At 47.9% G+C, this 57,671-nt stretch carries 45 protein-coding genes (1 of these 45 cut by a window edge); 3 read left to right on the plus strand and 42 right to left on the minus strand.

The annotated features are described in order from the left end of the window. From PSHG_RS15175 to PSHG_RS15215, 9 genes are all read right to left on the minus strand, one after another. Window positions 1-76 carry the beginning of an ABC transporter permease gene (locus PSHG_RS15175; protein ID WP_010274251.1) on the minus strand. 656 nt of this gene lie to the left of the window's left edge, so the window shows 76 of its 732 coding nt (coding positions 1-76); it begins with the start codon at window positions 74-76; its stop codon lies off the left edge, out of view. Further along, window positions 76-786, minus strand: a complete 711-nt coding sequence (locus PSHG_RS15180; protein WP_010274254.1) for an ABC transporter permease — start codon at window positions 784-786, stop codon at window positions 76-78. The genes PSHG_RS15175 and PSHG_RS15180 overlap by 1 nt, the downstream gene beginning before the upstream one ends. Continuing rightward, window positions 783-1,697 (minus strand): ABC transporter ATP-binding protein, encoded by a 915-nt coding sequence (locus PSHG_RS15185; RefSeq protein WP_010274255.1) that lies wholly within the window; start codon window positions 1,695-1,697, stop codon window positions 783-785. The genes PSHG_RS15180 and PSHG_RS15185 overlap by 4 nt, the downstream gene beginning before the upstream one ends. 150 nt (window positions 1,698-1,847) lie before the next feature. Then, entirely contained in the window at window positions 1,848-3,227 is a 1,380-nt protein-coding gene (locus PSHG_RS15190; protein WP_010274258.1) for a sensor histidine kinase, read from the minus strand. After that, window positions 3,224-3,889: a response regulator transcription factor gene (locus tag PSHG_RS15195; RefSeq protein ID WP_010274261.1), complete on the minus strand. Its 666-nt coding sequence runs from the start codon at window positions 3,887-3,889 to the stop codon at window positions 3,224-3,226. Before PSHG_RS15195 ends, PSHG_RS15190 begins: the two co-directional genes overlap by 4 nt. Window positions 3,890-4,098: 209 nt before the next feature. Continuing rightward, window positions 4,099-5,187 (minus strand): ABC transporter ATP-binding protein, encoded by a 1,089-nt coding sequence (locus PSHG_RS15200; RefSeq protein WP_010274264.1) that lies wholly within the window; start codon window positions 5,185-5,187, stop codon window positions 4,099-4,101. Continuing rightward, a complete protein-coding gene (locus tag PSHG_RS15205) occupies window positions 5,184-6,191 on the minus strand; it encodes an ABC transporter ATP-binding protein (protein ID WP_010274266.1) in 1,008 nt (335 codons plus the stop codon). Before PSHG_RS15205 ends, PSHG_RS15200 begins: the two co-directional genes overlap by 4 nt. A gap of 69 nt (window positions 6,192-6,260) precedes the next feature. Next, on the minus strand, window positions 6,261-7,184 hold the full coding sequence (locus PSHG_RS15210; RefSeq protein WP_010274269.1) for an ABC transporter permease: 924 nt from the start codon (window positions 7,182-7,184) through the stop codon (window positions 6,261-6,263). A gap of 15 nt (window positions 7,185-7,199) precedes the next feature. Further along, on the minus strand, window positions 7,200-8,084 hold the full coding sequence (locus tag PSHG_RS15215) for an ABC transporter permease (RefSeq protein ID WP_042122128.1): 885 nt from the start codon (window positions 8,082-8,084) through the stop codon (window positions 7,200-7,202). Between the two features lie 165 nt (window positions 8,085-8,249). On the opposite strand from PSHG_RS15215, the gene PSHG_RS15220 reads away from it, so the two are divergent. Next, the gene (locus PSHG_RS15220; RefSeq protein ID WP_010274272.1) at window positions 8,250-9,893 is read left to right on the plus strand and encodes a glutathione ABC transporter substrate-binding protein; all 1,644 of its coding nucleotides are present in this window, start codon (window positions 8,250-8,252) and stop codon (window positions 9,891-9,893) included. A 539-nt stretch (window positions 9,894-10,432) separates the two neighbouring features. Here PSHG_RS15220 and PSHG_RS15230 read toward each other — a convergent pair. The 14 genes from PSHG_RS15230 to PSHG_RS15300 form a co-directional block, all read right to left on the minus strand. Further along, complete coding sequence (locus PSHG_RS15230; RefSeq protein WP_148497730.1) at window positions 10,433-10,708, minus strand: hypothetical protein; 276 nt, start codon at window positions 10,706-10,708, stop codon at window positions 10,433-10,435. 328 nt (window positions 10,709-11,036) lie between these two features. After that, window positions 11,037-11,645 (minus strand): YdcF family protein, encoded by a 609-nt coding sequence (locus PSHG_RS15235; protein WP_010274280.1) that lies wholly within the window; start codon window positions 11,643-11,645, stop codon window positions 11,037-11,039. A 789-nt stretch (window positions 11,646-12,434) separates the two neighbouring features. Continuing rightward, a complete protein-coding gene (locus PSHG_RS15245; protein WP_010274284.1) occupies window positions 12,435-13,034 on the minus strand; it encodes a GNAT family N-acetyltransferase in 600 nt (199 codons plus the stop codon). Then, window positions 13,031-13,672, minus strand: coding sequence for a TetR/AcrR family transcriptional regulator (locus PSHG_RS15250; protein WP_010274286.1), 642 nt, complete (start codon window positions 13,670-13,672; stop codon window positions 13,031-13,033). Before PSHG_RS15250 ends, PSHG_RS15245 begins: the two co-directional genes overlap by 4 nt. 209 nt (window positions 13,673-13,881) lie before the next feature. Continuing rightward, window positions 13,882-15,573, minus strand: a complete 1,692-nt coding sequence (gene ilvD, locus PSHG_RS15255) for a dihydroxy-acid dehydratase (RefSeq protein ID WP_026021398.1) — start codon at window positions 15,571-15,573, stop codon at window positions 13,882-13,884. A gap of 3 nt (window positions 15,574-15,576) precedes the next feature. Further along, a complete protein-coding gene (locus tag PSHG_RS15260; protein WP_010274290.1) occupies window positions 15,577-16,260 on the minus strand; it encodes a GntR family transcriptional regulator in 684 nt (227 codons plus the stop codon). A gap of 1,214 nt (window positions 16,261-17,474) precedes the next feature. Further along, window positions 17,475-18,083, minus strand: coding sequence for a transglutaminase-like domain-containing protein (locus PSHG_RS15265; protein ID WP_010274292.1), 609 nt, complete (start codon window positions 18,081-18,083; stop codon window positions 17,475-17,477). Between the two features lie 202 nt (window positions 18,084-18,285). Next, window positions 18,286-18,792, minus strand: a complete 507-nt coding sequence (locus tag PSHG_RS29435; RefSeq protein WP_157213457.1) for a GNAT family N-acetyltransferase — start codon at window positions 18,790-18,792, stop codon at window positions 18,286-18,288. 310 nt (window positions 18,793-19,102) lie between these two features. Next, complete coding sequence (locus tag PSHG_RS15275; protein WP_010274298.1) at window positions 19,103-20,020, minus strand: polysaccharide deacetylase family protein; 918 nt, start codon at window positions 20,018-20,020, stop codon at window positions 19,103-19,105. After that, on the minus strand, window positions 20,010-21,296 hold the full coding sequence (locus PSHG_RS15280; protein ID WP_010274301.1) for an MFS transporter: 1,287 nt from the start codon (window positions 21,294-21,296) through the stop codon (window positions 20,010-20,012). The genes PSHG_RS15275 and PSHG_RS15280 overlap by 11 nt, the downstream gene beginning before the upstream one ends. Window positions 21,297-21,636: 340 nt before the next feature. Further along, window positions 21,637-22,698, minus strand: coding sequence for a tartrate dehydrogenase (locus PSHG_RS15285; protein WP_010274304.1), 1,062 nt, complete (start codon window positions 22,696-22,698; stop codon window positions 21,637-21,639). A gap of 110 nt (window positions 22,699-22,808) precedes the next feature. Continuing rightward, window positions 22,809-24,251 (minus strand): NAD-dependent succinate-semialdehyde dehydrogenase, encoded by a 1,443-nt coding sequence (locus tag PSHG_RS15290; RefSeq protein ID WP_010274306.1) that lies wholly within the window; start codon window positions 24,249-24,251, stop codon window positions 22,809-22,811. A gap of 65 nt (window positions 24,252-24,316) precedes the next feature. Then, window positions 24,317-25,789, minus strand: coding sequence for an FGGY-family carbohydrate kinase (locus PSHG_RS15295; RefSeq protein WP_010274308.1), 1,473 nt, complete (start codon window positions 25,787-25,789; stop codon window positions 24,317-24,319). Between the two features lie 79 nt (window positions 25,790-25,868). Beyond that, window positions 25,869-26,885, minus strand: a complete 1,017-nt coding sequence (locus tag PSHG_RS15300) for an alcohol dehydrogenase catalytic domain-containing protein (RefSeq protein ID WP_010274310.1) — start codon at window positions 26,883-26,885, stop codon at window positions 25,869-25,871. Window positions 26,886-27,691: 806 nt separating this feature from the next. Between PSHG_RS15300 and PSHG_RS15305 the strand changes: the two genes are divergently transcribed. After that, entirely contained in the window at window positions 27,692-28,585 is an 894-nt protein-coding gene (locus PSHG_RS15305; protein ID WP_010274311.1) for a LysR family transcriptional regulator, read from the plus strand. 263 nt (window positions 28,586-28,848) lie between these two features. Here the strand turns inward: PSHG_RS15305 and PSHG_RS15310 are convergent, their stop codons facing one another. The 18 genes from PSHG_RS15310 to PSHG_RS15400 form a co-directional block, all read right to left on the minus strand. Further along, entirely contained in the window at window positions 28,849-29,685 is an 837-nt protein-coding gene (locus tag PSHG_RS15310) for a class II fructose-bisphosphate aldolase (protein ID WP_010274313.1), read from the minus strand. A gap of 26 nt (window positions 29,686-29,711) precedes the next feature. Further along, the gene (locus PSHG_RS15315; protein WP_010274315.1) at window positions 29,712-30,530 is read right to left on the minus strand and encodes a carbohydrate ABC transporter permease; all 819 of its coding nucleotides are present in this window, start codon (window positions 30,528-30,530) and stop codon (window positions 29,712-29,714) included. After that, on the minus strand, window positions 30,530-31,417 hold the full coding sequence (locus PSHG_RS15320; RefSeq protein WP_010274316.1) for a carbohydrate ABC transporter permease: 888 nt from the start codon (window positions 31,415-31,417) through the stop codon (window positions 30,530-30,532). Before PSHG_RS15320 ends, PSHG_RS15315 begins: the two co-directional genes overlap by 1 nt. Window positions 31,418-31,555: 138 nt before the next feature. Beyond that, window positions 31,556-32,878, minus strand: coding sequence for an ABC transporter substrate-binding protein (locus PSHG_RS15325; RefSeq protein WP_010274319.1), 1,323 nt, complete (start codon window positions 32,876-32,878; stop codon window positions 31,556-31,558). Between the two features lie 300 nt (window positions 32,879-33,178). Next, window positions 33,179-33,967, minus strand: coding sequence for an SDR family NAD(P)-dependent oxidoreductase (locus PSHG_RS15335; protein ID WP_010274323.1), 789 nt, complete (start codon window positions 33,965-33,967; stop codon window positions 33,179-33,181). A gap of 103 nt (window positions 33,968-34,070) precedes the next feature. Beyond that, window positions 34,071-34,973, minus strand: coding sequence for a sugar phosphate isomerase/epimerase family protein (locus PSHG_RS15340; protein ID WP_010274325.1), 903 nt, complete (start codon window positions 34,971-34,973; stop codon window positions 34,071-34,073). 191 nt (window positions 34,974-35,164) lie between these two features. Next, window positions 35,165-36,199: a LacI family DNA-binding transcriptional regulator gene (locus tag PSHG_RS15345; protein WP_010274326.1), complete on the minus strand. Its 1,035-nt coding sequence runs from the start codon at window positions 36,197-36,199 to the stop codon at window positions 35,165-35,167. Between the two features lie 256 nt (window positions 36,200-36,455). Continuing rightward, complete coding sequence (locus tag PSHG_RS30585; RefSeq protein ID WP_157213458.1) at window positions 36,456-36,605, minus strand: hypothetical protein; 150 nt, start codon at window positions 36,603-36,605, stop codon at window positions 36,456-36,458. 31 nt (window positions 36,606-36,636) lie between these two features. Further along, a complete protein-coding gene (locus PSHG_RS15355) occupies window positions 36,637-37,281 on the minus strand; it encodes an ABC-2 transporter permease (RefSeq protein WP_010274328.1) in 645 nt (214 codons plus the stop codon). Window positions 37,282-37,286: 5 nt separating this feature from the next. After that, window positions 37,287-38,135 carry an ABC transporter ATP-binding protein gene (locus PSHG_RS15360; protein WP_010274330.1) on the minus strand — a complete coding sequence of 283 codons (849 nt, stop codon included), beginning with the start codon at window positions 38,133-38,135 and terminating at the stop codon, window positions 37,287-37,289. Further along, the gene (locus PSHG_RS15365; RefSeq protein WP_010274332.1) at window positions 38,132-38,512 is read right to left on the minus strand and encodes a GntR family transcriptional regulator; all 381 of its coding nucleotides are present in this window, start codon (window positions 38,510-38,512) and stop codon (window positions 38,132-38,134) included. The genes PSHG_RS15360 and PSHG_RS15365 overlap by 4 nt, the downstream gene beginning before the upstream one ends. Before the next feature lie 324 nt (window positions 38,513-38,836). Further along, a complete protein-coding gene (locus PSHG_RS15370; RefSeq protein ID WP_010274334.1) occupies window positions 38,837-43,879 on the minus strand; it encodes an S-layer homology domain-containing protein in 5,043 nt (1,680 codons plus the stop codon). A 164-nt stretch (window positions 43,880-44,043) separates the two neighbouring features. Continuing rightward, the gene (locus PSHG_RS15375) at window positions 44,044-46,635 is read right to left on the minus strand and encodes a LuxR C-terminal-related transcriptional regulator (RefSeq protein ID WP_010274336.1); all 2,592 of its coding nucleotides are present in this window, start codon (window positions 46,633-46,635) and stop codon (window positions 44,044-44,046) included. A 231-nt stretch (window positions 46,636-46,866) separates the two neighbouring features. Beyond that, complete coding sequence (locus PSHG_RS15380) at window positions 46,867-47,238, minus strand: hypothetical protein (RefSeq protein ID WP_010274338.1); 372 nt, start codon at window positions 47,236-47,238, stop codon at window positions 46,867-46,869. A 62-nt stretch (window positions 47,239-47,300) separates the two neighbouring features. Then, the gene (locus PSHG_RS15385; RefSeq protein WP_010274340.1) at window positions 47,301-47,825 is read right to left on the minus strand and encodes a Gfo/Idh/MocA family protein; all 525 of its coding nucleotides are present in this window, start codon (window positions 47,823-47,825) and stop codon (window positions 47,301-47,303) included. Between the two features lie 90 nt (window positions 47,826-47,915). Beyond that, window positions 47,916-48,092 (minus strand): hypothetical protein, encoded by a 177-nt coding sequence (locus tag PSHG_RS30590; protein WP_157213459.1) that lies wholly within the window; start codon window positions 48,090-48,092, stop codon window positions 47,916-47,918. 248 nt (window positions 48,093-48,340) lie between these two features. Continuing rightward, window positions 48,341-53,818 carry an S-layer homology domain-containing protein gene (locus PSHG_RS29440; RefSeq protein ID WP_010274341.1) on the minus strand — a complete coding sequence of 1,826 codons (5,478 nt, stop codon included), beginning with the start codon at window positions 53,816-53,818 and terminating at the stop codon, window positions 48,341-48,343. A 344-nt stretch (window positions 53,819-54,162) separates the two neighbouring features. Further along, on the minus strand, window positions 54,163-55,548 hold the full coding sequence (locus PSHG_RS15400) for an extracellular solute-binding protein (protein ID WP_010274343.1): 1,386 nt from the start codon (window positions 55,546-55,548) through the stop codon (window positions 54,163-54,165). Window positions 55,549-55,876: 328 nt separating this feature from the next. Between PSHG_RS15400 and PSHG_RS15410 the strand changes: the two genes are divergently transcribed. After that, complete coding sequence (locus PSHG_RS15410) at window positions 55,877-56,173, plus strand: antibiotic biosynthesis monooxygenase family protein (protein WP_010274345.1); 297 nt, start codon at window positions 55,877-55,879, stop codon at window positions 56,171-56,173. A 259-nt stretch (window positions 56,174-56,432) separates the two neighbouring features. Here the strand turns inward: PSHG_RS15410 and PSHG_RS15415 are convergent, their stop codons facing one another. Next, entirely contained in the window at window positions 56,433-57,599 is a 1,167-nt protein-coding gene (locus PSHG_RS15415) for a DUF4317 domain-containing protein (protein ID WP_010274348.1), read from the minus strand. Window positions 57,600-57,671: the final 72 nt, after the last annotated feature.

Here is a 57,671-nt window from a genome sequence, read left to right on the forward strand (position 1 = left end):
GAGGGCCTGCCAGCCAGACAAGCATTCCTTTGGTTTTGCGAAGTTTATACCATTCCGCTTGAATAATAGAGAACATTATTTCACATCCCTGCGTTTAAAGTCCAGCATCCCGGCCAAATAAAGAGCAGCTCCCGCTATCAAGCCGAGACCAACGTTCAGTAAAGGCTCCTGCCAGGCGTTTTGCAATAATGGCCACTTCCAGATCATCCAATCCGGAAGAGCATACGGCATAAAAGCAAATACGACTCCCATAATGCCTATAGTGATGGGAAGGCCCTGATTACGGCTTACCGTAGTTAGCCATAAATGCAGAGCAAGGACAGGCAGGGCCGCAAAAAAGGGATAGAACCCATGCTGCAGCATCAGCCCATAGGGGATCGGTCCATCCAGCTGTAAAAACACTCCGTAGCCCCAAGTCCATAAAGTTAGCAAGATACAGGATAGGAAAAGGAATCCCAGCAGCATGGACATTTTCGCCAAATATACACTCAGCTTGGATACAGGAAAAGCCATAATCTGCTTCCATGCATTCGTTTCATCCTCTACACTGGCCAGTAAAGAGGTGAGAATGACAATCCCTAATATTAAAGCCAGCGGAGTAAAACTGCTGACATTTTCCAAGTAATCGCGCCAATGATCGTCACTGATTTGCAGTAAGTAGTCTTTTCGCACCCCGTAATTAACCATTTGCAGCGCCACCACGCCAAAGGGTCCAAGGAAGGTCAGGAACCAAAACCCTTTACGCCTCACTTTATAAAATTCAGCGGCAATTAGCTGTCTGATCATACCGCTTCCTCCCCCGCCGCGATCAGATCCAGGAATATCGTTTCTAAAGCTCTCTTCTCCTCCTCTACCCGGTAAACCGAATGCCCCTTCATGACGAGCGTATGGACAGCTTGAGCTACGGCTGCATCAGAGCGGTCCGCCAAATAGAGTCTGTCTTCTTTCCAATCGGCTTGAATTCCTGCAGATAGCAGGACATGCCGTGCCATTTTACTTTCGCTTACAGCCAGAGAAACTTGATTTTGCGCCAGCTTCCGCAGTGCTTGAATGGAATCCTGGAAAATCATTTGCCCTTTCCTTACAATCCCAACAGTGGTCGCCATTTGATCCATTTCCGCCAGCAAATGGCTGGAGACCAGAATGGTCATGCCGTTTTCAGAAGCCAGCTGTTTGATCAAGTTTCTCATCTCGATAATGCCTGACGGATCCAAGCCGTTAGTCGGCTCGTCCAAGATCAACAGCTCCGGTTCGTTCAGCAAGGCTGCAGCGATGCCGAGGCGCTGCTTCATCCCAAGAGAGAAGCCTTTCACCGCTTTGCCTGCCACATTGGATAACTGAACCAGCTCCAGCACTTCATGGATTCTTTTCTTGGGGACGTTTACCAGCTTTCTCCATACTTCCAAATTTTCATGAGCGGTTAGATGGGGATAGTAGGACGGATTCTCCACCAAGGAACCGACTCTGCTTAAAATCGATTTCCGTGACTGCTTCAAGTCCTCTTGGAAAATCCGAACCGTTCCCTCGGTAGGTTTAACTAGACCTAGCAGCATTCGGATTGTGCTCGATTTGCCGGAACCGTTAGGCCCCAAAAATCCGTACACGGAGCCTTTTGGAACCTTCATCATTAGTTGATTTACCGCATAATCGCGGCCATAGCGTTTGGATAAGCGGTTGGTTTCCACAACATATTCCATTATGCTCTCACCTCATCCTCTATCTTAAAGATTGAAGGTTAGATTGAGATCCGGGCTTGTTTAAAATTTGTTTAAAAAAAGACGGGAAGGTAACGCCTTCCCGCCTCATTGCCTTTCTCAGCATATGTTAAACGCTGCTCTATTTACTATTTAGTATCGAACACCGCCCTGCTTAGTTTTAATCAGCTTAACGGTCGTTCCTTGTTTGCTTGGGAGCATCACCCATTCCAGATTCATTGTCTTCACCATTTTATCCACAATGGATAGCCCGATGCCGGCCCCTTTTTCGCTTGAGTCGAGGTCAGCTCCCTGCCCTTTATCCTTAATAATCACAGCATCATAACCGTCATGCATTTCTGTGGTCACTTGCAGAAACAGCCCGGAATGAGCGTGACGCAGCACATTCTGGATCAGGTTATCAAGAATTCTTTCCATCCACTGCTTGTCTATTTCCCACATCGGCTGATTCAAGGGATGCAGATCAACCACGATCTCGAATCCTTCCTTCTCCAGCACCGGGTACCAGCTGGCCACGACTTCTCTGACAAGACGCAGCACATCCGTTTGCTCTGGCTCATAGTTCAGCTTGCTGGCCATAAGCAGCGTGTAAGCCATCAGATTCTCCATTAGCCGGTCAATGCTCACAATCGATGCCTCGATCGCTTGTACGGCCTGGCTTCCCTCCGGCGTCAGCTGCTCCTTCGTAAGAGAATAAGTGTTGGCCCTAAGCTTCGTTAGCGGGGTCCGCAAATCATGAGAAAGGTTAGCTATCAGCTCTCGCCGCAGCTGCTCTTCCTGCTGCTCTCTCTCCTTGCTTTCCCTAAGCTCGAACACCATTTCGTTAAAGGTATGCTCAAGCTGTCCAATCTCATCGATTTTATCTGCATGGATTTGAATCGGTAATTGATTGGCGTCCCGCATTTTCATAGCATCCTGCAGCAGCAGCAAGCGCTTGCGAATCCCGCGGAAGAACATGAAGGAAATAAGCAAAAACAAGAGCAGCACCAGAAGAACAGAGCCCATGAGCACCGCGCCGTATCGTTCATAGACCGGCACCAGGACGGGAGCCAGCACGGAACGCGGAAGTTCCAGCACGACAAAACCATCGGTTTGCTGTTCCCCGACAAAGGCAATGACCGTAAAAGGATCACCGCCGTATCGTTCTTTTATAAATTGGGCTGTAAAAGAGGGCGTCCATTGATGCGGCAAGGACGGATCCGCATCCAATTGCTCTGCGAGCACTCCTTGCGCATCCACCCAGAACATAGCCGCTTCCTTATAGTCTTCTTTCCAGGCAGCAAAATGCCGGCGAATTCCATCAGGTGAGGCCGCTTGCAGCTCACCCGCCTGCTCATGCCACTGTTCCTCAATAGCTGCTGCTGAAATTTGATCCTGAGGCAAGCTCGTCTTATCCAGGCTTTGAACGATGACAAAGAAAATGCCTACACCCAGATAAATGGCTTGGATTAAAAACAATGCCATAAGGATAATCAGCATATATTTAAATTGCAGTGATCTCCAAAACTTCATCGCTTCATCCGATAGCCAAGCCCGCGGATCGTTTCGATAATCGTTGGCTGGGCTGGATCCAGCTCGATTTTTTCGCGAAGATAGCGAATGTGCACCATCAATGTCTTATCTCCGTCCAGGTACGGCTCTCCCCATACATTTTCATACAAGTGCTCTTTAGTCAAAATGCGGTTCAAATTCCGCAGGAAATACTCAAATAAATAGTACTGCTTCCCGGTTAACCGGATCTCTTCTCCGTTATGCTCGATTCTCAGGTCATTTAAACGAATGGTCAAATGCTGCAGCTGCAGCATTTCCTCCTCATTTGTATGAAAACGTCTTAACAGCACTTCGATTCGTGCGGACAATTCATCCGGATGAAAGGGCTTCGTCAAATAATCATCTGCGAACTGCAAGCCCTCCAGTTTATCCTCAACGGCTGTACGGGCAGACAGCATCAGAATCGGAAGCTCGGGATTTTGCTTCTTCACCCGTCTGCCAATTGAAAAACCGTCCAGTCCAGGCAGCATCACATCGAGGATTAGCAGATCCGCCTGATGTCTGTACCGATCCACTTCTTCACCCGATTTTAACCAAATGACCTCATAGCCGCGTTCTGTCAAATCACGGGTGACCCACTCGCCAATGTCCTTCTCATCTTCAACATAAATGATTCGTTTCATGAGTTCTCACCGTTCCTCGGTCATTCATATGGCCCATGTAGAGCCTTAAACCTAATTAACCTGCTCCGAACTGCAAAAGACAGCAATAAAAGAAAGAGCACATCCCCTGAATTTCGAGAATGCACCTTAGTTGGTATTATAATCTTTATTATTGTCGCGAATAATCGAACAGCTGTCAATGCTCGGAAGCAGCCTTGCTACCGTCGTGATTAACGAGAGCGGGCCGCCTCTATTTCCTCCATAAAATGGCAGGCTGCTAGATGAAAGGAACGGTCCTTGACCTTCCTCAGCTCGGGTGTATCCGTTTTGCAGCGGTCCCGGGCAAATGGACAACGGGTATGAAAGCGGCAGCCGCCAGGCGGATCGATTGGCGAAGGGATATCCCCTTTCAATATAGTTCTTTCCTTCTTATTCGCGGGATTCAAAGAAGGGATAGCCGACAGCAAAGCTTGCGTATACGGATGCTGAGCATCATTAAACAGGGATGCCTTATCTGCTATTTCCACTATTTTACCCAGATACATTACTATAATGCGGTTGGATATGTGACGAACCACGCCAAGATCATGGGAAATAAATAGATAAGTTAATTTTAATTCCTTCTGCAGCTTTTTCAGCAAATTAAGCACTTGTGCCTGGATTGATACATCCAACGCGGAAACAGCTTCATCGCATATAACCAGTTTTGGATTAACCGATAAAGCCCGGGCAATGCCGATCCGCTGCCGTTGTCCTCCACTAAATTCGTGCGGGAATCGATCTGCCTGATAAGCAGCAAGGCCAACCATTTCGAGAAGTTCAATCGCTCTTTCTCTGCGCTTGTCTGCAGGAACGATTTGTTGGATCTTCAGCGCCTCTTCCAGTGTCTGTGCTGCAGTTTTGCGTGGATTCAAAGAAGCGTACGGGTCCTGGAAGATCATTTGCAGCTCTCTCCGCTTCCTCAGCATTTGCTTCTTGGTCAGCTTAAGTAAATCCGTTCCTTCAAACCAAACTCTGCCAGCGGTCGGTTCCTCCAAGCGCATAATTGCTCTGCCGGTTGTTGATTTGCCGCATCCCGACTCTCCTACAATGCTTACGGTCTCCCCTTCATAAATAGTGAATGAGATATCATCCACAGCTTTGACATGGTTTACTGTACGGCCTAGAAAGCCTCCCTTGATCGGGTAATACATCTTTAACGAATCGACTCTTAGCAGCTCCTTGCCTTTAGTCCCCAGCTTCCACTGGTCCTTGGATTTGAAAGGTGTTTTTTCCCCCGGGATGGAAATCCCCGCTTCTTTAACAGCTTCATTCGTCATTCCGCCCTCACCTCCGGTTTAGCTTCCCATTTGTCAGTGTAAATCCAGCATCGCACTTCATGACGGCCGTCAACATGATCGAGCTCCGGAAGATGATCGAAGCAGAGAGGGATAGCATGCGGACAGCGCGGAGCGAACCGGCAGCCTTCTACCCTCTCGAATGGATTGGGTACTGTGCCTCTAATCGCCTCGAGTTCCTCCTGATCCTCGTCATGCCGGGGAAGCGAATTCAAAAGTCCTTGGGTATAAGGGTGCTTGGGAGCGGAAAACAGCTGGTCGACACTGGCGTACTCGACCACCTTGCCGCAATACATAACGGCCACCTCATCACAGGTTTCTGCTACAACACCAAGGTCATGAGTGATAATCATGACAGACATCTGAAATTGCTTCTGTAAATCCTTGATGAGCTCCAGAATTTGCGCCTGAATCGTCACGTCTAATGCCGTAGTAGGCTCATCGGCAATAAGAAGCTCCGGGTTACAAGCAAGAGCAATGGCGATCATCACTCTTTGCCGCATGCCCCCCGATAGTTCGAACGGATACTGGTGCACTCGCTTTTCAGGCGAAGGAATGCCAACCAGCCGCAATATATCAACTGCCTTGCGCAGCGCCGTCTTCTTGTTCATCTTCTCATGAATTTGGAATGATTCAGCTATTTGCTCACCCACTGTGTACACCGGATTGAGAGAAGTCATAGGTTCTTGAAAAATCATGGAGATATGATTTCCGCGTATACTTCGCATCTGCCTATTCGTCTTTTTAAGCAGATCCTCGCCCTTATAATTAATCTCTCCCCCCACTATTCGACCGGGTTCAAAAATCAGGCGCAGGATGGATAGGGATAAAATACTTTTTCCTGAACCGGACTCTCCAACTATTCCTAATGTCTTTCCTTTAAGCACCTTTAAGTCTATGCCGTCAACAGCCTTGACTTCCCCTTCCTCGGTAAAAAACGAAGTTGCAAGCTGCTTGATCTCCAAGATTGTATCTTGCTTGACCACTTTTCTTTCCCCCTTATTTCGCCGTTTCTGGAAGTTTCCATCACCACATGAAAGCTTCAATGGGTCAAATTAATTCAAATCAATCCGTTTGTTAAAGTATCGATAGGAAATGTCAACAATGAGATTTACCAGTACAAACATGACTGAAAGAATCAGCACCGTCCCCTGCACAACAGGATAATCCCGCATATTAATAGCTGTAATGACGTAGCGGCCCATGCCATTTACCGAAAATACTGTTTCAGTCAGGACAGCACCGCTTAAAAAACCGCCAAATTCCAGGCCGATTACCGTAATGATTGGAATCATCGCATTTTTCAGGGCGTGTCTATAAATGACAATTCGCTCCTTGGCTCCTTTGGCACGGGCAGTGCGAATGTAGTCCTGATTCAGCACTTCCAGCATGCTGGAACGTGTCATGCGGGCGATGATTGCTGCTCCTCCCGTTCCCAAAGTAAGCACGGGGAGCACATTTTGTGACCAGGTTCCCCAACCGGACGGACGAAACCATGACAAATCAACGGCAAAAAATTGAATCAGCATAAGACCCAGCCAGAAATTTGGCATCGAAAGCCCAAACAAAGCAACAAACATAATACCTATATCTGCAGGGGAATTACGCTTGACAGCAGAGAAAATCCCGGCAGTTAAGCCAAGAAATACAGCCAGTATCGTACTGTACAAGGCAAGCTCCAAAGTAACCCAGAAGCGGGTGGTAAAAACCTCCTCAACAATAGGACGGTTGCTGCGGATAGAGGTGCCCAAGTCGCCCTGCAAAAGACCCCCGATATAACTAGCATATTGAACAGGCAGCGGATCATTCAAACCGAGGCTCTCCCTGACTTGTTCAACCTGTTCCCGCGGCGCCCCTTCCCCAACAATGACCTGTGCGGCATCGCCGGGAATCAAGTGCATTAGTAAAAATACGACAATTGTAACCCCGATAAGTACCGGGATGGTCTGCAATAACCGGCGAATGATATATTGAATCATAGTCAGCCCCCCTCTCTATTTAGTCACTTTCGGATCGAGCACGTCTCTTAGACCATCTCCAAACATATTGATTGCTACGACGACAAGGACAATGGCCATACCTGGAAAGAAGGCCACATGTGGATGCTCTGCCATGAAATCTCGGCCATCATTCAGCATAGCCCCCCATTCCGGTGTTGGAGGCTGAGCTCCCAGCCCGAGAAAAGACAGTCCGCTTGCTGTCAATATAGCAATCGCCACTCTCAAAGTAGCCTGTACGATAATCGGTGAGGTAATATTGGGCAGCACATGCCGGAAGATGATTCGCATATCATTTGCGCCCAGCGCCCGCATTGCATCAATATATTCGAGCTTGCGTACCGCAAGTGTTGCTCCTCTAACCACCCTCGCAAAGGTCGGAACGGAAAAAATACCAACGGCAATAACGACATTGGTCAAGCTTTTACCAAGCACGCTGACCACAGCCAGTGCGAGCAAAATGCCTGGAAATGCAAGCAAAACATCGACAAATCTCATAATGATCGAATCAAGTTTCCCCCCGAAGTAACCGGAGAAAATACCTAAAATGACTCCTATTACAGCTCCTACAACCACAGAAAAAATACCGACAAACAAGGTTAAGTGCATACCGTGAATTACGCGTGTAAAAATATCTCTTCCGTTATGGTCTGTGCCGAACCAATGCTCGGCGTTCGGCTTAAGCAGTTTAATGGAGTAATCTACCTTAGTAGGATCGAAAGTAGTAAAAAGCGGGCCGATAACAGCAATAATGATAACGGTTACAAGGAAATACCCGCCAACGAGTGCAGCCTTATTTCTGCTAAATTTCTTGTAAAACGTTTTCCACCCTCCAAATTTTCTTTCACCGGCTCGAACAGAGGTCTCTCCCGGCTTAGCCACTAGGTCGCTCAATTGGAATCTCCCCTTCAATTTTGTCAAGTTATTGAAAATTATACTTTAAATTGGTGTAATAATCTATTATAATCAAAAATCATAAACGAAATTTTATTACTGATGTTTTGCAACTGAACCAACCCAAATACATAATGAATCGGGGGAATTCATGTGGAAGCTAGTAAGTTTTTGGGGAAGAGAAAGACATGGCTGCTGAGTATTTTCTTTTTGCTGGCCATTTTCTTTACGGCCTGTTCAAGTAATGAAGCACCACCGAGTGAATCACCAAGCTCGACTCCTTCGGAGTCCTCACCACCGGAATCAGGACCAAATGAAGCCGGCTCTGGCGGGGATTTGATTGTTGCCTGGTTATCTGATCCGCCGTCCATGGATCCGCATATGTCTACTGACCAGCAAACCAGCGTGATGACAACCCATTTGTATGATACTTTGGTCAAGCATGACAAAGACTTGAATATTGTTCCGAGTCTAGCGGAAAGCTGGAGGCAAGTGGATGAATTGACTTGGGAGTTCAAGTTGCGTGAAGGTGTTACCTTCACCGATGGAAGCGCGTTCAATGCTGACGTTGTAAAAGCTAATCTGGACCGCATGCTGGATCCAAAGGTCGCTTCGCCCCGCGCAAGTTTAGTTAATATGGTGGAGGAAGTCATAGTAGTGGATGAGAATACGGTACAGATCGTCACTCAATATCCTTTCTCACCATTTCTCTCTCACCTTGCCCATCCCGGCGTAGGCATCATTAGTGCCGAAGCAATAGAAAAGGACAATGAGAGAGTAGCTGCTGGGGAAAAAGCCGGAGCTTACCTGGCACAAAATCCTGCGGGATCCGGTGTTTTCAAATTGGAAAACTGGATTCCTGGGCAGGAGGTCAGGCTGGTTGCCAATGAAAACTATTGGGGCAGTCCGGCTAAAATTGACGGTGTTACTTTCAAGGTAGTCAGTGAAACAGGGACCCGAGTTGCAGAATTGGAAACAGGTTATGCACATATTATTGATCCGGTCTCTCCAAGTGATGTCAATCGGATAAATAATTTCCCGGATGCTTCTGTTAACAAACAACCCTCCTTAAGCTTGTCTTATGTTGGGTTTAATATGCAAAAAGAGCCGTTTACTGATATACGTGTAAGACAGGCTTTGTCCATGGCTATAAATAAACATGACATTTTGGATGGAATCTATGAAGGCATCGGACTTCCAGCTGAAGGACCGCTAGCTCCTAGCGTATTCGGTTATGACAGTTCCGTTACTCCTATAGAGTATAACGTTGAAAGAGCTAAGCAATTATTGGCTGAAGCGGGTTATCCTAACGGTTTTTCCACTACTCTGTGGACAAATGACAACGCTGAGCGGATCAAAATTGGTGAATATGTTCAATCCAAATTAAAAGAAATCAACGTCGAAGTGAAATTGGAAACCCTAGAATGGGGCGCTTACCTAAGCCAAACCGCTGCCGGAAACCATGACATGTTCATTCTTGGCTGGTCAGCAGTTACGGCAGATGCAGATTATGCTCTCTATCCGGTGTTTCATTCCTCAAACGTTGGCGAGCCAGGAAACCGTACCTTCACTCAAGATGCCGATCTAGACCGGATTTTGGAAGATGCCCGTAAAGAAACCGATGAAAGTAAACGCAAGGCCCTTTACAAAGAAGCTCAAGAGAGGCTAGTAGAGATTGCCCCCATGCTTTACATTCATCATATAGACTATTTGGATGGAGTAAGCGACTTAGTAGAAGGCTTCTGGAAGCATCCTAATGGTATTATGCAGCTACACGATGTTTCTCTGAAGCAATAAAGTTAAAGGAAAGAGTCAAAAGAAAGCATCCCGCTTCCCTTTGACTCTTTTCTTGTTTCGTATATCGTATTAGCTGCCCTCTTTGTAATTGTAATACCCGTCAGGATACCATCTATCCCATTATGCATTGGATCGTTCTTTATACGGGTCCAGCGAGTAACCTTCTCTGCGTTCATCTATGTTGAACATACAGGCAAAGACGATGTCATGTCAGCTGTCCATCCCTTGCACATATGGGTTATTGGCCATACTGCCAGCCTCTCCCTCGAAGACGCCATAATAGCCCTAGCCCTTATATCTGATATCAAGCAATAAGCTGTCCAAAACGAAGTTACTGCGTTCGTAGAACACATAGCTCGTAAAGAAACTCGGCTCCTTCGGTTTGTCATGTTCCGCGTAGTAAGCATCCTCAGCCGCTTTCAAATTCTTGTTCCATAGCCTAATTAGTTTCCAATAACTGATTGATGTATCCAATCTCATCACAGAAATCCCCAGGGAGATACCCTCGTTAGGATCTCTCATATAGGCAGCCTATGATACTAAATGTTTATCCAGCTAAACAACCGCAACGCTTCCTTTAACAGCATCACGGGAAGATAACTGAGACAAAACACAGCTGCAACCGCACGTACAACACCGTGACGATATGCCATGATTAAAATACCGATCAGCATAAATAAGCCGCTCAGGTATAATACACTCTGTCCCAAGTGAATTTCTCGTATCCCCTGGGAAATCAAATAACTATCGTCCGGAGCTTGTAAGCTTAACAATCCGGCAGCGATTAGCAGCACTATTGCAGCTCGATTCGTCATTTTCCCCATCATCATCACCCCATTTATTTCATCAACACCCCATTTATTGTAAATTATACCAAGTTACGCGTGATGGGTATAGCCTAATCTAGCTTAAGTTGCTGATGCTCTGCGCACGCCTTTCGCGATGTGCGGCGGTTAGAATCCGAACAGGCTGCAAACTGAAACGAGATTTATTTTCCATCGCCAAATCCATGACAAAAAACAGAAAAAACAAGAAGTTCCTTCGTTTCGCATACGAATCTCCCTGTTTTATGATATTTTTCTGTTTATTCCCATTTGTTCTTCTTTCCAATCAGATTCAATTTCTTCCAGAAGGGTGCTGGAGCTATAAACTGTAATCGTGCAGCTTACCTTCCCTTGTATAGCGAATCAGTTTTTTCGTTTCTTGCAATACTCTTTCGGTGCCTTTTTCATTTTGCCACCAGTTGTCTCTTCGTGTATTCAGGTCGTTAGCCGGGCATAACGTATATTCGATATGTTGAGGCAAGAAGGTTTTTAAGGTTAAATAGCATCTTCTCATATGGTAAGCATTTGAAACTACCAGGATTCTATGAATATTCCGTAAGTCATAAAGCTTTTCCAGCAAAGCTTTAGATTCCGTTACATTCTCTGCCGTATGGGTAGACTTGATTTCCGCAATCATATCCCTGCTTGGCACTCCTAAAGCAGCTGCCTTTCTCATCATTAGTATCGCTTCGGGTTCATCTCCCGGCATCGGCCGGTTGCCCCCACTCATTAAGAGCTTAGGCGCTCGTTTGGCCATATAGAGTTCAACAGCCAATGGAACGCGATATTGAACAGCTTTCGTACTGCCAAAAACGAAAAGAAGCTCCCCGTTCTTCCCATCATCTTCAATTCCGCTAAACAGTACTCTGTCGATTAATTCTCTATTATCAATCGTAACCTGTTCTAAGCTAAGCTCGGACAGCATCATCGCTTTATCCTCTCCTTTCGATTAGGTTAAACCCTTTCCTATCCTTTAGCTTGCAAAGCTGCACTTCTGCCCTGGTTGTCTTACCCTGGCTGTTCTATCCCTGGTTCGTTCTACTCCCGGTCTATTCTATCCGTGGTTTGTACCCCCGTTTTTTTCTATCCTGTTTTACTCTGCCCTTGTTTATTCTATCCCTTGTTATTCCATTCCTTATTTATTTTATCCTGGTTTATTCTACCCCGGTTATTCTGCCCCAGCCACTTAACCATGTATTCATGATACGCTTCTGTCCACGGATTGGGTTAGACTTCAGCAAATCTTTAAAAACTTCATTACCTTAACGGCTTGTGAGAGTAGTGATTATCCCTCTATAATATAAGTTAGTCTTTCTTATGAAGTGAAAGGGATGTCCTTCCGTAACGTTCGAAGTAACTAATTATCGGGCTGGAAAAAACGCGTACCAGCCATCAAGGGGTTAGTCTGCCCTTTGATCACCTGGAGTCGAATGTAAACGGTTGGATGTTAGGCATTTTGCAAAATGCTCACTTTCGTGGAAAGGCGGATGAAAAATGAACGCTAGTGATTATCAGAAGTTTTATGAACAAGCAGGCAAAAGGAATGGTTGGGATTTTAGCAAAGTCAAATGCGTGATTGAAGGCTCTGCCTTTCATTTTTATCAGGAAGTTGCGAAAAGGTGCAGGCAATCAGACCTTTCTAACGGCTCTCTGTCCAGCCGCCCCCACTCATCGAACTGAGAATAATAATGGATGATATTGTCCATGTACGGTTTCCCTACCCTTCCTTCCTATACTTTAAAGCAATAAAATTTGTAATGCCTATTTTTTTCGCTTTCATTTGCGGAACAGGAGTACGTCTGTATTCTTGGAAACCTAACTTCTTATATAAATTCATAGCAGGGATGTTCGTATCTGCAACCTCTTCGATCAAATATTCCTTGTAAGGAGTGGATTCCATAATATAACGAATCATCTCTGAGGCTACACCCTGTCCTCTAAATTGGGCGGCTGTGCCGACAAATTCGATAGAGCCCGTATCTGACGGGGGATTTTTAAAGTGGGCTTCAAACTCTTTCTTCAATACGAATGCTGCCAAGCTTCCCTTGAACCAGCCGAGATGCTTCCTCAATTCCTTGGGCTGGAGCTTGACCGATGGTGTTTGGCAGTTTGTACACGCTGCTATTGCGGCGATTTCGTTATCTATGACAGCTGCATAGAATTGATTTAGCACAAACATATGGCCAAAAGCGGCAGCAAGCTGGTTTTCATCCTTGGAAAAAAAGACAAGCCAGTCCTTGAATCCTTCCGCAAAAATCTTCGCCATTTGTTCCCTAGCATTTGGCCCCAATTTATCTGCCCTAGACACCGTTATCATGACAATGCCCTCCCCTGTTCTTCCCCGATTTTATTTTCTTCATCTTTGTACAAAAAAGCTGTAAGCAAAGGCTGAGAAGGCATAATAAAGCTATCCTTCATAACCGCTTTCATTTCTGCCAGGCCTTGGATTACTGAGAAAAAATATATCGCCATTTCATGCGGATCCCCATTGCGAAATTCACCAAGCTCTTGTCCCTTTTGAATAAGTTGTGCTGTGGAACGGAGCAGTCTATCGTTTATTTGGCCAAGCCTCTCTTGTTCGACATGCGCTCCTCCTGAAAAAAAAGCTTGCTTCATCAGGATAAGAAGATTCTCGAGATCTTCACCCTGCTCCAGATCGTTATGAACTTCACTTACAAATTGATCGAACAATTTCTTGGGAGAATCATCGGTTTGAAATAAATCCGATACCTTCTGAAGGCCAGTGAGAGAAAACTGGATCAGTTCACTAAATAGCTGCTCCTTGGTCTTATAGTGCCGGTACAAGAGCCCGATGCTGATGCCAGCCAGATCCGCAATTTCCTGCACAGTCGTGGAGCCAAAGCCTTTGCGAACAAAAAGCTGCATGGCCGCGGTATGAATTTTATTTTTGGTTGCTTTGCGCATTTGTTCAAATTGTTCTTTCGTGCGTGGCATGTATGTCTCCTCTTTTTCATCTCTGTTTTATGAGTGATTATATACTCATTAAAAAACTAAATGCTCTTGTTGTCAACAAGTAAAACGCAGGTTGCCGCAGATAAGACGCAGGTAAAACACTGGTGATCGCGGGCAACACGCTGGCTTCACGCAATAGTTAGTATCAAAAAACCAGCCGTCATAAATGTTCATCGACGACTGGTTTTGGGTTAATCAAGCAAATCTGTTACTGCTCCCTTTGATGCGGAGGACACTAGCCGAGCGTACTTGCCCAGCGCTCCGGAAACTGCCTTGAGCTGCGGGGCTGTCCATTGGCGGGAACGGCGCTCCAGCTCCTCTTCTGTTACTGCAAAAGTGAGACTTTGCGCTTCACTGTCAATCGTAACCATATCTCCCTCTTGCAGCAAGGCAATCGGGCCGCCAACCTGGGCCTCAGGGGCAATATGCCCAACTACAAAACCATGGGAGCCGCCTGAGAATCTGCCGTCCGTCAGCAAAGCAACCTCCCCGCCCAAACCTTTCCCGACAATGAGTGCGGTAACCGAAAGCATCTCTGGCATTCCGGGGCCGCCTTTGGGACCGCAATAACGGATCACCAAGACATCCCCTTTGCGAATCTCATCTTTGACGATCGCCTCGGTTGCCTCTTCCTCACTGTCAAACACCCGGGCCGGCCCGGAGAAACGCAGTTTTTTCATACCTGACATCTTGGCAATCGCTCCTTCCGGAGCCAGATTACCGCGAAGAACGACCAGCGGACCTGTCGGCTTCAGCGGCTGCTCAAATGACCGGATAATGTCCTGCTTTTCAGGCAGAGGCTCCACTTCGGCCAGGTTTTCAGCCAACGTTTGACCGGTCACTGTAATGCAGTCTCCATGTAGATAACCGCGCTCAAGCAGCAGCTTCATTACACTTGGAACCCCTCCTATATCGTTAAGATCCTGCATAACATATTTGCCGCTCGGCTTTAAGTCTGCAAGATGAGGAACCTTAACGCGAATGCGCTCAAAATCATCATAGGTTAAATCAACACCAACCGAATGAGCAATGGCAAGCAAATGCAGGAACAGGTTAGTGGAGCCGCCTAGTACCATGGCAACCGTGATCGCATTCTCGAACGCTTTCTTTGTCATGATATCTTTCGGATAAATCCCTTTTTCCAAAAGCCCGAGCACCGCTTCTCCGGCCCTTTCGCACTCCTGCTTTTTCTCCTGGGCGATAGCCGGGATCGAGGATGAGCCGGGCAGTGTCATTCCCATCGCTTCCGCAGCGGCAGCCATCGTATTGGCCGTATACATGCCCCCACATGCCCCTGGACCCGGGCAAGCACTGCATTCTACCTTGTGCAGCTCTTCATCATTCATTCTGCCATCATGGTAGCTGCCGACAGCCTCAAAGGCACTGACAATATCAACCTTCCTCCCATCCAAAATCCCGGGCTGAATCGTCCCTCCGTAGACATATACAGCGGGCAGATTCATGCGTCCGATAGCCATCAGGCAAGCCGGAGTATTTTTATCACAGCCGCCTATCGCCACTATGCCGTCAAACCGCTCCGCATTGGTTACAATTTCGATGGAATCGGCAATCGCCTCCCGGCTCGGGAGGGAAAAGCTCATCCCCGGATGTCCCATAGAGATCCCGTCAGATACGGTAATTGTGTTAAAAATTAGCGGGGCCCCTCCATGCCGCTGTGCCCCTTCCTTCGCATGGATGGCCAGGTCGTTGATGTGCATATTGCAAGGAGTGACCTCACTCCATGTACTGGCAATCCCGATCATGGGCTTAAGGAAATCTTCATCCTGGAACCCTACCGCACGCAGCATAGCCCGATTTGGTACACGGTTAACCCCTTCGCTAATCACTTTGCTGCGAATTCTCAAATCTTTTGACAAGGTCATAAGCTAGCCCCTTTCATTTTTAATAAATAGTGTGTTCAGCTCGTTCATCGGACGAATCACATTTTGTTTCATTAGACTGGCGGCCTTCTCGGAATCTTGTTCTTCCAATGCGGCTATAATTGCAGCATGCTCCTCCACAGATGCACGCGTCCCGGCTATTGGCTGCTTAAGAAATACATACTTAAACCGACGAATATGAATTTGCAGCGATGCACTGTAGGAAGCTACATAGGGGTTGTCCGAGGCATCGACAATTAAATGATGAAACTGTTCATCCAGCTCCATCGCCTGGTAAGGCTGCCCGTTCTCAATCGCAGCTGCGAACCGGGAGTTCAGTTCTTTCAATACCTCTATCTGCCCTGGCAATGCAAGGCGGGCCGCACACTCCGCCGCCAAAGCATGCAGTGCTGCGAGTGTCGGATAGAGCTTGAAAATATCCTCCTTTTCAATATTGGTCACCCTAGTATCTTTACCCGGCGAGGTCACCACTAATCCTTGTACTTCCAGCAGCTGCAGCGCTTCGCGAATCGGGGTCCGGCTAACAGCTAATGACTCCGCGAGTTCGGCATCGACCAACTTCTCCCCCGGAGCCAGGATCCCTTCGATAATCCACCGTTGGATCTGATGTAAAGCCCGTTCTTTGGCAGACATTCGAATAGGTGATGAAAAATCTGGTGGTATAGGCATGTCACTCATCCTAACGTTTTTGTAGTTGTAATGCGCTGTGCGGTGTGCGGTGTTCTCAGCGGTGCGCGTTGTGTGCTGTGTGTTGTGCTGTGCGGTGTGCGTTTGTACGTTGTGTGCTGTGCGTTTGTACGTTGTGTGCTGCGAATGTGCTATGCGGTGTGCGCCAGTGTGTTGTGCGCCATATGTTATATGCAATATATCGCATATCGGATAGTCGTTCAAGAAGTTTTTTCGTATATACGAAAATTCGTATGCATTTCTCCTCGAAGCACACGGAGGCGTGATTACTATGCGGTTTTTCTGTGAAAATAAAACTCCCGCATGATGAGCAATCTCGGGTAATCGCACCTCAATCACATAACTTGTACCAAATTTCGTCTGAACCACTGGCTGCAGCTCCTTAATAGCTAAAAGCCCTTGCATTTGTACGATACGTCATACAAATCTTGGGTAATCGCCCTTCAATCGCATGCATTTGTACGATATGTCGTATAAAACGATGGCTGCATGCCCTTAAACCCCTGAATTTGTACGATGTTTCATACAAACCTCCGGTAATCGCCCTTCAACCCCATGTATTTGTACGACATTTCGTATAAAACACAGGCAGCAAGCCCGCGCAGCCCTAGAACCCCGCCAACCTCGGCTAGTTGCATGCCGGAGTTGTGCCTGAGAATTCAATAGCATGACGGTTTCCGCATACATTCGGGGCACGCGCCGACGGGATTTCTATGCGAATTTCCGCATACATTTCCTCGGGCACGCGGCGGCGGGATTTCTATGCGATTTTTTTCGCATACATTTCGCGTCGAAGCATGCGTAGGTCGTTCGCGGAGTCCCCGAGAGCGAATATTTTTCCTCAAGTTCCCGAGTCTCTCCGTTTGTTACCCTCACATCCGCCACTGCATGCGTCACCGCCAAGTGTTACGTGTTACCTCCTTTTCACTTCCGCCATTGCCTGCGTATTGCCACCGGGTGTTACCTGCATTTTACTTCTGTCATTGCAAGCGCATTGCCACTGGGTTGCCCGCACTTCACTTCCGCCAATGTCTGCGCATCACCACAAGGTGTTGCCCGCACTTACTTCCGCCACTGCATGCATCGCCACCGGATATTATCTCACTTTAGCAGGTGCTTACCATTACACATCGGCCGTTACATGTACTGCCATCGGCCGCTGCATACAATTACTTTTAGCATCATCCTATTAATCGCTATAGTTCATCCGGTAGATGATTTTCATACATTTCCAACCCATTCGAGTGTTTCTTCAACAAAGCTACGATATTTCTATTGGGCTGTGCATAAATTACGGGATAGTCCGCTTCACCCAGCGATTCATTGACAGGAAAGGCCAGTTTCTCTTCATCCAAGGAAAACTCTGCTTGGACACCCGGTTTATTTCCCCGGGCATCCAAACGAATCCATTGGTCTACAGATTCAATAAAAACTCCATTCAGCCCATGCAAGCAATAGCCCTTATCCGGAGTGTCAAACAGCATCAGTCGTTGATAACAAAATCCTGCAGGTATTCCTTCAGAACGCAGCAAGGCTGCCAGCAAATGAGATTTTGCATAGCAAATCCCCTCTCCCTCAAAAAGAACCTCCGCCGCTGTTAACGTCACCCGTTTACTTTGGATATCCCAAGAATGAGCGATCCGGTCCCTGACATAATGGTAAGCGGTCTTAACCTTTTCCATATCGCTTTGCTTATCTTTAAATAATTCGCTCGCTTTGCTTCTAATTAAAGGATGGGAAAAATTAATGATTTCGTTTTCCTTCAGATAGTCCTGCCAATGCGATGATTCCAAAAGAAGCGTCATGCCAAATCAGCTCCTATGCGTCTTAAATGAATAACTTGATGTATAATTATACACATTTATTCATTTATATACAATCTAATTCAATTTACCCTTTCCCAATTCCAATCCCGTAAACTACCCTACAAGTTTATAACTTCTGCAGCTTCAGTAGACTTTTGTGGTTTTGTGGTTTTGTGGTCTTTGTAGTTTTGTAGTCTTCTCTTTATAAACTCAATTCCCACTTTTCCTCGATCAGCTTCTGATTGGAAAGTTCCCTGATCCTCTGCTTCTTGATGGTGAAGCCGGCAGATGCGTATAGGGCCCTCGCTGATTTTAATGCATGGTTAGTCCAAAGAAATACCTTCCTATAACCTACGTTTCTGCAGAATTCGAGCGCCTGGTCCAGCATCGGCCTTCCAAAGCCTTTATTTCTATAGTCTGCTTCAATCAAGAACCACCTTAATTGAGCTACTTGTTCGGCGGTTTCCGATTTCATAATGACAATAGAGCCTCTAGGGACGCCATCTATTTTCAGCAGCCAAATTTGATCTAGCCCGCTGGAACGATTGTTGACAAAGCTCGTAATAGCATCTGCAATAAAATCTATAAAATCGTCATCATAATGAAACTCCTCTTTATATATCGTTCTATGCGAATCGACTATGTATTTCACCTCATGCCTATACTCAACCTCATTATCCGAATCCGCTATATCGACTACTTTAATCAAGTTTGCCTCCTGAATCCTATACGCTCGTTTTGTAATCATAATAAAAATTTGCTCGCTCGCTAAAAAGATACGCTTGAAACACACATTTCTGCCAACTCTACTGACTCTGCTTGCCCCGCCTATTCTACTGACTCTGCCTGCCCTGCCAGCTCTACTGACTCTGCCTGCCCTGCCAGCTCTACTGACTCTGCCTGCCCCTGCCAGCTCTACTGACTCTGCCTGCCCTGCCAACTCTGCCAGCAATTCGTTCTGTCAGTTCTGCCAGCCATGCTCCTTCTTCTCTAGTCGTCCTCGGCCCATGGTTTTATTCCTACCGTCTTGCCAATTCTCGGGCCAAAGTAATAGCGGAAGCAAGTCTCGATTGTCTCCTATGTGCCTGCACATAGCTGTAATCGACAAGCTCGACCTTCGCATCCTTGAGCGTGTAGGCAAAATCTTCATCGAACATTAGCTTGAACTCCCACACCCGCTTTTCCCAATGAGGAACATTTTCCTGCATATAAGCATCCTCTACGGCCGGATGAATATACGATTCGCTGATTCCTTCCGGCAGGTCATACAGTTTGCTAATAAGCTCCTGCTTAAATTGCTCATATGTCTCTCCCTCGCGAATAGAAAAAGGATGAGACAACAAATAATCCGGAATCGCGACTCCGAGCACTCCTGCCAGAGCGGATGCTTTGGCCGCAGCCTTCTCTACTCCCGGCATTGCCCCAAGCAGCGGGTCGCCCGGATGCACTTTGCGGAATAGCCGGAACGGCAGCCCCCACTTCGCGCACAGCTTTAGCGCTTGCGGAATATGGCTCCTCCCGGTAGCCGTTCCGTACAGGCTGCCCATATGATTATCAGCGTGACTTAGCTGAATTCCTTGCTGCTTCGCCTTATCGTACTGTGCGGCGAGTTCCTTCAAGACCGCTGCCGTGTCCGCCAGGCGCTCGAACGCTTCGACCGTCTTATGCATATGTCCGCTCTCGTCATGAAGCGACGGATGAGCGGTCAGACTGGGCCAGCGAATAGCATCAAATTCACTCGTCAGCGTCAAGTGGAGGCCGACATTGGTGACCCCCTTGCGTCTGCACCATTCAGCGGCTTGTTCGAAGCCTGGCGCGGGTGCCATGATTGTCGCCGAGGAGACACGCCGCTCCTCAAGCAGGCCGATAATCGCGCGGTTCATCGGTTCGCTCTGGCCAAAATCATCACAATTGATAATTAATTGTCTAGCGCTCATGCTCAGGGCTCCTTTCTATTTTGACGAAGAGGGAAATCAGGATGGAAATTATAAGCAGAATAAACGGCACAACGCTTATCAGGTAGCGGAAGGTCAGCGCCGGATTAGGTCCCGGATTCTCCCCGCTCTCATAACCAAAGATCATGCCGACGATCAGAAAAGCTACTGCAGAGATTAGCCCGCTGGAACGGACGATAAATCCGCTGACGGCCGTGTAAATCCCTTCGCGTCGGCTTCCCGTTTTCACTGCGTCCTGGTCGATAATCCGGCTGTTAACCATTGGCGGTGAGACAAGAAAGCCGGCCAAGCCAAAGCCGACGATGACCCCCGCTACAATTCCGCCCGCCAGGCTTGTGCTGAACCAAAGCGGAATGACGGAAACCGCATACGCGACAAATGACCATCTCCAGCCTTTTACCGGATCCATTTTGCGCAGCAGCCAGTACCAGACTCCGACTAAAGGAATGACCGAGACAAAAATAGAGGCAAGCAATATAGTATTCTGGCTTTCCGGAATCTCCAGCACATATTTTGCGTAAAAAGGAATCATTGAGCTGAGCAGCCCATTCACCGTCTGGGCGAACGAATTCGAGATATTCACAAGCCAGAACGGCTTGTTGCTGAGCGTTTCCCTGAACGCTTCCTTCAGCTTCGGTTGAGGTAAATTGGCCGCTTCCTCATCCTCTTTTACAAACCGCAGGAACAACAGCATAAAGACCGCAAAAACAATCGCATATATGATCGCCATGTTGCTGAAGCCAACCGCGGCGAACAGGATAGGAGTCCCCGCTGTACCGATCAGCAGCGCGACGATCTGAAAGCCTTGCTGGATAGCCGAAGCTTTTGTACGAATGCGGTTTCCCTTGAAAAGCTCGGGGAACAACGCGCCATAATTGACCCAGATGACCGTTGCAGCAGCCTCGTATAGGATCAGCGCAATCAGGAACCAGGTAAACAGCCCCATCTCAGTCATCCCGGCAGGCGGGGAAAACACCATGATAAACGTAAGCATGAAGAGCGGGATCGCGCCGAAAATCCAAGGCCGCCTGCGTCCGTATTTCGTCCTCGTTCTGTCGGACCAGTAGCCGAATAACGGCTGATTGGCGGCATCCCAAATGAGAAAGATGGTTCGGGCCAGAGTTGCAAGCCCGATACTGAGGCCGAGCTTGTCTACATAATAATAGCTGTAAAAAGTACTGAATGCCTGGCTCGGAATCATCATCGCCAGCATTCCAAACGCATAAATCATCGGAGAGTTTGTTAAATTTCTTCTCATAGGGAAGACCTGCCCTTCATCCGGAATGCAACTCTCGTACGACTGTCTATGATCGATCTAATCAACTATACAAAAGGCAAAAAGCAAATGCGCAAGTTTTCGTTTGCACTGCTAATCATTGTTCCTCCATTCATTACATATATTGGTCACCTTCATTATATTGGAAATAAGCCGTATGTTCTATCTTTAAATGCAGCCCAAGAGTGCAGGAATGACAAATTTACCTTACTTGTATAGAAAAAAGCTGCAAACACTATGTTTGCAGCTTTTTATTTGGAGTATTTTTACTTCTATTACTTCCCCTTCGAGCACCTGTAATCGCTGTGCCTTTAATTAATGATCAGCTTTGGTTTCGCAAATAATGGAGAATCTCTTCTGTTACTTCTGTAGTGGTAGCTTTTCCTTTCAAATCAGGGGTTTTGATTCCCTTTACAAGCGTGTGTTCAATCGCCTCCAGCAGCAGGGTCCCAAGCTCCTCATAGCCCATAAAATCCAGCATTTCTTTGGCTGTCCAGATCTGCCCGACAGGGTTGGCGATACCCTTGCCCGCTATATCGGGTGCTGAACCATGAACGGGCTCAAACATGGAAGGATATTTTCGCTCGATATTCAAATTAGCAGCCGGGGCAATTCCGATGCTTCCCATAATGGCTCCTCCGAGATCGGTAAGAATATCCCCGAATAAATTTGAAGCGACGATTACATCGAATTGCCCGGGGTTCATCACGAAATAAGCACACAATGCATCAATATGAATGCTTCTTTGCTCTGTGTCCTCGTACTGCTGGCCAACCTGACTGAATATCTCGTCCCAGAAGGGCATGCTGTGTACAATGCCGTTAGACTTGGTTGCTGAAACAACTTTTCTACCGCGCTTGCCCGCCAAATCGAAGGCGTAACGCATAGCCTTTTCTGTCTGCCATCTGGTAAACACGGCAGTTTGAACAGCCATTTCGTCATCTCCTGCATGAATTCTTCCGCCAATCGTGGAATATTCCCCTTCAGAATTTTCCCTCACCACCACAAAATCGAAAGGCGCAGGATCGCGCAGTGGCGAAGTCAAACCTTTAAGAAGCTTCGCCGGCCTAACGTTAATCGTCTGCTCGCATTCCCTCCTGATTTTGACCAGAAGCCCCCATAAGGAAATATGATCAGGAACCAATTGCGGCATACCTACAGCGCCAAGGAAAATTTGATCGAACTGCTTCAATTGCTCCATTCCGTCATCAGGCATCATCTTCCCATTTTGCAAATAGTATTCGCAATTCCAAGGGAACTCTGTGAACTTAAATTTGATCCCTCCATGAAGCTCGGCCACCGCCTCTAGGCATTGCACGGCAGCCGGCACCACCTCCTGCCCAATGCCATCGCCTGGAATTACCGCTATTTGATAGGTTTCCAACTTTTAACGTCCTCCTTATTCCCTGGTTTTATAAGGTGATTGCTTAGCTTGATTCGCGGAGCCCACTAACTTTCCCTGCAAAGTGTAACAACTTCGTGTAAGGTTTGCTTTTACGCTCTATCGGACAAACCAATGGACACAAATTTGGTTTCCAAGAAATCGGCCAGGCTCTCAGGTCCACCCTCTCTCCCTATCCCGCTCTCTTTCATCCCGCCAAAGGGGCCTTCGACTGCAGTAGGTACGGCGTCATTACAGCCAATAATGCCGTATTCCAACGCCTCATATACCCGGATCATACGGTCAAGATCTTTGGTGTAGTAATAAGCGGCTAAGCCATAATTGGAATCGTTGGCCAATCGTATCGCTTCCTCTTCGGTGGCAAAAGTACGAATAGGAGCTACAGGGCCAAACGTCTCTTCGCATGCGACAACCATCTGTTCATTCACGTTGATTAGGATAGTCGGCTCATAGTAATAGCCGGGGAGTCCCGGCTTGCGTCTCCCTCCCGTAAGGAGTACAGCGCCTTTATTCAACGCATCCTGCACGTGATGCTGGACTTTTTCAAGAGCCTTGGCATTAATCAGAGGCCCCATCGTTGTCTCTTCCAGAAAGCCGTCCCCTACGACTAATGCCTCAGCAGCGGCTTTGAATTTCTCAAGAAATCGTTCTGCAACCGCTTCTTGAACGTAGATTCGATTGGCACAAATACAAGTCTGTCCGGCATTGCGGAACTTGCTGTTAATTGCTCCAGATACAGCAGCATCAAGATCAGCATCATCGAATACGATAAAGGGGGCGTGCCCTCCCAGCTCCAGCGACACTTTCTTGACCTGATCTGCCGCAGCATGCAGCAAATGCTTGCCTACCTCGGTCGAGCCGGTGAACGTTATTTTCTTGATTGCCGGATGGCTGAGCAATTCGTCCCCAATTGCTGAAGGATCTCCGGTAACAACATTCAGTACACCGGCCGGTACGCCGGCTGCCGTTGCGATTTCGGCCAGCCGAAGGGCTGCCCCGGGAGTCAGCTCAGAGGGCTTGAGTACTAGCGTGCAGCCAGCAGCCAGAGCCGGGCCAATCTTCCTCGCTGCCATCGACAACGGAAAGTTCCAAGGCGTGATGGCACCTACAGGTCCAATCGGCTGCCTGATGGACAAGAGTCTTTTGCCTGCCGTTGAAGCCGGGATTATCTGCCCGTAGGTTCTGATTGCTTCTTCAGCGTTCCAACGCAAATAGTCAGCGGCAATCCGCACCTCCCCGGCGGCCTCCTTCAATGGTTTACCCATTTCCAGTGTAATCAGGCTGGCCAATTCATGCCGGTGCTCTTCAACCCCGTCAGCCAGGGAATGAAGAATTTCGGCCCTTTCCTTCGCAGGCAACCGGGACCAACTTGCAAAAGCTCCGGCTGCCGCTTCGATAGCGAGCCGGGCATCCCGACCATCTCCATAAGCCGCAAAGGCTACCTGCTGCTCTGTCGCAGGATTGACAATCCCATATGTTTGCCCGGATTTGGCATTCTCTTTCGTTCCATTAATGTACAACTTCCAGTTATTCATGCCCGCACCTCTCTTTATTGTTTCTTCATGTTAAAATAATGGTTCATTCATTTGCACCGCTTGCTTTAAACTACAGCCAGTTGCTTATACAATTCCATATTTTTCAAATAATAGTTCTCGTAATATTCAGTAAGCTCCAAGTGGTGCTCCTGATTAGGCATAACGGTTAACGCCTGCGGCACCGGAATTTCGTCAATGAACTGGTTGGCCTTGGCGGCGAGAATGGCCGCCCCGCGGGCTACTCCCTCCGAATCTCTGATCAGCTGCAGCGGGCGGTTTACCAGATTCGCTTTCGCTTGCATCCAGTAAGGATTTTGGGTAGACCCGCCGGTAACGAGCAGACGGTCCATAGAGATTTGGTGACCGCCCAGCACTTCAATCTGATATCGGAACAGACAGCTCAAGCCCTGAATCATAGCTGCAGCCATCTGGCCGGAATAGGATTGGGTCAAAGCTCCGCCGAACCACCCTAACTGCACATGGTTTCCGGTTTTTTTATCTGCAGTCATGAAGGGGTAGAAGCCCAAATGCTTATTGACCCCGTTTTCTTTGGCCAGAACATCCAACAGCTGATCATAATTCCAGCCCGTCAGGTTAAGAAACCATTCGACAATCCCGCCAGTAGTCCCGACGGACAATAAGGAATAATAACGCCCTGTAATGACATGACAGCCAATGGTAAAATCCGGCACCTGCTGGAACTGACTCATATCAAGACTCGGGATCGTAGTCACCAGCGTTTCCGCAGTGCCACAGGAATTAGTGACATCACCCTCCAATGTTCCACCAATTCCGAATGATCCGACAACATGATCATGTCCGGCAATCGTTACCGGAGTGCCTTCCGTTATTCCTGTATATTCACTCGCCTGCTTGCCTACAGTGCCCATCACTTTAGCGGAAGAGACCACCTCCTGCAGCAGTTCCCGGCGAATGCCGAATTCATGAATAATGTCCTCATCCCAGTCTAACTCTTTAATATTGAAAAGCATGGTCCGGCTTGCCAGAGACCTCTCGCCAAGCTTTACACCCGTTAGGCAGAAGGCAATATACTCGGCAAGATGCAGCCAGCAGACCGCCTTGTTCCAAACGTCCGGCGTATTCTCCTTCATCCACATAAATTTAAGCAGCGAATATTTGGCCTGTGGATGCAAGCCGGTCTTGCGGAAAAAATCCAGCGCAGACATCTTCTCTTTCGCCAAGCCAACATATTGGCTGGGCCGCTGATCGTACCATGCCAATACGGTTCCTAACGGCTCATTGTCTTTATCGAGCAGAACGCCTGACTCCGCCATGCTGGCAATTCCGATGGCCTTTATCTTGTTTCCTTTTATTTGCTCTACACAAGATTGCAGGGCCTTGCAGGTGTTCATCCAGATCTCACCAGCCAAATGGTAAATTCCCCCGTCTCTAGTAACGTGGGCCGGCGTAGAAACGCGGGCTATTCCCTTGATTTCCCCCATGCCGTTATAGGCGGCTGCTTTTATATGAGTCGTACCGATATCTAATCCTATATAAACTGATTCTTTAATTTTCATGGCTTCCCTCCGTCTTTCCTGAGTGTCCATTCAAATGTGTTTGCTGCTTTAGCTCCCCTGCGCCGAAATCATCTTTCCACTAGGCATTAGGGTGTATGGCTGCTTTAAAGCCTTCTCCCTGACGAGCAATCCGGAAAGCCTCTTCCACCTCAGCCAAGGTAAAATGATGCGTGACCAACTCCTCCAGCTGCAAGGATTGAAGCCTTTCTATTGAGCGGTAATGACTGTACGGATTTCTTACAGAACCAAGAATGGTCAGTTCTTTGCGGTAAATTTCGTTAGGCTCAACCTGCATCATAAGTCCAGGGGGAACTACGCCAAAATATAGGATGGTCGCACACCTGTCTGCCAACTCTATGGCCATTGCGGCGGTTTCCAGCCTGCCAGCGGATTCGATCACAACATCAGCCCCTAGACCGTGTCCGGTTTCCAGCACCTTCTCCTTCACATCTTCACGCAAGGGATCGATCGTCAAAAACCCCCGGCGTTTCGCTACACTGCGTCTATACTCATTCGGTTCTACCACGGTTACTTTTCCCGCACCGCTGGATCGGGCGAATTCTGCCATTACTATTCCGACAAAGCCGCCCCCTAGCACAACAACGTGATCTCCATGCTTAACGTTAGCTCTTTCAATGCCATGCAGGCAGCAGCCGATATTTTCTGTTAATGCGGCTACAGTCGGGGAAATGCCTTCTGGCACGTGGTAGACCGTCCGTTCCGGGACAATGCAGTATTCGGCAAAGCCGCCATCGGCATGGACACCGAAAGCTATACGATCCGTACACATATGCTCCCTGCCAACACGGCAATATTTGCATAGACCACAGTAGATGTGCGGCTCTACCGTTACTAGGTCTCCTTCTTTGAAAGAACGCGCGCCGGCTCCAAGACCGGCCACATACCCGGAAAACTCGTGACCCAGCACTAACGGAGGCACAGATTCATAGTTGCCCTCGAGGATATGGAAGTCCGTTCCACAGATCGTCGCTGCTTCAATACGGATAAGCACCTCGTCAACCTTTAAAGCGGGCAGTTCTTTCTCTACCATCACCAATTGATGATTCCCTACATAGTGACATGCTCTGTATTTCATTGATGTGCCTCCTTTATCATTCAAAATTACTTATAATAAACTCTTCTTACAACGCCGGATAAATTCCGTTATTATCGGCCGAGCCGTCACCGGCTATTTTCGTTATTTGCTGCCGATCCGTGACTAACTGTAAATACTGCTGGACAGCATTGAGCCGTTTGCTTTGCTGGCTTGCGCTTCGGCCCCGCTGGCTGGCGCTTCAAATTCTAACGCTCGCAGCGGTCCTTATTTGGACAAAAACAAGGGGTTAAAAATTGTAACGCTTGCTATCGTCCTTATTTTGGTTCTGATCGCCGTTTTCAGGGCTTTTTGTGACAAATAAGAGCGAGGAGGAGCGTTAGAAATAAATTCCCTGTTTTTTAGGCTAAATAAGAGCAAGGGCGAGCGTTAGCGGGAAACACCACACAGACCCAACTCGCAAACACCTCATAAATCACCTCATGGATCACCTCTCACAGTTCACCCTCGCAGATCACATCGCATACAATCTATAGATCACCTCATAGATCACCAAACCAAACCCGCAGGCTACCTCTCAACATACCTCGCAAGCTATATCGCTGATCATCCCGCAGAATACCTGTTGCCAACGGAAAAATTCAGCAATAAAGCGATAATCACGTTATGCCGCTTATCCCTTTTCTCATTACGTTGTCATATCCACATTTCGCTGCATTGCTTTTTCCACCTATTGAAAAGAAAGGGATTGCTTTAAGTTTATGGCAGCGCTATCATAAAGTAAAATACATTTAATATATACTTCCATAAGTAAAACTTAATATATTCAAGTGGAGGAACGGAAAATAATGAATCTGCATCACCTTTATATTTTTTGTGAGGTGGCGGAGCTCAAAAGCTTTGCCAAAGCGGCAGCCAAAATCAATATCAGCCAACCGGCTATATCCCAGCATGTCCAAAAACTAGAGGCAGATCTTGGAAAAAAGCTGATCGAGCGAAAAGGAAGGCTGTTTCGCCTGACCACCCACGGAGAAACTTTGCTTGAATACGGCAGACGGATCTTCACCATGGTCGATGAAGCAGAGAACGCCGTCAAGCGATTCGGGCAACCTCACAAACGGTTATTTCTAGGGGCTACCCAGGTTATCGGCACTTACTTTTTGCCCGCTTATATTGCCAAATTCACAGAGTCTAATCCCTATGTTCAATTCGATGTCTCCCTAACGGAGCAGACCAATGAGTTGATTGACAAAATTATTAAAAATGAAATCGATATCGGAATCGCATACGAAAGTGTCGTGCTTCGCGATGATATTGAAGTGTCACGCATCATTCAGGATGAATTTGTGCTCGTTCTTCCGGGTTCCCATCCATGGGCATCAGGGCAATTGGTCAGTCTGGAGGAAATCGTTACTCTGCCTTTTATTTTCTATCCCCCTGGCCATTTCATCCAGCCTGTATTGGAAAATACGCTGTCCGGCAGCCCGGTCAATGTCACCCTGCAGCTGAGCCAGTTGGAAACCGTCAAGCAAGCCATTTACCGTGGACTTGGCGTATCCATGCTGCCATTGTCTTCTATCCGGCAAGAAATACAGCACGGACTTCTTGCCGTGGTCAACTGTCCATTGTTCAGAGTGCCCAAGCATCTGGTCAGCATGCACAAAAGAATGATACACATGCCAGAACTGCTCGATTTGGCTCTGGATCGGCTAAAGGACAAAAACTGGGTCAATCAGCTTTAATACTGCTGTTTGTTTAAGGGAATTTATGCTGGGTAGCAGAGTCGCAATTTATGCTGAGTGGCCAGGGTATCGATGGATAATGCCAGGAAACCTCTTAACCTGAACAAGAAGTTTGTTATCCCTTCCTGTAGGATGACTTCACCTGGGTTTCTCCAACGCTCACCTGCCCCTATCCTGCACAACTCCTGCTCTTCACCTGCGTGCTTAACCCGCGCGTGAGGGAGATCCTCCTGCTGTGCATGACCGCAGGCTCAACCTTTCGCTCATGCTTTGCCTGCGCTGCCGAACAGCTTGATTTTTCTGCGGACGATGCCTGAAATTGTCTCCCTGATTTCAGGAATAAGCGCAAAAAAGTCATTGAAACCACGATCGGCCAGACGACTCCTCATATGCTCCAGCGTCGCCCTTCTCCACTCGGTGGCGATGTTGATTTTGCTTACTCCGCGTGTAATGGCCGTTTGAATATCCTGCTCAGCAATTCCTGTCCCTCCATGCAGCACAATCGGGATGCCCGTGCGGTCATGAATAATTTGCAGGTGGTCCAGATCTATAGCAATGTTTTCTCCATAGGCCGCATGGATGTTGCCGAGCGCAACAGCGAGACTATCTACCTGAGTTTCCTTCACAAACCACTCCGCTTCCTCAGGAGAGGTCAATTGGTAGATATCCTCTTTGCCGCGGGTACCTAAATGTCCTAATTCTGCCTCTACGGGAAGCCCTAAGGAATCCGCAGCCTGCTTGATCTGTTTGGTAATCGCTATATTGTCTGACAGTTCCAGCCGAGACCCGTCGAACATCAATGACGTATAGCCGCAGCGAATTGCCTGGACGGCTTGGGCAAAACCTGTCCCATGGTCTAGATGCAGGGCCACAGGCACTTTCGTTTCCTTGGCTGCCTGTATAGCCGCAGCTGCAAGATAGCTCATACGCGTATGCTTAAGGGTAGCTTGACCCGTCTGAATGATAACCGGGGACTCAAGCTCCTCTGCTGTTCTCAGAACCGCATCAATGCTATCGATATGATCTACGCTGAATGCGCCAACAGCATAACCATGCTTATGGGCGTTTGTGAGCAAGCTTGTTCCTGATACAAGTGGCATAACGATTCTCCTTTTTTGTCATGAATTTATCCTTTTACAGCTCCAGCCGTAATTCCGGTAATGATGTATTTCTGTAAAATCAGTGCGATTACAATAATCGGCAGTGTAATGATGACAGCCGCCGCCATTAATCCTCCCCAATTGATTTCGGAATACGACATAAAGTTAAATACGGCAATCGGCAGCGTTCTCGTCCGTTCCCCAGACAACACCAGCGAGAACATAAAGTTGTTCCATGAGAAGATGAAAGCCAGTATGGAGGAAGTGATTACACCAGGCATAGCCAAAGGGAGCATGATTCTGACAAAAGCGCTCTGAATCGTACATCCGTCCACCCGGGCCGCCTCTTCCAGCTCATTAGGAAGACTTTCAAAGAACGAGATCATAATCCAGATAATGAAAGGCAATCCTACCAGCATATGGGCCAAAATCAAAGAGGTATAGGTATCCACCAGCCCCACCTGACTGAACAAAATAAACCATGGAATCATAAACGAAATTCCCGGGATGATCCGGGCAACCAGAATCATCAACCCGATTTGATTCTGCTTGTATTTAGCGATGGAGTAGGCTGCCGGCAGACCCAGCACCAGAGCGAAAAAAGTAGATACCAGCCCAACTATAAAACTGTTAAACATAAATCGGACAAAATCATGCTCGGCAAATACTGAAATATAATTGTTGAGCGTTGGAGTGAACCAAAGCATATTTTGCGTGGACATGATCTGTGCCTGATTTTTGAAAGACCCCAGGATCATCCAGACAAAGGGAAACAAAAAACTGATTAGAACCAAGATAACAAGCAGCATGTAAAGACGCCCAAACCATCGTTCTTTTGCTTTCATCAAGACACCTCCAAACGTTTGCGCAGCTTAACCACCAGCAGACAGAGGAGAAGAATAAGAACGAAAAAGAGCATCAGCATCGCAGAAGTCATTCCTAGCTGAAAATATTGGAAGCCCAGTTGAAAGCCGTAAATATTCAAGGTTTCGGTTGCGAAGCCCGGTCCACCTTGAGTCATGGCATAGATCAGGTCGAACGTTTTGACCGCATCGATCATTCTCAGCAATCCTGCCGCAAAAATAGTGGGAAGCAGCAGAGGGAATGTAATTTTCCAAAACATCTGCCAGGTGTTGGCCCCATCGATCTTGGCAGCCTCATAATTTTCCTGCGGAAGCGTCGCCAATCCTGCCAGAACAATTAGGGTAATCATGGGCGTCCACTGCCAGACGTCTACCAGAATTAGAGACGGAATAGCTTGAGTAGGTGAAGCAATCCACAACTGCGGGTTTAGCCCGAAAAACCTCAGAAATTGATTGGCAAAGCCGATCGTCGGCTCATAAATAAGCAGCCATACAAGCCCAATGGCAACAGGAGTTGAAACCATAGGCAGCAGAAACAATGTTTTGCTCAAGTTCTTTCCGCGAAAATTACGGTTAAACAGCAAGGCTATAGCGACACCAAGCACCAACTGAAATAGCATCGCGCCGAAGGTAAAGTAAAACGTACGGCCAAATGCCTTCCAAAACCGCTCGTCACTAAACAGCAGATGTCTGTAATTATCCAAAGCCACCCAAATGGGACCGTCAATAGGAGACATGCTCCATTCAAAAAAACTTAAATACAACGTATAACCGATAGGGAAAACGATCATTGCACCGACAAATAACAGAGCCGGCAGCACAAATATTGTTTTCACGTGTTTTTCTAAAAAGCGCTCGATTGGTGTCACCCTCTCTCTGATCAACTTTCGTCCAACAGGGCAGACAAGCCAAATCCGTTAACCGTCAGCCAGCAAGCATGACTACTAGCTGTTAACTTGGCTTATCCGCCTGTCAGTCTGCCGGGACAGGAAGATCCCAGGCCGCGGCTATTCTCTATCAATCAAATCCTGGAACTTGGCGTTTTCCTCCCGCGCCACTCTCTCGACATCACCGCCGCTGATCGATTCGGTAATGATGGTTCCGACAATATCACGAGCAGCACCTACATTGATGACTAGAGGGCGATCATGACCTACACCGATCTGCTGCGACTTGTTCATAACCTCAGCCAGTTCATCAGGAAAAGCTGCATTACCTTCGGGATCATCCCAGACGGATTGCCGGGCACCGGGGTTTCCTTTGCTTTGAATAATCAAGGAATTTTCTTTGTTGGTTACCCATTTCACAAACTCCCATGCCGCTTCCTGCTGCTTAGATTTGGAGCTGATGGCTAATCCCCAAGCGGTGACATTCGTTGGCTTCTGCCCCCCGCTTCCCGCAGGGAAGAGAGCAAAACCAATATTTTCGACCGGTATAGCTGATTTTTCCGGATCAAGCATGTTAGGATAGACGCTGTCTGCGTCCGTAAACATAGCCACCTTACCCTGTACGAAAACGCCCATAGCCTGAGGCCAGCTCATATTCAGGACTCCTGGCGGTCCATATTCCCTAAGAAGGTCTCCATACAGCTTGAAGGCTTCAATAGCTTCCGGAGTGTCGAGAGTCGCCTTCCCGTCCTGCAGGAAATCTCCTCCAGAGCTGTACAGGAAGCTGGAAAACTGAGTGACAGCAGGCGAACGCTGTCCGCGGGCTACAAACCCATAGAAATCGTTAGCCGGATCATTCAGCTGTTCAGCAGCGGCCCGGAGCTCATCCAGCGTCTCAGGAGCCTTCAGGTTGTTTTCAGCGAAAATATCTTTGCGGTAATACAGAATTTCGCGTTCGGTAATGAGCGGGATTCCATACAAGCCCTCGCCGCCGGTTAAAGGAGCAATCGAACTCTCACTATAATCAGCCAAATCCCATTCCTCATCTTGGGCGTATTCACTTAAATCTGCCAACCAGCCGTTTCGCATGTATAGCTTTGCTTCCTGTAAAGGGCGGATCATAAAGATATCCAGGCTTGAGGTTCCGGATGTCAGCTCTACCGTAAGCTTCTGCGACAGCTGGTCTTCAAAGAACTGTTCCATATTGACTTTGATTCCCGTCTCTTCTTCAAACTCCGGGACTAGCTCTTTAACAGCCTCTGTCCATGGGTGATTTGCAGTTAATACTCGGAGTGTAACTCCTTCAAAAGGTTTATCCCCTGGTTCAGCCCCTCCGGGAGAAGCTCCACCCTTTTCGGTTGGAGCACCGCTGCTTCCACAGCCTATAAGGGCGGCGGTTAACATGAGGGAGACTGAACCAGATGCCAATTTTTTGAATTTCATCCTGAATCATCACCTTTCGATGGGATAATTAGTTGTACTGCCACTGTTGAAAGCTTGCATAAGCTGTCTGGTTTTGCTTGGTCGCGACCAATCTGACATCTTGTGTTCATTATATGGTAGCGCTATCATATTGTATAATACATATATTGTATCATTTCATAAGTAAAACTTATGATAAAGTGTGTATTTGGCTTGCGTTCCAACAGCAGCCTATTAATAAGCTGATTCTTGTGTATGTTTTTGCCCTTTGGACTCTGGTTAAAAAACTGTTTTGAAGCTTTCCATCCGGATCGCAACTGCTTAGTGGTGGCAAACAATCGTTTCTCCAGTTAAATAGTCTGATGCCGGACCTGCTAGGAACAGAACGATCTTCGCCATATCCTCGGGCTGGGCTACCTTCTCTAAGCGGGAGCCTTCAAAAGCCAGATGATCATCCGCGACCCGGGTTGCTTTGAACCGCCCGGTAGAGGTTGCCGCAGGAGCAATGCAGTTTACGTTTACTTCGTAGGGACGCATTTGTTCACCCAGACAGCGGGTGTAATGAGCGATCCCAGCTTTAGCGGAAGCATAGATAACCCCTACTGTTGTCGGGTAATGGGCGGCAGCCGATCCGACATTAATAATTTTGCCGCGGCGTCTCTCCCTCATATGGGAGCCCACATACTTGCACATGCACATGACATTGAGCAGATTGACATCAAGCACGTTACGAATATCCTCCACTTTAATATCCAGAGCATTGTTAGGATCAGGACGCGGAGAATTGGCACCTATGTCTCCACCCGCATTGTTCACAAGAATGTCGATGTGCCCGAATTGGGCAATAGCCCTCTGCGCAAACTTTTCGATCTGCTCAGGATCCGTCAGATCGGCCGTCAAAAAAGCACTTCGACGTCCCAAAGAACGGATTTCCTCAGCCACGGCAACACCTGAGGCCGCTTCTCCGAATTGAGCTGCAGCCATAGCGTTGACATCGTGAATAATAACGTCAGCACCGGCGCGTGCCAAATGCAAAGCGTAGTGTCTTCCAAGACCTCTGCTGGATCCGGTAACCAAGGCGACCTGGCCGGATAAATTCATCTCGTTCATAACTGCACCGTCCTCTGTTTACATGATTAATAAGTAGCGCTCTCAGGGATGATAGCGCTTACTTTTTTTGGTGGAAACGCCTATCTCGGATAGCTCAAGACCTTTATCCGAAAAATTGCTTGATCTTGCTTGTTAGAAACTCTACCGACTCCTTTAAATCACCCAATCCGTTTACTCCGTCCTCAATAGAGATCCAGCCATCAAACTGTATGGACCGCAAATGCCCAAAGATTTGGTCATAATCATTAATTCCTTTCCCAATCACTCCATGGGCTAGCGCTTCAGAATAACCCTGCAGCGAATAATCCTGTAAGTCACCCAGCGTATAGCCTTTCTGCAAATAGCGGTCACTGGCATGCATTGTTATCAGCCGGTGCTTGACCTGCTCCAACAGTTCCAGCGGATCCTCCCCGGCAAAAATTGCATTGGATGGATCGTAGTTGACCCCAAACCAAGGGGAAGAAATCTGATTAATGATTTCCAAATAGATGGACGAATGCTGGGCAAACTCGGGATATAGCCAAAAACCGTCCTTATAATGATTTTCCATGGTCAGATGTACGCGCTTACACTCTGCATAAGGAAGCAGTTCCTGAATCGATTCCACTGTCCAGCGGATACCGTCTTCACGGGATATATCCGGCCGGCTCTGTCCCGACAGCACCCGGCAGCTGCGAAACGAGTCCGGGCCCAGTTGAGCCATGACGTCAATCATTTGCTTCATCTTCTTGATTTCGTTCTCACGGTGTGTACGGCTGGGATGAGTGAAATCGGGAGAGGTGCACATCATTGGTATCACAAGGCCCTGCTTATTGGCTGAAACCTTAATCTTCTGTAAATAATCTTCATCTGTATTTATCAAGAACAGAGGATACAGCTCCAGTCCTTCCGCACCCAGAGTACCGGCCATTTCTATCCATTCAAACAGTGACATTCTTCCATCGGATAATTCCTCCATGTAGCCTTTCGGAAATACAGAGATGCGTGGTTTATTTTTCTGGTTCATTCCTACACTCCTTTGATGTTACTTAAGCTGGGGGCTTCTGTTTCAATATATCCCAAGACCAACAGAAGTTGCAGATCTGAAAAGAATCAATGGCAAACACTGTGTCTTCATCATTAAGAATGAAACGTTTCATATTTTTGAGGAAAAATAATCAGGTTTCTAGCCCGCAGTCTCGTAGGAACATAGATGTATTATGCTGGAGAACCTGAAGATTCTTTAACAAACAATTCCGGTTGAATAAACAAATGAGACACTTCCGAATAGCTGCGGTTAGTTAACCGCAATAAGATTAGTTCTGCCGCTTTCTGACCTATAGTTGCTGGTGACTGACTGACATAGGTCACCGATGGCCTGATTAGATTCCATTGGTATTCAAGCTGACCGTAGGTTACAAGCGTAAGTTCTTGAGGGATGCGAATTCCTCTATCACGGCAGGCCATCACAATTCCGGCAGTCATATTGTTGTTAACGGAAAGAATCGCTGTCGGCGGTTCCTTCTGGTTAAGAAAATAGTCTACCGCCTCATAACCCCCGCTGAATAGAAAGTTCCCATAATATTGCGCCTCCTCCGGGAGAGCAAGACCATACAGGGAGAATGCATCTACTATGCCATCATAACGAATTTTCCCATGAACGGTGGATACATCGCCATGGACTACGCCAATTCTCCGGTGTCCCAGCTCGACCAGATGACGGGTTAACAACTCCATGCCGTACCTGTTGTTGTCTGCCACAATGTCTGCCGGAAGTGATAAAACCGGTCGGTCTACCAGAACAATCGGGATTTGACGCTCGAGAAGCGTCCTGATTTCATCATTGACCCTGCCGGTAGTACAGACGATTATGCCATCCACCCTTTTCTCGTACAGCATTCTCAGCTTTTTCCGCTCCATCTCGGGATCTTCCTTGGTTGAGCTGATCAGCAGCTGGTAGTCATGCTCATTCATGACATCTTCAATTGCTTTCGCCAAGGTCATCTGGAACGGATTCGTAATATCTCCCAATAACACAGCCAGCGTATTAGTCGTGGAAGATTTGAGACTCCTGGCTACCGCGTTAGGACGGTAATTCAGCTCCCGGATTGCGCGCCATACCTTCTCTTGAAGCAGCGGCTTAACTGTGCCTTCATGGTTAATTACTTTGGACACGGTGCCGACTGAGACACCGGCCAACTTAGCTACGTCTTTAATTGTCGGTTTCATCATTGCTATTGGTACCCGTTTCACTTCCCTCCTGTACACCATTCCAAGCATGCAGCCTAGCCTGCAAGTGGTTCTGCTGTTGGTTTGGTACTGCGTTATTTGTTGGGCTGCTTGACTCAGCGTTCCCTGCTATTTGCTAGCTAACATAACGTGAAACGTTTCATTTACAATATAGTCGCTATTTCAAAATTCGTCAACCATATCTCAATTATTTGTTATGGTTCCCGGCAGGCCTGCATGGCACTGCCACACAAACCCGCCAAAAGTCCTTCGTCTTAACTCATTCATTCTTGACTCGCCAAGCGCTTATGAAAAAAGCGGCTGAGCCAATAAGCGGAAACAGGGCAAGCAAACTTTGCTCCATAGCTTGACTTAAGGCAGTGATTGCAAGCAGGCTGCCCAATATAACGTATAAAAGCCTTTTCTTCATGGCTTCCACCTCTCTCAAGATTTTTCCCCATTCACAGGTTTCGGGTAGAATAGATTCGGATGGTAATGCTGAGCGATATTCCCCCAATGACGAAAGCAAGCAAAACGAAAAGCAATCCCAGCAGAGGGGACGAAAAAGGAAGGGGTGACATAGTTCCAGCATTATCATGCTGCAGCGCCTTCATGATGCCGGGCAGTACAAATGGAGTCAGGAAGACCAGGAAAAAGAAAATGTATCTGGATTTTTCATACCCAAACCGATACTGGACTGGAATTAAAACTCCGAATATAACCGTGAATAGTAGAAGGGCTCTTCCGAAATCGTACATATCGATCATGCTGATTGTAACCGGACTGAGTAAAACGGCAAGGGTATATAAAATAAAACAGCCGAAAAAAACTGAGAAAATAAACAAGTATTTAGCTGCTACAAGAGCCGTTCTTGTATAAGGGGTTGCACAAAGAAGCGCCGCTCCCCGATATTTGTCCTCCATCATTGAAACAGTATTGAACAGCAGGAAAACCACATATAGCGTACTCAGAAAAAAAGCCGGAAATTCTCCTCCCGCAGTTAGCTTAGTTTGAATGAAGACTGGCAGTACAACTGCGGCAATCAGCAAGACAATCCAGTATTTTTTTGCGAGCAGAAAGTCTTTTTTCACAAGATGAAGATGCATCCTGGTCACCTCCCAATATAACTCAACATAATATCTTCAATTGACGGTCTTTCGATAAGCGTATTGTTCATTTGCTGACGAACGGACGCTTTGTCCTTAGTCAAGCCCGAAAAACCATACTCGGTTTCCTGCAAGGTTAAGAACAAGTTTCTGGTCTGGTCATTCAGTTCTTTGGTGTCTCCTTTAACCAGCCCATGCTGATCCAGCAGAATATCTTTCTCCTCACTGAATACGATCTGGCCGTTGTCAATTAAAATAATCGTATCCGCCACTTTATCCAAGTCGGACGTAATATGAGAAGATAAAAAGACGCTTTTTCCATCGGCAACATACTCCAGCAAAATATCCCGCAGCTCCATCCTCACCTGAGGATCAAGCCCGCTCGCCGGCTCATCCATAATTAACAGGTCGGCATGGTGGGAAATGGCCAGGGCAATAGCATATTTCATTCGCATCCCTTTGGACAGTGTTTCGATTTTTTGATTCAAGGACAGCCCAAATCGTTCTATATTCCGGTTGAATAGGCTGTTGTCCCAATGCGAATAGGCGGCCGCGACGATGTTTTTCATCTCTAATAAAGTAAGTCCTTCATAGAAATACCCTTCATCCAAAACGATTCCAAGACGGCTCTTGAATTCCCTTTCCTTACTTTGGACATTCTCGCCAAAAAAATGAATTTCCCCGGCATCCTTCTGTATTAATCCAAGCAGCAGTTTAATGGTTGTCGTTTTACCGGCACCATTAACTCCAATGAATCCGGTAATACAGCCTTCAGTCAAAGAAAAACTAACGTCCTTCAATTGGAAATTCCCTAATTGTTTTGTTAACCCGTTAACCTCCAAAATCGGTTTCATTCTTCCCCCTCCTCAAACAGCAAATCCATCATGGCATACAGTTCATCTTTGCTTATCCCAAGTGAACGGGCCGTTTCCCAAGCCTCGGTTAACTTAACTTCCACCATGTGCCTTTTTGATTCCAACAGCAATTCGAAGTTTTCCTTGGCAACAAATGACCCTTTACCGGCCTTCGTTGTAATAAATCCTTCGGATTCCAATTCGTCGTAAACCCTTCGGGTCGTAAGCACACTTACGCGCAAATCGTTCGCCAATGCACGAATAGAAGGCAGCATTTCCCCTTCCTTCAGCTCGCCGTGAATGATGGCATCTTTGATTTGATTTTTTATTTGCTGATAGATCGGCGGATCCGATGTATTCGAGATAATAATTTTCATAGGACCTCCAAAAAAACAACTGTGTATTGACAACATACACAGTATATACAGAAGGCACAATATTGTCAATGATTTGAACTAGCCTCGAAACCCACTCTTACATGCAAATGGGGGCATTCCAATAAGTTCCCAAAATAAAAAAGTCGGGCGGATATTGTTCCGTCCAACTTTTTTATTGCGGCTGCTTTTGTTTGACTTTGATTTCATCCGCTATATACTTTTGCCACTCAAGAAACAAACTATCGGAGCCCTATCCTTGAATTAGAACAAGGCTGATCCTTCTTTGTTGTTGGATATGACTGGGCTCCGGCTCCTGCAGCCAATCTAAAAATCGGGCCATTGAAGCTCGGGGTACCCGTTTCCTTCATCGATCTGCCAAACGCTGTCAAAGTCCCACCCGACGAAGGTGCTTTGCCTTTTCATCTCCTCGGTTGTTTTCGGTATAGCGTTGCCTTCCCGGTCTGATTTCCCTGTTGTGTTTTGATCATAATAACAGTCAGTTATACCTCCATTAGGAGCAAAACCTGCGATGCCGCCTTTCCGATCCACCCATCCATGGAAGGTAACAGGACCAGCAGCATAGCAGGAGGAAACTTCTCCATAGGAGAACCCGATTAATCCTCCTACGGTTCCATTGCCCTTAACCTGACCTAATGCATAAGAATTGCGAACGATGGTATTTCTATCCGCTTTCCCGACTAATCCGCCTGCCCCATTGCCTGAGGCTTCGGTATAGCCAAGCGAATATGAATAGTCAAGGAGCGATGTTCCGCTGATATCTTCACCTAATGAGCCTACAGCACCACCAATATGATAACCTCCCAATACTTCAACATCCGTATGCACGTAGCTCATTCTCCCCCGCATTTCCCCTACTGCCCCGCCAGCAACGCCTCCATATTCATCGAACGGCAGTATTTCGACACGGCCTTCTACAGAAACGTTCATAACACTTCCGTAATAGATCGATCCCGCCAATCCGCCTGCGCTTCTGGCATTGGTCGTAATATCCACCTCTTTCAGATGCAGGTTGCGAATATCCGCGCCCCGGGCGTGTCCGAACAAACCGGCATTACTAACTACAGAGGACGTTTCCCTTATCGTCAAGCCGCTGATCGTATATCCCTTCCCATCAAAACTTCCGGAAAAGAAATTCAAAGACATGCCAATCGGATTCCAGCCCTCTCCTGTGTTGTAAGGAGCAACGTCCAGATTAATGTCATTGTCCAGGACGAAATGAGCACTTAAGTAATCGCGAACTCTATCCAGTTGTTCTGCGGTACGAATAGAATACGGGTCGTCCTTGGTTCCCCTTCCACTGCTGAAAGGATGCGCAGTTACTTCTACCATTACCATGCGGTTAGTCTCCCATTCCCCGATCTGTAGCAGAAGCTGGTGCTCACCGGCTTCCCGTATAGTGAGCGTAAGGGTACCGTTCCCGTTGGTAAATTGAATATCATTGTTGAAAATAGGATTGCTGCGATCGGAGTCGAGATAAACCTTTACCTGCTCATAGCCATTCAGTGAGCCAGATGCATTCGAGGCGCCGGTAATCTTTAGCTGAAAGGGGACTCCTTCCTGCTTGAAGCCGTCTTCCTGCAGTCCGACTTGAAAACAGGAATCTGGCATTCCATCCTGCCAAGATAAATACGGATAATCACAGCTGTCAAACATAGACCATATTCTTGGAAAATCCCAACCCGTGAAGGTGATCTGCTGCCGCAGCTGTTCTGTCGGCAAGGGAGAGCCTTGGCCTGTATCTGATAGACCGGAAACCTCACTATCGTAGTAAGCTGAGTCGAATAAAGCTTCCTCTGCCCGTCCTACCATGCCACCAGTCTCTTCATCCATATGCGCTGCCTGAATACCAACGGCTGCATAAGCCCGATGAATCGCTCCTCCCTCCATCTTTCCTACAAGCCCTCCAACACCGCCGAGTCGATCGTTCGGATCACGGGTCGAAGAAGCTCCTACATCAAGAATTCCCAGCGAATAGCTGTCACGAACAATTCCATTCTCGTTAATCCCTATAAGCCCCCCTACACTCGTACCATTTACGATGTTTAGGGTAAAGTCCGCATAGGACTGATCAATTTCCCCTAACCATGGGGATTCCGTTCCAGATAAGAAGCCGGCCAAGCCGCCCACGCCAACATAGTCTTCGCCATCCGTTTGCAATTCCCCAACCGCATAGGAGTTGGTGATGGTTCCGACTTCCATGCCGCCTGCCAAACCGCCAATTTGTCCAATTATTGTTGTATAAACAGGATTCGATGCTTGCGCAGCCATCAATTGGACATGTGCTGCCGATCCATCGATGTGACTGGTATGGCCTTGGCCTATTAGACCGCCAAATATGCTGGTCCCGCGAATAAAGCCGCTAACCGAACTATTGGCAATGGAGCTGTCCATAACGTAGCCTGCCAGTCCCCCCACATAAAACCATCCTTCAATGCGCACATCTTTTAAATGGATGTTTCGCAGCTCGGCTTTATCGATGTATCCGAACAATCCGAGCCAACCGCGCTCAGCCTTGATGGTTAAATGATTGACAGCAAACCCGCCCCCATCATAAACCCCGGTGAACGGTGTCACTATCACGTTACCACCACTGGCTTGCCTGGCTTCCCCGATTGGAGCCCAGCCTTCTTCAGAGCTGTATGCTGTCAAGTCAATATCGGCAGTTTGCATGAAGTGTGCATCCAAATAATAGCGTACCTCATTTAATAATTCGGCCGAGTCCACCTGGTATGGAGCGTCTGCCGTACCGCTGCCTGCAAATGGAGCATGAACGTCGAAGGCATCGCTTTCCACGGCTGGCAGTCCATCCGGAGTAAAGACGAGAACGATTCCCCTGCCGGTGCCTTTAACCGTCAAATCTTCATACACGGCCAGCCCGTTAATGATTTGTACCTGTGCAGTCCCCTCCAAAACGGGCCCATCTGGTCCGCTTTCCTTGATGGCTGCTGTAATAGTCAGATTTTCCGTTTCAGCACGGTTCCCATAATCGTCGAGCAAGGCCACTACCGGACGGACAGAATGAATCCCGGCTGCCGCTGTGCCTGAGCTTGGCTGTACCTGCAAGATCGCCCTTACAGCGTCAGCTGCCTGCGGGTGTACGCTCACTAGCGCTTCCGGTTCTGTAACTCCTTCCACGACCAAGCTTAATTCCTGAACTGACGCATGGTGCAAAATTACTTCAACCGTCGCTGTCCCTTCGCTGAACAGAATATCAAATTCTGAGCTTATATCATCAATGGGGCTTCTGTTCCAGTAGCCAATTGTGCTATCCGGTGCTGCACTGAAGCCGCTCACGGTCACTTTCTTAAGCCCTGTGAAATCTGCATCAAGGCTTCCGTCAGAACGTCTAACGACTAGCGTAAGGGAATTAGCTTCTCCAGCCTTAGGTTCAGGCTCGCTGATGGACGCGTTTATACGGTCAGCAGGAAGGATAATGGATACCTCCACCGGAATCTTTACCGTATGGCCCCGGTAGCTCGCCTCAAGCTCCGTCCTGCCCTCACCGACCGCGCGAACGCGTCCAGTCGAGCTAACTTCCGCTACCTCCGCAGCATGGGTGCGCCATTCCGCCTCTGCCATCGCATCGGTGTGCGTTCCGTCGATCCACTTGGCAGTCAGCGCTACCTGCTGCTCCTTGCCTAACGCATTAAGCTGCACCTGTATCGGGTTTGGCGTTAGCTCTACTACGGTAAGCGGCGGCTCCGGGGCGGACTCCAGCTTCACCTCCACCGGAATCTTTACTGTATGACCCCGGTAGCTCGCCTCAATCTCCGTCCTGCCCTCACCGACCGCGCGAACGCGTCCAGTCGAGCTAACTTCCGCTACCTCCGCAGCCTGGGTGCGCCATTCCGCCTCTGCCGTCGCATCGGTATGCGTTCCATCGTTCCACTTGGCAGTCAGCTTCACCTGCTGCTCCTCACCCGGTTGGTCCAACGAAATTTGCCGTGGTTCATACACCAGTTCGATTAAGGCTGCAGGAGACGGACCCGAGGAAGGATTGGGCTGCCATGAAAGTCCGCAAAGCGAAAGATAGATACCCGAACTGCATCTCACCCGCTCAGGCACCCGTTCAAAGCTTACCCTGCTAACGTTAATCTCAGCCTGCGAGATCGTCCCTTGGCCGGTGAAAGCTGCTGCCGCATTTATTCTCGCTACAGCCACTTCTGCTCCGGTCAATAAGGTTACACGCGTATCAGGCGATTCGCCGCCAATATCAAGCCGTTCAATCACGCCCTGCTGCAGCTCCAAGGTAGTCTTTGCCGCTTGGAAGGTCACGGTATCGAAATGGCCGCGAAGCCGGATTGACGTACCAGCCGCCGCCTCCTCAGGCAATACAACGTGCCTAAAGCCGTTTCCGGCCAACTGTTCCTCTTCCAGAATCACGCTGGACAACACGTTAGTATGAAAAATGGTAGACTGTCCTGTCGCCAAAATACGTACTGAACCGTCCTCTCTTTTATTGACCGTCAAGATCTCTGCATCGCTGTTGTGAAGCCAAATACTATTTTCCCCGCCTCCGAAGACAAAAACCGTTCCCTGTATATCCAGGTTTCGAAGAACAGCCTCGCCTTCTCCCAGCTTAGCAGTAAGTGTCAAGTCTCCAGTGATGATCATGTTTTGCAGGGTCACGTCCGCCGCATCCACGGTCACATTACCCTCCACCCGAAGCCGACCCTCACTCGGCCCATAAATGCCCTGCTTCGTGTAGGTTATATCGCCTGGCGGCGCAGCCATGGACTCCAGAAAACGACCCAACATAACAACAGCCTCTGCACGCGTTAGCGTTCCATTGGCCCGAAAAGTACCGTCCGGATACCCTTGTACCCAGCCAGCCGCCGTGCTCGCTCCAATGGCCCCCTTACTCCAAGATGGCAACGGGTCCGTAAACACTTCCGCCGCTTCGACATCAGCTTCCCGCTGGGCGATTCTCATGAGCATAACCGCCATTTCCTGACGAGTAACTACCTGGTCGGGACGAATGGTGCCATCCTCATAACCGTTCATATAACCGGCCGCAATCGCTGCAGACAACACGTCAAAATACCAGGCGCCTTCAGCCATATCATGAAAGGCAGCGGCCTGTGACGCATCCGTACCTACTTTCGAAAAGCCCAGCACCCGGTAGATTAACGAAGCCGTTTCTGCCCGCGTAATCGCTCTATCTGGACGGAAGGTTCCATCCGGGTATCCTTCCATAAGACCGCTTTCGATCCATGCCGCGATCTCCTCCTTGGCCCAATGATCGCTCGGATCGGAGCCAGCCTGCGCCACACCGCCAAAGACAAAACCTAACCCTAGCAAAATAAAAACACCAAAAAACATTGACCTGCAACTTCCAATATTCATAGGATTCCCTCTCCTTGCCGTGCTACCTTTTTACCTTTTCCAGGCTCAGTTATATGTTAATAGGTTTCCAACGCAAAAAAACCCTCCTAAAAATATAGACAAAACCTCCTTGTGAACCATTGCTTGAAGGGTTTTGTCTATAATTTCGGGGACCTTATCGTCCATTATTCGTTTTTCAACCAGCCCAGTTTGTATGCCTTCAAAACCGCATCTTTGCGCTTGTGTACCTGCAGCTTTGTGAAAATTCTCTGAATATACGTATTGATTGTACCGGTGCTTACCCCTATCGAAGCGGCAGCTTCTTTACTTGTATAGCTTTGGGACAAATACAGTAAAACCCGTTTCTCCATCTCGCTCAACGGGTTCTCTTCTGAAGCCTTAGCCTCTACAGCAACCGCAGCTTGTGCTTCAAAAGCAAATAAAATCTGATTCACATAGCGAATGGATACCTGTCTTTCCTTCACCCGATAAGCTTGCCTCAGGTCGTGATAATGGCTTGCAATTCGCTGCATTCGCTCGCCTTCGTCTATGTACAACCTGATATGGCCGTCCGCTGCTGATAGGTGAACGGCCTTACCGAACGCTCTTGCAGCCAGGCTGCGCTTGCCCTGATTTTCAAACAAGAGAGCCTGCAGCATATAGACTTCAAGCTGCTCTAACAACAGACCGCGCCCGGTGACGATTATCTGTATCCGTTTCAGCCGGGAACGTGCCTCCTTAAAGCGATGTTCGGCAATAAGCGCTCTCGCGTGTACAAGTGCACATAGCAGCTCATTGCTGCTGCTATTGTCATCAATTTGACCGGAGTAAGCGGTCAAGTAGCGCCCGCCCGCTTGATTATCGCCTTCAGGCGACAGCAAGTGGAGCTTCGTTTCGCTAGCCTCCAGAATCGGCGTCCAGTATTCGCATTCTTTGTGCCGGAGCCCGGCTCGAACCTCGTGTAAAGTCTGCAGAGCCTTCCGAAGCTGGTTTTTACTGTAAAGGAGCCGTGCCTGTAGAATCGCAGCGGGCACGGACAATGCTGCTGAGCCCAGCTCATCTCCGATCGAACGGGCAAGCCCTGCATATCGTTCCGATTCGTTAAGCCTGTTAAGCTCATACTGCAGCTCCGCATAGCCAATCGCATAATAGGCGGTGTTATAACAGCGGATAGAACGCCAGCTTTGTACGATTGGCTCGAAGCACATTTTCGCCCGGCAGAGACTGCCCGCAACTCCCGGAAAGCTACGCAACCTTGAGTATTGGGGCGCCTCGTAATCAATATAGGCAAAAATCTCATCACTAGGTGGATAGCCCTGTTCCAAATACATGTTCAAGTAACGAACAAGCCCCTCCAGGTCGTGTTTAAATATACTCACATACGCCCGCATAAGCACGATCACACGCATGAAATATTCGCGCTGCTCAGCCGTAAAGTCTCCTTGAGCTGCAGCAGCAACTCTGCGCTCTATTGCATCCAGCCGTTCAAGGGTGCGGCCGGTTTCCTGATTTCCTGCGGCAAAAAATAAATACGACAAAAAAAGCTTGGGATTGTTCTGGATCAACTCCTCCGGAAGCATGGCGAAATAGCGCTGCAGCGTCCAGGCTTCCTTAAGAACAAATTGGTTGAACAACCGCTCTAGCAGCCGTCCGGCATCTTTGAAATGAAACCCCTTCATATAATGCTCCATAGCCTCCATGGGATAGCCATTGTTTTCCAACCAGCGGCCGGTTTTCCATTGAAGCGTCAGCCACAAGGGCTCATCCTGCTGCCTCAGCCTGTCCCTCAGCTTCTGGGCAATGAGCGGGTGATACCGGTACCAGACCCTGGAGCCGTCGTGCAGACGTTGAAAAAACAAATTTTCCTTCTCCAGCGCAGCAAACATGATTTCCGCTTCCGCATTTCCTGTCAGCTCAAGGGTCAACGATTGGTTAATCCGTTCAGGAAGCGATGTGAGCAGCAGGAAACGAATCGTTCCAGGTTCCTGCCGGGACAATAACTCCCCAATCATCCGATCGCAAACAGTCACTTGTTCATCTGTGGTCACTATTTCACCGGGCTGCTGCCCTACTTCTTCCGTCTCTTGCCCATCATGCGTTCTTGCGGCACCAAGCATTCTCATGCCCAGCGCCCACCCCTCCGTCTGCTCCTGCCAATGCCGCACTTGACGGTCAGTTACCTGCAGCTTCAAAGCTCCGCGATAAAACCGTTTTGCCTCGTTATCAGTAAAGGCGATATCCGGCCATCCAATTTGATACAGCATGCCTTTGGTCAGCTTAAGCGGGATCTCCGTCCGACTAATCACTATCATATGTAAACTAGAAGGCATATTCCGGATAAAATCAGTGAGCATCGCATGAATTTCAGGAACCTCAATCACGTGGTAGTCATCCAATACGATCACAAGTGGAGCTGGCAGCAGCGAATAGACCTCGAGGAGACCGGACAGAGCTTGTCCCGGACCCTCCAGGAATTGCTCGATGAAGCGGTCAGTGAGTCCGTCGTCCAAGCCTGGTGAAGCCTGGTGAATAGCTGCGATAATATGAAGCCAGAAGCGCAGCAGATGATTGTCCGCCTCTTCCAATACAATACAGGCGACCGGGAAGGCTGCTTGTTCCTTCCATGCGCTGACCAGCGTCGTCTTGCCTGAGCCGGGAGGGGCAACTATACAAGTCAGCTTGCGCTTACATACATTCTGCAGCTTGATGTCAAGCCGCGGCCTTTTTACATATCCTTCGGGAACCAAGGGAAACTGGAACTTGGAGGGGACAATCATAAATTCCAGCCAGTGTCTCTGAATAGAATGCTCTTTAGCGGCTGTATCCCGGAAAGAGATAAAATCACATCCTTTGATTCTTGTATAACTTTATCTATCTGTTTTCGAGGGCAATGTAAGATTTCTAGACTCTATTATAAACGAACATTTTGCTTAATTCGATTACGTCAACAGGCAGTAACAAGACATAGACAATCGAAAACCGCCTTGCGGATCGGCTTATTCTTATCTCTATTTTTGAACGGGAATAGATTGTTGGGATTCTAGGGACTTAAGCACGGCGTCTGTGATCTTTAAAGCATGGATGGCCGAGGAGATGTCGAGGAGATCGCTTCTTTGGCTGTGGTCTAAGCAGTGCTTGATATGCCGCAAGACTTGCTCGTACTCACCTTCCCCATGAGGCTTGATTGCTTCTGTATGGCCATTGGAATATTGGACCGCATATTCTTCCACAGTATTATTCCCATACTCAGCATGATAGTGAATAGAGCCTTTGTCACATATAATCTCAAAGCCTATGACAAACGGAGAATTCATAGGCAGATTGGTGTAACTCTCAATTACCGCAAATGCATTCTCATAGTTTAATGTGGTGACAGCCACAGATTTATCTCCCATATCCATACCGTTTGAAAGGAGTTGTATAGGCATCCCTAACATTTCTATTAAAAAATCAAAATGATGGATGTGGAAATCCGTACATTTTTTTGCAGCCCAAGTGTTCCCCAAACAGGAGCCGTTTTGTTATACGAATGTACAGATTTAATTTCACCTAACTCAAGGCTTTTCGTGTGGTCGAGAGCTATCTGATGAGGTGGTGAAAATTTAAAAAACAGATCGACAAATACCATTCTTTTATACTTATCCGAAGCCTGCAAAATTTGCTCGGCATCATCTAAATTATAGGTTAAAGGTGTTTCGCAAAAAACATGTTTCCCGCATTTTAGTGCCTCAATTGCCCAGTGAGCATGTAAGGGAGTAGGCAAACAAATATCGATGATGTCAATTTGCTCATTCTTAATTACTTTGTTTATATCTGTGGTTGTCCTAATGTTCAGGTTCTCTTCGATCTCACCTAATTTCTTCTCATCTCGACCGAACATTAGAACCACCTCAAAGCCGCCGAGCTTTTGATACAATTCTGCGTGATATCTCCCAAAGCCCGACCCTAAAATTCCAACTTTAACCACCACAACTCCCCCTTACAGTAGAAGATATCCTGTCTGTCCTTAACTCCAAAGCCATGAATTCGGAGTAATAGTGTTCAGTTGACTCAATTGCTACGCAATCCTCTCTTGCCGCAGAAAGGCTTCCATTTGCTGCTTATGGTGTTCATCATGATGAATAAAAATATTTACAAATCTCTTATATGTATATTTGCTGTTATCGATATAAAATTTCGTGGACTCGTCGTATTCCGCAAACGATTTCAATACGTTGTTCTTCTCAACAAGCAAAGTAATACCTCCTCACATTCCACTTCCGTTCCATCTATTCCATTATTATATCACGAAAAGTGCCTAAAGCAAACATTTGTTCCTGTATTGCCTAAAATTAGGAGGATATCCAAAGCTTCAATAAGCGGTTGCTCAGCCTGTTTAACTAAATAACAAACCCCAGAAATGCTGTATATCAACATTCCTGGGGTACTAATTCGGTGCAATCTACTAAAAAATGAATTTCGTTTTAGCCCAATTTACAAGTATTAATGGTAAAAATCTATTAGGACATTATGCAGCAGTTTTGCACTTTCAGCCCTTGTTGCCGTGTCTTTCGGAGCTAATACATTAGGGGCTTTCCCTTGAATCCAGCCATGGGCAGCTGCTATCCGGATTTCATGAATAGCCCATTTGCTTACAGCTTCTTCATCCTCAAAAACCGGCGAAACTGCAGGATTCAAGTTGGTCTGACCGTATACCTTCTCCCATGTTCTTACCAGCATAACGGCCATCTGCTCGCGGCTTATTCGGCCATTCGGGTCAAAAGCCGTCTCGGTGATGCCTTGAACAATGCCAGCCTGGTAAGCCGTCATAACCTCGGTATAGTACCAGTCAGCAGGCAGAACATCAGCGAAAATATTCTCTTCCTGCGGCATCTCTCCCTCAACTCCAAAAGCTCTCATCAGCATAGTCAAAAACTGTGCACGAGTCAAAGTATCCGCTGGGACAAACTGATGGTCAGTCATTCCCTGGATTACATGCTTGGCGCTTAATGTGCGAATGGCGTCAAAAGCCCAGTGAGAATCGGGTACATCGGAATAGGTTTTCTCATACCCAAGCAGTCCGTAAACACTAAAATGATCTAGCTCGGCTTCCAGTTTGTTGCCATTGCGCTTTCCGCCCTTATACTCCAAAGTACCGTCTGCTGCCACATAATAGATTCCGTACAGACCGGCATCTTGCCCGTAACCTATCGCATACTGCAAGGTGACAGGTGAAGCAAAACGGCTATAAACCGTTAACTCTCCTTCAGTGTTTTGGAGCGCCAGCTGCAGGCGGATCAGGTCCCCTTGCGGATGGATCTGCACATCCTTGCCGGCTTGTTCCCGCACTTTCCCCAGCAGCTCTTCCTGCTGATCATCATCCAATGGGATAACCGAGACAATAATAGTAGATGCGTTCTCCGGGCCATGCTCGTTGAGAATTTCAACCAGCAGATCCCCGGGGATACTAACGGTCACATCATTTTTAATAAGATCCAGCGTTCCGCCTGCCAGCAGCTCGGCAGCAATTGCCGGAAGCACAACCTCTTTGTCGTTTTCATTCAGCACAATTTGCATTTTACCATCAACCAGCTGGATCTCTTCGACTTGCACCCTATACTGGCCTTCACTTGTTTCATCGGCAGAAATCATTGGCGGTAGAGGATAAGCTGTTCCGGGTACGCGCTTTCGCTTGATTGCAATATCAGCTTCAGCAGTATACCCGCCGTACACAGCTTGAAGCACTGTCTGCCCTACTGCAATCCCTTCAACAGTCAGTCCGTCAATATTCACGAACCTCTGTGGATTCGCCGATAGTTCGACCCCTTCTGTCAGCTGCACAGGCTCGTCAATTCCACGATACATTCCAAAGATATTTACAGTCATGGTTTGCCCTATGGTAAGCTCAGCAGTCGGAGCTTGCAGCTGAATGCCTTGGAGAACCGGATCAGCAGGATCTACCGGGTCCACCGGGTCCACCGGGTCTACCGGATCCACCGGGTCCACCGGGTCCACCGGATCTACCGGGTCCACCGGGTCTACCGGATCGACGATCTCAGTTACTTCTATTAAGGCACTGGCTGATAACTCTTCGTACTCCGCTTCCATAACAGCAGTACCCACAGCGGCTCCCGTTACGGTGCCCGTCGCTTGATCAATCGTGACGATGCCCTCTGGTTTAGCTGTAAAGGTAACGCCACTATAGATTTCGACTTCTTCCTTTTGCGACGTTGACGGGTTGTTGTACAGTCCGTACACCACAGCCGTTACGGATTCTCCCAAGCCAATCTGTTGCTTTGGCAGCGATAAGCGGAGCGATTCGAACTCCAGCTCCCCGCCCTTCACTGTAACGAACAAGGTTCTGTTGATACCTGCATACGACGCTTCCAACAGAGCGCTTCCTGCAGATTCCCCTGTAATGACAGAGCCGTCTATTCTGATCGCATCCTCGCTTCCAGATACCCAGGAAATCACAGGCTCTACAATACCGGACAGCGGACCATGCTCCGCAATAGCTTGAACCGTATACGATTCGCCTTCCCCAATCACAACTTCACTGGCTTCAAGCTTCAGATCGCTGACAGCATGAACAGTAGTGACAATAGACGAGGCTGGCGACTGATGAATGCCCTTAACTGCATATACCTTGTAGGCGTGCTCGCCTGACGCAGGGGCTGGAATGGAAATTGCAACCGGATTGTGGATTCCATCTCCCGGGACTTCCATAACAATATTTCCATTCTCTTCTACCAGGATAGCCGAACCTTCCGATGCTGAGGCCCGGAATGTTACATCCTCTCCTTCCGCAATATGGGAGTAGGGCTCTTCCACCATACGGAATGATGCCACTTCATCCGGCTGCAGCAGCGTTGAAACCTGAACATTGTCGAAATAAGCATTCGTCACAAAAGCCGCAGAGCTAATCAATATGACTTTCATATATTTTGCTTCTTCATGTGCTGTATTGGTTAAGGAGACAGAGCCCCAGCTGTTCATCGGTGCAGTTACTTCTTGACTCCAGGGGCCAAGAGCAGCAGGGGTGCCTAACATCGTTTCCTGATCATCATAGTAACGAATTTGTAAAATGGGTCGGTTGGAACTGCGTTCGGGAGGCGGATCGCCCCGGAAAACATCTGCCGTTGCCGTATAGGATCTTCCTCCTATAACCGGAATCAGCTCCGACTCCACAGAAACAGCTGCAGTCGTCTCATTATCGTAAAGATGAATGCTGTTAGCTCCATTTTTTACAACTTCCTGCGAAATCCTTGCAAATCTTTCCTTCGTCGGAACAGCAGGAGACAATACCCAGCCTGGAACGGTTCCATCCTCATTCACTTGTTCAAATCCTGAGTTCGGTACCTGCATTTGTCCAAGAACCGGACCATCAGGAGGAAGCTCGAAAGGAACCCGCTTCGCAACTTGAACATGATCATAATAAGCATCGGTTTCCCAAGCTACCGAACAGAACAGCACGAGCTTCGCTGTCACAGCTCCTTCAGGAGCAATGGAGGCAAACTCGACCGAGCTCCACGAACCTGCAGAGCCTTGATGATACACTGCAGGAGCGGGGGAAAGTCTGATCTCCTGGCCATCCGCATCGTAATAGCGCATAGCTGCTATCGTTCGTCCGGATGAAAGATAAATATCCAAATTCACCTTATATTCATATCCCGGCTCGACAGCAAATGGAAGCGAGCTCACCCCAACCTGATGCTCACTGGACGCATCTACGATTCTCAGGCTGCGCTCGCCTTCGGAGGCGTGCTGCCCGGAGATTTCGTAGTAGCTATGATCTGAGGCCGAAACACCGATGCTCTCCCAGCCGGGAATCGTTCCATCGGGATTTTGCAGCTCGAAGCTGCTGTTTAAGATTGGAACGTTTACATCTACATACAGCGGTGGCGTTTCCTCGGATACAATTATTCTTTTCAGCATGTCGGCCATGTTGAAATACAAGTTTCCGTCAGGTCCTAACGTCATAAGATTGGTCCGCGTTCCGGGCACTTGAAAATGCGCCATCGTATTCGTATCCACCGCAGTGACGCTGCTGCCAAGCGTTGTGTACAAAATGCCGTCCTGCTTTGCATCCCACAACAGCTTGACCGGTACCCAGTTATGGCTGAAATTCCAGTTCGTCGGGTAGATCTCTTTTTGCTTGACGACGCGGTAATCATCATTCGGATCCATAGCAAAAATCGTTCCGTATGCGGCTGCCCACAGCAAACCGTCCGGTCCAATCGTTAGGCCGCCAATCGATTTCGGGCCGATTCCGCTCGCCTGTTGCACCTGTGGCTCAAAAGAAGTGATCAGTTCCTCTTTCTCTACATCCCATACAAACACTTTTGCTTTTGTCGCTTTGGGCTCTATCCCCAAGCCGCCCCAGACTGTGGTGGAACCATACAAGATGCCGTCGTGATAAGCTAGTCCCATCACGCTCAAATATTCCAATGGGCCGTCCTGCTCGAACATCTCTGAGTATACCTTCCACTCCGTCCCGTCATAAACAGTCAGCGAGCCACCCAGTTCCCCGCCTTTAGGAATCGTTCCGATAAACAGATAATCGTCAGATGCAGCCAACGCGAAAGGCCGATCCTGCTTGCCTCCGATATGGTAAATTTGCTGCGGGTTGTGATCGCCGATCGGCTCGTTGGTGTCCAGTTGGTTAACACGCGCTCCCGGATACTCGCCGAAGATCACCTTATCCCCCCAGGCAATCATTCCTTCCGCCTGCCCCATCGGAAACTGCTCTACATCCCCGCTGTCAATGTCATAACGGGCGCCTCTTTGCCCTTGGTATCCGGTGCTGTATATCTTCCCGTCCGGGCCGGTAATAAGCGATTGGATGGATATCGGTGTTCCCGAAATAATGGAGGGCAGACTGGTCACCAGGTTCTCCTCGATATTAGCGATTATGGGAGCACCATTGAACGTTATCGTAATAAGCGATTCCCCTGGAAATTGCTCCTGATCCGCCAATTCAACCCAGGCGCCTGTACGAATGTAATTGGTGGAGAAGGGCAATCCGGTTGATGCTATCTCCTCGGTCTCAAGATCAAAGGAATGGAGAACCTCATTTGCAGGAAAATACACTTTACCGTCTTTCTCCGGCGATACGTACAATCCTCGATAATTGTCGACGATCTTGACCCATTGCTCTTGCTCCAGATCATAGATCAAGAGTGAGGTTGGCGACGTGCTCATCATAACGAACAAATAATCGCGAACCACATTCATCGAATAAACCGTAGGAGCACTGTCATCGGCAAACAAAGCATCTTCCGGAAAAGGAATCCGCACCGAGCTGCCGTCATCCGGATTCACTCTGAACAAGTTCCCCCTTGATCCTGTCCCCGCATACACAAATCCGTCATGATAGGCGATGCTGCGCACATATTGCTGACTGGGAGCCAGCTGTTCCGTCAACAATTCAATCGTGCCTATGGCAGGATCGTACCTAAATACTTTGCCGCTTGGGTACCCACCTCCGAATACCCGGTCCCGCTCATCAACGACAATGGAGTAAAGCGAAGTTGCCTCCGGCACTGCGCCAATGGTGCGAATCTGCTTGGTTTCAGGCGAGTAAACGTACAGCGCATTCCCGGCAACAGTGTATACGTTTCCACTGGAATCAATTGCATGTCCCCAGGATTGGCCTCCGCCAGACAACGGCAGTTCGCGAACAACCTGGTTAGCATCCAGATCGACAATGCTAAAAATCGCAGAGTGAACGGCAGATCCGGCTACCGTTGTGTACATAACATTTTTGCCGTCCTCTACAGCGAACGCCGCGTTGAACGTATTCGGCGCTGTTACCATAGTACCGAGATCCTCCGGTGCCGAGAATGAACGGGGCACAACCACATCCTCTGCTGCTGCCGCCTTCCTGTCAGGTACAGCAGCCAACCCCATAGTCCATACCAGCACGACAGCCAGCATGAGTGAAACAACTTTTCTCCAGCGGAATATAGCGCTTTCAATCATTGATTTACACAACCTTCCCCTTCTTAGTAATAGCAAAATGACGACTTCCTGCAGGCCGCATCATAGAAATAAAGCCCAAAACGAAATCAAATTTGCTTCTCATTAGATCATATGTGGTTCATATATACAATGTAAAGTATTAATTATTGTCTAAAAATCACCTCTATTTCCACTTTATTAGTTTACTTGTAGTTCATTTTATTTCATTGCATGAAGGATATCAATAAGGAAATTGAGCTTTTTCACACAAAAAATCCATCCTGATCCTTAAGCTTCGGACCGCAAGATGGATTTTGGGAGCAAGCATTATTCCTAAGATATAACTTAAAAAACACTTTGTATGTTTACTGTTGATTAGCTTTAAGCTGAGCATTAAAGATTTCCAGCAGCTCTTCTTCATCTGCAAGCTTGGAAAAGTACTGCTCAAGACTGGTTCCGAACACTTCGATCTCTTCGGTCGTCAATCCCAGCTGGTCATGTGTTGCGAAATTCGGAATCATCTCCCGGTAGATTTCGAACCTCTTCGGTGTATGTTCAAGCTCTGTACGCACCCCTTCGGCTATGCGTTTTTCGGCTGGCAGTGTTAAAGTGTGTCTGCGGATTAGGGTCTGTACTTCCTCTGATAACATAAAGTCAGCCAGCCGTTCTGCTTCTTTCTTTAATGAAGAGGCAGCGCTAACAGCTAAGCCTGTGCTCAGCAGAAGCGTTTGTCCCCCCCTCGCTCTGGGCAGCTGCGCAATGTCAAATGGAAAATCAGCATCCGCCAGTTCATTCAGCCGATAATAAGTCGTCAGAATAACGGATACCTTTTGCTGCTTGAACAGCTTCTCGACATCATGGTGACTAAATGACATAACTAAAGGGAAGAGGCCGTCCTCATGCATTAGCTCCCTCATCTCGTGAAACGGATCCAGCATGCTGGGATCGGGAAGCTTCAGCTTTCCATCCCCCCTCTCGAAGGACGCTCCATTCTGCAGCAGCAAAATCGGCCAGCGGTTGATCGAAGCCAAGCGGAAGAAAAAACCATACCGTTTCGGATACTGATTCGGACGGCACAGCTTCCTCAGCGTACTTCGCAAGTCCTGCCAGCTCCAGCTGCTGTCTGGCTCAAACACACGCTCTTCCCGAAAATGATTGAGATTGTAGCACATAATAACCGGTGAGAATATAAACGGCCGCACAACAGACCGCCCATCCTCTTCCGCAAACAGCTCGTTAAGAAACGGATAGGTACTTTCCTTCAACGGATAGGACTCCAAGAGCGAGAACAGCTGATTTTGCCGAAAATATAAATAGTCAAAATGGTTCATCGCCATCACATCAACGATCCCATGCATGATGAACTGCCGGATAGCCTCGGGATTGGCATATGGCAGTGTAATCACTTCCAGGCGGATTTCCGGATGCTTCTGCTGAAACAACTCCAGAAGCTCTGGCATCTTGGTTTCCGATTCCATTGATGGATACAGTCCGAATCGGAGCACCGTCTGCTCAGCTAGTGAAACAACTTGTGTGCCTACCCGCGGGATTTTGCGAATGAGCCCCTCCTCCACCAGCCTCTCCATCACCGCACGAACTGAATTTTTGCTAAGTTCAAACTGCTCGGCTAGCGCTGTTTCGGATGGCAGATAATCCCCTATCTGATAAGTCCCGTTGGAGAGCTTCGTCCGTATGTGAGACAATAACAGGTTGGAGCGCTCTTGAAAGGTTTTGCGGTCAGGCTTGGCCATAGGCCCATCTCCTCTTGGTCGCTTTATTGCTTATCAAAAAGTAAAAAACCGGTTGCAATCCATACACATTCTACCAAAAACAAACCATGCCGGACAATCCATCAGCTTTTATGCACCCGTTTGCGATCAAAAAAATTAGCTACCAAAGCCAGCCAGTCCTTGATATCCTGGATTATATTAATCATATTGCATAATTCGTTTTTACCTGCAGAGAGCAAGTAGGCCAAGGTCACCGTTTTAACTAAATCTTGTTGGATTCAACCTCTCTAGAAAGTTATGCAAAATGCTAATTATCATTTACTTGAACGAACCAGGAGGCGGGTTAGCTATGATTTTAGAAGCGGTTATGCTGCAGGTTAAAGAAGGAATGGAAGAAGAGTATGAGGAGGCCTTTAGCAAAGCGTCCAGTATTATCTCATCTATGAAAGGTTATCTGCATCACGAATTGCAGCGCTGTATGGATGTCAAGGGCAAATATTTGTTGCTGGTGAAATGGGAAACGCTCGAAGATCATACGGTTGGGTTCCGGCAATCGAAACAATACTTGGAGTGGAAAGCATTACTGCATCATTTCTATGATCCTTTCCCTACGGTCGAGCATTTTGAGAAGGTAGCTCTTTCTTGATTTATACGGCTAAAAGGGCGCCAGTATTTCAGCCCCACAAAGCGAGACGCCGGCTTTGCTTTTGAAGCGGCGTCATCCCCTTTGCGGGTAACTGAATTAGCAAATGTGTTTTTGGCCTAATTCGAATCATCAACAAGCGGCAACAAGATATAGACCAAGGAAAAGCAGCTTGATCTATATCTTTTTTGATAATAAACACACTTTTGAGATTTTAACCGGAAGCTGAATTTATGAAGATGGCTGAATTTTTTACAACGCCTTACAGCGTCTCCACATCCAGCGTAAACCCTTCGATCACAGCATCTTCATCAATCTCGATCAAGATGCAGCGTCTGCCTTGATGATTCACCTGTTTCACATACTTTAAATCCTGGGGGCTGATGGAGATCGTTGCCACCTTGGTATCAATTTTGATCGATTTCTTCGTAAACTTCGGCATGACTGCACTGGCATTCAGCTCGTAATGCTTGTCATCGACGATCGTCTGGAAAGCCTGCTCAACCTTTTCCTGCGTCACATCCTTCACACCGCTTGCCCTGAGCACCCGTTCCACATCTTTCGAATCCAGCTTGGGAAGCTCCTCTTCCTCCTCGTTCGTCTCGATAACCTGTTGGATTTCCTCGTAAACATGGGCCAGCGTGGCGCTTTCCAGCCTATCTCCTGCTACTTCCTTTACAATCTCTTCAAAGTATACGCGCTCTTCACGCGCCGTCACTTTCTTCTCCGCGTTCAACACCTGATCGATAAAGTCTTCCTTGAGCTCGTTTCCCTTGCCCGCACAATATAAAATACGGTTTACATCGGAAGCGTTGTCTGTCACGCTCGGGTAGAAGAAACCATGCTCCGGCGAGCTCAGCTTAATAATCGGATCAACTACGAAATTGTATTTAAATTCTCTCTCCACATAGTCGAACAACAGCGTCTTGCGCTGCTGCTCTGTACTGTTGATGCTGCACAAGATGAACGGATGCTTGTACATTTCATCCCGCCCGTCCGTTTCGGCTTCCTCATTGCTTGCCTTGGTCTGCCGGAAGTACTCTCCGCGAATGAAGGTGACGACCATATCGCGCTCGTACTGCTTGTCCTTCAGCATCTTTTCCACCAGCAGCAGCATCAGATCCCGCCACTCTTCCTTGTTTTCAGTGGACAGCGCCTGGTACAGCAGGATTTTGGCCGGCTCTTCCGCTTCCTCCTGAAACCGTAACTCAAACAGCTTATGATCCAATTCTCCGGTCAGCAGCTTTTTGAAATTAGCCATGTATAACTCCTGCTTCTCCCGATCAAGCATGCCGAAAGGCTGATATTCATCATGATAAACCTCGTTGCTCTCCTTCATAATGTATACGTTCAGCATATCAAAAATTTGAAGCAAATCATGGTCCAGCTTAAACTGTTTGCGAATATGTGCTAGTTCTTTCTTTATCATCGTAAGACTGACAACTCCTAAGATGGGATATAAACCTGTTGCTATTTAGCTGGCTTGCCAGCGTGCGAATGC

The sequence above is a fragment of the Paenibacillus senegalensis JC66 genome, from assembly GCF_000285515.1.
GTDB lineage: Bacteria > Bacillota > Bacilli > Paenibacillales > NBRC-103111 > Paenibacillus_L > Paenibacillus_L senegalensis.

Excerpts from the sequence above, each read along its gene's own strand:
- PSHG_RS15180 (WP_010274254.1), bottom strand. The coding sequence starts at position 786 with ATGATCAGACAGCTAATTGCCGCTGAATTTTATAAAGTGAGGCGTAAA.
- PSHG_RS15260 (WP_010274290.1), bottom strand. The coding sequence starts at position 16,260 with ATGCCTATACCACCAGATTTTTCATCACCTATTCGAATGTCTGCCAAA.
- PSHG_RS15230 (WP_148497730.1), bottom strand. The coding sequence starts at position 10,708 with ATGACGAATCGAGCTGCAATAGTGCTGCTAATCGCTGCCGGATTGTTA.
- PSHG_RS15275 (WP_010274298.1), bottom strand. The coding sequence starts at position 20,020 with ATGAGCGCTAGACAATTAATTATCAATTGTGATGATTTTGGCCAGAGC.
- PSHG_RS15280 (WP_010274301.1), bottom strand. The coding sequence starts at position 21,296 with ATGAGAAGAAATTTAACAAACTCTCCGATGATTTATGCGTTTGGAATG.
- PSHG_RS30585 (WP_157213458.1), bottom strand. The coding sequence starts at position 36,605 with ATGAAGAAAAGGCTTTTATACGTTATATTGGGCAGCCTGCTTGCAATC.
- ilvD (WP_026021398.1), bottom strand. The coding sequence starts at position 15,573 with ATGACCTTGTCAAAAGATTTGAGAATTCGCAGCAAAGTGATTAGCGAA.
- PSHG_RS15305 (WP_010274311.1), top strand. The coding sequence starts at position 27,692 with ATGAATCTGCATCACCTTTATATTTTTTGTGAGGTGGCGGAGCTCAAA.
- PSHG_RS15340 (WP_010274325.1), bottom strand. The coding sequence starts at position 34,973 with ATGAACCAGAAAAATAAACCACGCATCTCTGTATTTCCGAAAGGCTAC.
- PSHG_RS15370 (WP_010274334.1), bottom strand. The coding sequence starts at position 43,879 with ATGAATATTGGAAGTTGCAGGTCAATGTTTTTTGGTGTTTTTATTTTG.
- PSHG_RS15310 (WP_010274313.1), bottom strand. The coding sequence starts at position 29,685 with ATGCCACTTGTATCAGGAACAAGCTTGCTCACAAACGCCCATAAGCAT.
- PSHG_RS29440 (WP_010274341.1), bottom strand. The coding sequence starts at position 53,818 with ATGATTGAAAGCGCTATATTCCGCTGGAGAAAAGTTGTTTCACTCATG.
- PSHG_RS15315 (WP_010274315.1), bottom strand. The coding sequence starts at position 30,530 with ATGAAAGCAAAAGAACGATGGTTTGGGCGTCTTTACATGCTGCTTGTT.
- PSHG_RS15250 (WP_010274286.1), bottom strand. The coding sequence starts at position 13,672 with ATGCCACGCACGAAAGAACAATTTGAACAAATGCGCAAAGCAACCAAA.
- PSHG_RS15235 (WP_010274280.1), bottom strand. The coding sequence starts at position 11,645 with ATGATGCTGTCCGAGCTTAGCTTAGAACAGGTTACGATTGATAATAGA.
- PSHG_RS15360 (WP_010274330.1), bottom strand. The coding sequence starts at position 38,135 with ATGAAACCGATTTTGGAGGTTAACGGGTTAACAAAACAATTAGGGAAT.
- PSHG_RS15210 (WP_010274269.1), bottom strand. The coding sequence starts at position 7,184 with ATGATTCAATATATCATTCGCCGGTTATTGCAGACCATCCCGGTACTT.
- PSHG_RS15200 (WP_010274264.1), bottom strand. The coding sequence starts at position 5,187 with ATGACGAATGAAGCTGTTAAAGAAGCGGGGATTTCCATCCCGGGGGAA.
- PSHG_RS15415 (WP_010274348.1), bottom strand. The coding sequence starts at position 57,599 with ATGATAAAGAAAGAACTAGCACATATTCGCAAACAGTTTAAGCTGGAC.
- PSHG_RS15325 (WP_010274319.1), bottom strand. The coding sequence starts at position 32,878 with ATGAAATTCAAAAAATTGGCATCTGGTTCAGTCTCCCTCATGTTAACC.
- PSHG_RS15265 (WP_010274292.1), bottom strand. The coding sequence starts at position 18,083 with ATGACGCTTCTTTTGGAATCATCGCATTGGCAGGACTATCTGAAGGAA.
- PSHG_RS15185 (WP_010274255.1), bottom strand. The coding sequence starts at position 1,697 with ATGGAATATGTTGTGGAAACCAACCGCTTATCCAAACGCTATGGCCGC.
- PSHG_RS15375 (WP_010274336.1), bottom strand. The coding sequence starts at position 46,635 with ATGATTGTCCCCTCCAAGTTCCAGTTTCCCTTGGTTCCCGAAGGATAT.
- PSHG_RS15335 (WP_010274323.1), bottom strand. The coding sequence starts at position 33,967 with ATGAACGAGATGAATTTATCCGGCCAGGTCGCCTTGGTTACCGGATCC.
- PSHG_RS15245 (WP_010274284.1), bottom strand. The coding sequence starts at position 13,034 with ATGATAACGGTGTCTAGGGCAGATAAATTGGGGCCAAATGCTAGGGAA.
- PSHG_RS15410 (WP_010274345.1), top strand. The coding sequence starts at position 55,877 with ATGATTTTAGAAGCGGTTATGCTGCAGGTTAAAGAAGGAATGGAAGAA.
- PSHG_RS15365 (WP_010274332.1), bottom strand. The coding sequence starts at position 38,512 with ATGAAAATTATTATCTCGAATACATCGGATCCGCCGATCTATCAGCAA.
- PSHG_RS15195 (WP_010274261.1), bottom strand. The coding sequence starts at position 3,889 with ATGAAACGAATCATTTATGTTGAAGATGAGAAGGACATTGGCGAGTGG.
- PSHG_RS15300 (WP_010274310.1), bottom strand. The coding sequence starts at position 26,885 with ATGAAATACAGAGCATGTCACTATGTAGGGAATCATCAATTGGTGATG.
- PSHG_RS15295 (WP_010274308.1), bottom strand. The coding sequence starts at position 25,789 with ATGAAAATTAAAGAATCAGTTTATATAGGATTAGATATCGGTACGACT.
- PSHG_RS15190 (WP_010274258.1), bottom strand. The coding sequence starts at position 3,227 with ATGAAGTTTTGGAGATCACTGCAATTTAAATATATGCTGATTATCCTT.
- PSHG_RS15400 (WP_010274343.1), bottom strand. The coding sequence starts at position 55,548 with ATGGCCAAGCCTGACCGCAAAACCTTTCAAGAGCGCTCCAACCTGTTA.
- PSHG_RS15290 (WP_010274306.1), bottom strand. The coding sequence starts at position 24,251 with ATGAATAACTGGAAGTTGTACATTAATGGAACGAAAGAGAATGCCAAA.
- PSHG_RS15355 (WP_010274328.1), bottom strand. The coding sequence starts at position 37,281 with ATGCATCTTCATCTTGTGAAAAAAGACTTTCTGCTCGCAAAAAAATAC.